Raw genomic sequence first — 49,044 nt, forward strand, 5'->3', positions numbered from 1 at the left:
TGGGGTCTCGATCCTAACGCGCTTCTAAAATATGGGCTGGGTTATTAAATAAAGCGGCAACATCCCGAGCACCAAGCAGAAACATAGCAGTTCTGAATTCTGTTTTAATTTTTTCTATTTCTGCGACAACCGCTTCGCTTGATTCCATCGCCGGTTTCAGCAATGGAGCGGCCATGCCACATATTGAGGCGCCGAGTATAACAGATTTAACCATATCAATCCCATCCCTTAAGCCACCACTTGAAACTAATGTGGCACGATCGGTATAAGGATTTGCCATTTTCAGCGCCATTGGCGTAGAAATACCCCAGTCTTGAAACTTCAACCCTAAGTCACTACTGTCTTGACGACGATGATGTTCAATGCGACTCCATGAGGTACCACCGCTCCCTGCCACATCAAAGATAGATATACCGGCCTGCAGACCAATCTCAATATCCGCTGGAGACAAACCACTACCCACCTCTTTCAAAAGTACCGGGATATCCAACTTGTTAACTAATTCGGCAATGGCACTACCTAAGTTAGAAAAGTCCGTATCGCCTTCAGGCTGAACCGCTTCTTGTAAAGGGTTCAAATGCAGATAAAGCCCATCAGCCTGCAAGCAATCGATCGCATCTTGGACCTGTTCACCAGACATACCACAATTCAGTTGTACTGCACCAATATTACTAATCAACGGCACATCAGGGGCAAAATCTCGTAATTGGAAACTCGCTCTTGCGGAAGGCGCGGTAAACATCACCCGCTGAGAACCCACAGCCATTGCAACACCGCAGACTTGGGCCGCCTTAGCTAAATTCTGATTCACCTGTTTAACAAGCTGATGATCTCCACCGGTCATTGATGAGATCAACATAGGAAAGCTCAGCTTTTTTCCAAGGAAATCACAGGAGCTATCTACCTTCCCCAACGCTATCTCAGGAAGAGCTCGATGCATCAGTTTGATCTGATCAAAATAATGACCTGAACGATCGGTTAAAGGATCATTCTCAATAGCTCGAATATGCTCAAGTTTACGGTCATTGGTTAGATCCGTCATTATCGCTCCAACTTAAGATGCGCTTCCATAAGCTCACCTGGATTTGTCTGTGCCGCCAATAAAGAAAGCTCACCACACAACACCGTCGCGGCACAAATAGCCGCTAAACGACGCGCATTTTCACCTGGCGCCCTGTCTTCTTTACAGCCCAGCATCGCAAGATTATCTTCTACAAAATCAATCCCTTTACCATTCCCCACAGAACCCATTATTAGATTAGGTAAAGTACAGGAAAAATAAAGATCATCCCCCCTCACCTCTGCATGCACTATCCCTTGAGAGCCTTCAATAATATTCGCGGCATCCTGACCTGTTGCCAAATAGAATGCTAATAGCATATTAGCAAAATGGGCATTAGCACTCCGCAAACCACCGGCCACCATAGTACCTATTAGGTTTTTCTTAATATTAAGATCAACCACTTTCTCAGGTGTCGTCTTTAAGCGCCGTTCACAGAGCTCACGTGAGATTAGAATTTCACATACAACATACTTGCCTCGGCCAAGAATACCATTCACCGCAGTTGCTTTTTTATCTGAGCAATAGTTACCCGATATGGATGAATACCGTAGCTGGGGATATTCATTGAGTATCCAAGGAATAATCTTATCCGCTGCATTAGTTACCATATTATGGCCCGACGCATCCCCAGTGGTAAACTCTAACCGCAGGTAGATCATATTCGCCACAATCTGGCTATTCATATCTATCAGCTTTGCAAAACGACTGCTGGTTGCCACCACAGCGTTAATATCATCCATTCTAGCCTTAATTGAGCTCAACGCTTTTAATGCTTCACAGGCATCATCCGCTTCCAAGAGAATTGAGCGACTCATACGCTCATCAATTACCGTTGTTTTAATTCCCTCAGTTAATACAGAGATCCGCGCTCCTCGACCCACAGAAGGCCAAAGCGGTGTTTCATAGGTCGCCAACGGCACCGATATTTTTTCATCCAATACAGGGCCACTAATCTTAATAGGGCCAACAGTTCGCATTGGGATTGGGGCTTGGCTAATTTTATGAGCTTTCATTTTGGCACTTCACATAAAGAAAAAAGGGCTGCCAATGGCAACCCTTTTTCAAACAATAAGGTTAGGGAGTGATTGTAATGAACTTCACACACCTTTTTCAATAATAGAACAATTCTATTAGCCTTTATTTATTCATTTATTTAGCGTCAGCTAACTGATCTTTTGGTTCTACATCACCCAAATTAGGTTCGGGTAACGAAAGATTAAAGCTATCCAATAGCGTACCCATACCATTAACGACACGATACTTAGCTACTAATTGATCATGCAACGCATTAGTAAGATCGTTTTTCGATGAAAACACCTCATTTTCAGTATCCAATAGATCCAATAATGAACGCTGACCAATATTGAACTGCTTTAGATATGAATTACGCGTCTCTTGGCTTGAGGTAACATGCTGTTCTAAATAAGGAACTTGGCGACTTAAAATAGAAAAAGCATTCCACGACAACTCAACACTCTGCATAACCTCACGGTGAGCATTACTCTGAACTGCTTTTGCTTCCTCAATCTGGTGCTGGGTTTGACGCACTTTCGCCTGATCAGCGCCACCATTGTATAAATTATAACTCATACGAATCATAGCGGTTAGGTCTTCATTCATACCATCAACGCCATCTAAATCATTATTCCATGTACGGTCTACTTCAAAATCAACGCGAGGATAATAATTACGTTTGGCTGCATTATACTGAGCGACGGCGGCCATCGTGTCAGCTTCAGCCACTTGAAGTGTCGGATGATTACTCATCGCCATCTCGGTAGCTTCTACAACAGTTTCAGGAATAGTTATATTCGCCGCTTCAGGGTAAATAATCTCTTCAGGAGCCGCAACGCCTACCACCCGCTGAAAGTTAGCCTTGGCATCCAATAAGTTGTTTTCAGCTGCCAATACGTTAACTTCAGCTAAAGCTAGACGACCTTCAGCCTGCTGAATAGAAGCTAACGCACCTAAACCAGACTCGGAACGGCGCTTAATTCGATCGTAAATTTTAACGTGATTAAATAAGGTTTCTTTAGCTTGTTGAAAAAGAACATTGCGACGATTCAATTCAATATAAGCGCGAGTGGCATCTAACGCATAAGATTCAGCTGTTTCAATCAGGCGTTTATCAGCCGACAACGCGCGAGCTTTTTGACGATTAACTTCGCTTTCCGTAGCAAAACCATCAAAAAGCATTTGACGGATGCTTAGAGCGCCCTCGCCCCTTTTTAATTCAACATCGTCCAAACCGTTAGCACCGGTAGTCGTGTTATTTGTCCATTCGTAACCATAACCAGCTGACACATCGACAGTAGGCAGATAGCCTCCTTTGGCTTGCCTAACTTCTTGGTACACCGAATTACGATAATTAATTGCTTGTTTTACACTGGGGTTGAGTGATAACCCCTGTGTAACGACCTCCTCCAAAGAGGCTGAATAGGAAACCGCACTCACTGTTCCTATAAGCACACCAGCAACTATTGACCTAAACATAAATCTTCCGCCTTCATTTAATAAATAGTTTGTAGCCACCACCGCATTACTGCTAAACCGCCATAGAAGGCGATTTACTGGCCAATAAGACCAGCGAAACTCTGTCTGAAACCCCTGTTTTCTGAAAAATAGAACTCAGGTGGGCTTTAACTGTTCGTTCAGTAATGTCAAGCTCGCGGGCAATTTCCTTATTACTAGCACCCGTCACTAAGACTGACAGTACCTCTTGCTCACGACTACTTAATCCTTCAAAACAATCTACAGACTCTGCGGTGTCCACTTTACTATTTGATGCAGGCAAATTACGTAATAGCCGCCGAAGCAACTTTTGTAATAATTCGGGGCCAGCCCAAATATCACCACGGAGTACAGTCTTCACCACTTCTAAAAGCAGTGAACCTGTTACATACGTGTTGGTATAACCATTTGCACCCAACTGCAACACTTCAACACCCTCTTCTTCATTAGGCGTATCCGTACATACAATTAAAATACTTTTAGGATTATTTTTTTTATAACTAAATACAAGCTGACTTTCAATGTCATTAACTGAGCTTAAATGCATCAGTAAAAGACCACCATTTGCCAACTTAGCTGCTACTTCATTTGCGCCAACCGTCTCAGGACTCCAATCACCTAATAGGTGATACCAACGTTCCAGAACCTTCGGTCGGTTACTAATGAAGAATAACTGCATAATTACTAGAATCCATCGCTCCAATTATAAACTTAAGAAATGATAACAAGTACATTACAACGAAATAAAGACAAATAACCATAACTTTATTATTGTTATTACGACTATCCTTTTTATAACTGAACATAAGCTGACTGAATCCATAATCAGGCGCTTAACCAGTTGTTTTTACTACTCTATCCACATTAGCCACCCCAGTATTTTATAATAATATCGATACAGAGTGGCATCAGCCTATTTAACCGGTTTTGTTAAATCACACCCAATAAACATGCTTTATAATTTTTTAGACTGACGCTCGGATTTACCTTCAGGTATTTAGGCTCGCTCTATAGCTAAAGAACTAATTACCACAACGCCCACCCTCCTCATAACAAAAAAACATGCATGATGTAATCCTTAGACTATAATTTAAATACACGTTTTCTTTTAAACTCAACCCTTTGTTTCCATTAGAGAAATCTTAATCAACGTTCAGTTAATGCTTTTTCTTTAGCTTTTAATACCGGCTTTAATAAATAATCCATTACCGTTTTCTTTCCTGTCAGGATATCAACTCCTACTGTCATGCCTGCAATCAGTGGTAATTCAGTTGAAGCCGTGCCTATATAAGGCTGATCTGTTTGTAAACGAACGAGATAATAACTCTCCCCCTCCTCATCTAGAATAGTACTAGGGCTGACAAAAACCACCTCCGCACCTACGCCACCATAAATCGAGAAATCATAAGCGGTTACTTTAATAACGGCTTTTTGCCCTTGTGCTATATTGGCAATATCCGAGGGCCTGATTCTCGCCTCAACAAGCAATGTGTCTTCCCATGGAATAATATTTAATAACTCATCACCCGGCTGAACAACACCGTCAATAGTGTTAACCAATAACTGCTTAATTGTCCCTTTCACGGGAGCTTTTACTTCAGCCTTTGCGATACGATCATTCATACCGGCCAAGGCTTGAGTGATTCGAGATATTTCCGCACTAACTTCATTCAGCTCTTTTTGAGCCTCATTACGATACTGAAGCTCAAACTCTCCTAATTTTTGCTTGGTTTCTTTTAAGGTTGATTCAATACGAGGAATATTTAACCGAACACCTGATAACTCCCCTCGTAGATCATTTAATTGACGCTTCAAACGCAAAAATTCTACTTCGGAAATAACCCCCTCTTTCAATAAAGGACGAGTTATATCAAGTTCACGCTTTAATAAACTATAACTCCGAGCAAGTTGCCCCTCCTGAGATTTAGCAGCCTTTAACTCTTGGCCTCGCTGAGCAATTTGCTGCTTTAGCCCTTCCACACCAGCTTGCATTTCAGCCTTACGGGTGGAATAAAGGTATTTTTCTTGCTCAACCATCGATTGATACTTGCCCGGAAAGTCACTAGGACTTACAAACTCCACATTATCTGCTTCCGCTTTCAAGCGTGCTGCTTTTGCAATAAGCTCATACTGACGAACTAAATTTTCCTCTAACGAACTAGAGAAACGGACATCATCAATACGCAAAAGCACTTGCCCTTTTTCAACAATCCCCCCTTCTTTAACCAAAATTTCTGATACGGCTCCCCCTTCCAACGTTTTTATAATTTGGAGTTGGCTTGAAGGTATAATCTCTCCATCACCTCGAGTAATTTCATCGAGCTCAGCCCACATTGCCCAACCTATAGCGATAATAACGAAAAGAACCATTGCCCATAGTAGAATACTAGCGCCTCTTGGTGCTTGCTCCACAATCGCTTCGCTCACACTAGACATATACGAAAGATCTTTTTTATTGTGATTCATAGTACTCATTTCTGCACCTGAAGACGCCCTTGCTTCAAGGCATCTAAAACAACATCTTTAGGGCCGTCAGCAACAACTCTGCCCGAGTCCATAACTATGATTCGATCAACTAAAGAAAGTAATGACATTTTATGCGTAACCACTAACATCGTTTTATCTGCAGTGTATTTTTTCAACATAGATTTAATATGCTCTTCTGAAGCATTATCCATCGATGCCGTAGGCTCATCTAAAATCAAAACATTAGGGTCATGCACTAAAGACCTCGCTACGGCGACGGCCTGACGCTGCCCTCCCGAAAGAGATGCGCCACGCTCACCAACCGACATATCAAAGCCTTGCGGATGTCTATTCACCATATCCGATACGCCTGATAGATTAGCTACCTCTACCAGCCTAGAGTCTTCAGTCTGAGGGGAACCAATCACAATATTGTCACGTACACTCCCTGCAAATAACATAATATCTTGTGGCATATAACCAAAATTCCGACGCAGATCAACAGGATCGATTTGATTAATATCTAAGCCATCAATACGGACGGAACCCTCTGTCACATCATATAAGCCAAGGACTAATTTCTCGATACTAGACTTACCCGACCCTATACGCCCAATCAGTGCAACCTTTTCACCCGCTTTAACATTAAAAGACACATTATCCAGAGCCTTTTGCTGCTCACCCGGATAGGCAAAACTTACATTTTTAAACTCAATTGCACCTTTTAATTCATCACGATAAACAAACTGCTGGTTTTCTGAACGCTCAGATGGCATTTCCATAATTTCATTCAAGCCTTTTAACGCCGTTGAAGCTTGATGGTAAGAGATCACTAAATTGGCCACTTGGCTCATAGGCGCAATAGCCCGACCTGATAACATAACGCAGGCAACTAAAGCCCCCATCGTAATCTCTCGTTCACTAATCAGATAGACACCGGTAATGATAATACCTACCGATGTCAGCTGCTGAGCAAAGGATGCAAAATTGACGACCAATGCCGACAACATCCGCGACTTCAAACTCCATTTAGCGATATAACCTACAGCTTGCTCCCAGCTCAATTGCATCGACGAGCTGGCGCGCTGGGTCTTTACCGTTTCCATCGCGGTTAAGCTTTCAATCAGCGTAGAATTCTTTTGTGAATTAGATGCAAATGTTTTTTCTACAGTCTCTCTAAGGTAAGGACGCACAATAAACGAAAACAAAATAATCAAAGGAATTATTGCCAATGGAACAATGACTAATGGGCCACCAATAAAGCCAATAACAACTAAAAACAAAATAGCGAACGGCAGATCAATAAAAGCCACATTAGTCGTAGAACTTAAAAAGGTCTTAATACTATCAAACTCTCTTAAGTTACTCGCAAAAGAGCCTACCGAAGCAGGTAATGCACTATATTTTAACGACAGAACCTTCTCAAACAGGATGGCTGATAATATGACATCACCTTTTTTACCTGCTATTTCAATAAAGTAGGAACGTAGCATCTTCAAACCAAAATCAAACAAATAGACAATGAAGACACCTATAGCCAACACCCATAATGTTTCAATCGCATTGTTAGGTACAACACGATCATAAACATTCATAACAAACAGGGGATTGGCAATAACAAATAGATTAATAAGAAAAGAGGCAATAAGAACATCACGATATATAGCAGATGAGCGCTTGATTGTTCCCCAAAACCAATGGCCTTTATGCCCCTCTAGCAGCTTTGACACTTGCTCCTGAAAGCGATATTCCAAACGAACAAAAACAGCATAACCAAGGTAACTATTTCTTAGCTGCTCAATATCTACCTTATGTTCACCGCCACTCTCAGGCTGCACAATAAGCGCTTGTCCAGTTTCTTGATCAATCTCCTGTAAAACACAGGCGTTATCACCTTCTAATAACAAAACGGCAGGAAGAACCATTGGGGAGATATCATCGAGTGAACGTTTCAACACTTGAGCAGCAAAACCGGCTCGTTTGGCCGCCCGCACAAAGAGTTTGGGCGTTAACTTATTATTAACTAGAGGGAGGCCCTCACAGAGCACTTCAGGCGTGGAAGGCTTATGATTTTGCTTACTTAGATGAACTAGACAACCGAGCAAAGGATCCTGAACAGCTTTCATTTACCTTGACCTTAACCTTATATGAGAGAGATACTCAAAAAAAAAGCGCATGACAACCACGCTTTAAAACCCAACCAATGTAGCAAATCAATATGTTATACGCCATACGCAATGAAGAAGGACGCATTATCAGCCTTTCTGAAACCTTTCAAACAGGAGCAGAAGCGGTCGATATAAAAAACAAAGAGGTTCTAGCATTCCTCTCGATCAATGATAACGAATTTTCTGCGGAAGAATTCTTAGAGCAATCCGATGCGGCAGTATCTCGTATCTTCGAAGATCTAATTGATGTGCTTGTCGATAAAAACATCATTATGTTTACCGACCTCCCTCCTATGGCGCAGAAAAAGCTCTTAAGCCGAAAACTCGCTCGAAACCTTAATAGACAAGAAAGCGATTCGGAGACCCAAACATCAACATCATTTTTAATTGTAGATGACGATGAAACCATTTAACGTTTAGCCTTGATCAAAGCTCCTGACTCAGAGGGTCGTTACGAGGCATCTCTTCGGGCTGAACCAGCAAATTATATTGCTCCACAAAGCGCTTAAACAGAACCTTATAACGCTGCTGTTGTTTCGTGGGCAGCGCGCCAAAATTAACCGTTGAAAGTACATCGCGCACAGAAAGCAAAATCCAAATAGCACTCTCGCCTCTTTTCGCTTTTTCAATACCCGCTTGCACAAGGTTAAGTGCTATACCTGTATGACTAGGGAGCAGCTCATGGGCACGGCCGAACATTTGGAATGCCCTATCTAAATCTCCACTTCTAAAACTCGTCATTGCGGCATAATTAGCTTTACCCCACTCCATTTCAATCATTTTTCTAGTCAATTCTTTACGACGCTTTTTCACCTCGTCATCAAAACCTGTATCACTAGCGGTATCAACCATGACATCTAGCCACTTGCACTGACTATCTAAATCCATTCTTAAATAGAAATTCCACGTTTGTTGCAACATCTGCTGTAAACGAGAAGCATCAGACTCCATTCGGAAAAAATCACAGTTAATCAATTTTGCTCGAAACATTACCTCTTGATTATCAGGGTGGTCCAGCACAACATCCTCAAGGATTCTTATAACATCATCTTCTATCTCAGCTAAGCGCTGAGTATTTGCTTGAATAAGTGCCCGAACAAGCCCAAAGTAATATTTAGGCGACTGAAAAATTGAATAACGGGCATAACGTACCGCTTGCTGGTATGCCCCTTTAGCTATCTCCCACTCCTCAGTCTGACTAGCAAGTTCAGCTAGCTCCCCTTGCAACGAAGGCACAGTCGGTTGCAGCATCACTGCTTTTCGCATCAACGCGACAGCCAATTCAAGCTCCCCCCTAATCTGATGGGTTCGAGCTAACCATGTATAAGCCTCGACGCAAATATACTGCTGATTCACCACATTATTTAACGATGATAATGCATCTGAATATTCACCTAAATTAAAATAAGCAATCCCTTTCCCAACCTCAGCCCAAGGTAATGACCGCTTCTCAGTCAACATCAAAAACAGTGCCTTTGCTTGACTAAAACGTCGCATACGAATCAGAGCAATTCCCGTAATACGCTGTAGCACAACATTTAAACCAGGGTAGTGTTTTGCCAGTATTTCAGATTTTTCTATCACCTCATCAAAATGCTCCTCATCCAACAATTGCTCTATTGGTTTAATGGCATCTTTTATTCGTAATAACTTTTCTAAACGTTGACGTATCTTAGCCTGATCAAAAGGTTTAGAAAGGTAGGTATCTGGAGAGTTTTCTAAAGAACCAAAGAGAAGCTCTGCGTCTTTAGGATCAACAATAAGGAAGTACGCACTCGATGATGGGAAAATATATTCAGCATTGGCCTCATGTAACAACTGAAGACCATTTTTTTCGCCTTTCCCCATATCGTAGGCAGCAAAACAGAGGTCATAGGAAAACTCCCTCATTAAACTAAGCGCCATATTCACCGACGAAGCTACCTGAATCTGTCCCACACCTATACGACTCAGGATTTGTCGCAGCGTCCCAAGGTCTTCAAGCTTACTGTCTACAATGAGAGCCGACTTTCCTGAGTAATTAATTTCCATAGGCGTCATAAAGATTACGTATCAGCAAAAGTAGCATATAAATCAGGATATTATCAAAGTTTAAGCGACTCTCTGGACAATAAAAAACCCCGCAGGACTAGTACGGGGTTTTTAAAAGGGTAAGTAACAACTTAATCTTCTAAAAGATTACGTCCTTTACTCGCTGCAATACGCATACGTAGTGCATTCAGTTTAATAAAGCCTGCCGCATCTTTCTGATCGTAAGAGCCTGCATCGTCTTCAAATGTTGCTATACTTTCATCAAAAAGACTGTCATCAGAACGACGACCAACGACCTCAACAGCTCCCTTGTAAAGTTTAACGCGTACATCACCGTTAACGACACGCTGAGAGTAATCAATAAGCTGCTGCATCATTTTACGCTCTTCTGACCACCAGAAGCCGTTATAAATAGTTTTAGCATACTTAGGCATCAATTCATCTTTAAGATGAGCCGCTTCACGATCCAAAGTAATAGACTCAATCGCACGATGCGCTTTCATCATGATGGTACCGCCCGGCGTTTCATAACAGCCGCGAGATTTCATGCCAACAAAACGGTTTTCAACAATATCTAAACGCCCAACACCATTCTCGCCACCTACTTTGTTCAGGTATTCAAGAACCGTAGCTGGACTCATTGCCTCACCGTTAATGGCAACAATATCACCTTTCTCATAGGTCAACTCAAGGTAAGTCGCCTGATCTGGAGCATTCTCAGGAGATACAGACCAACGCCACATCTCTTCTTCAGCTTCAGCCCAAGGGTCTTCTAAGATACCACCTTCATAAGAGATATGAAGAAGGTTAGCATCCATAGAGTAAGGGGACTTTTTCTTGCTTTTCGCGTAATCAACTTCAATATTGTGCGTTTCACAATAATTCATCAAAGATTCACGGGAATTCAAATCCCATTCACGCCAAGGGGCAATCACATGAACGCCAGGTTTAAGCGCATAAGCACCTAACTCAAAACGAACCTGATCGTTACCTTTACCTGTAGCACCATGAGAGATAGCATCTGCACCCGTTTCATTCGCAATTTCAATCAAACGTTTTGCGATTAACGGACGTGCTATAGACGTACCTAATAAGTACTCGCCCTCATAAATCGTATTAGCACGGAACATAGGGAATACAAAATCACGTACAAACTCTTCACGCAGATCTTCAATATAGATCTCTTTAACACCTAGCGCTTCGGCTTTAGCACGTGCAGGCTCAACCTCTTCACCCTGACCTAAATCAGCAGTAAAGGTAACAACTTCTGCGTTGTACTCATCTTGTAACCAACGAACAATTACGGACGTGTCTAATCCACCGGAATAGGCCAGAACGACCTTTTTGATCTCGGACATTCTCAAGCTCCAACTTGCGAACAGTTTCAGCCGAGAAGTCGACTGAAAGGGATGATTCAAATTTAGCGCGCTAGTATAGCAGAAACTATGCTGGTAACGAAACGGCTCGAAAGCAACAACTACAACTCAAACCAATAGAATCACAACAAACAGGCCGCTTTAATCTCGCTCTAAACGAATTGTCACACGACGATTTCGATCACGATTCGCCTTAGTGTTATTTTCAACAACGGGATAACGCTCACCATGATAACGGGTCGTAATCGCATTCGGATCCAAACCTAAACTAATAAGATAAGCGGTCACCTCTTCCGCTCGACGTTTAGACATATCACGATTCATTAAACGGCGCCCCATACTATCTGAGTGCCCATCAACATAAATCGCTTTTACGCTATCATCATTTTTCACATAAAGTGCAATCATATCCAAACGTTCGCGCGAAGCGTCGGACAACCGCCACTGAGAAGAAGGAAACAAAATAGCAGTACGCGCAACTTGGCGGTAATTAACAGGGAGCAGCCCTTCGGTACACCCTACATAATCAGAATAAGCAGATTGAAAATTTACAGCAGATACAGAGACACGGAGCGACTCCTCTGTGCCATACCACTGATTAGAAGTAAACGTAGGCATCATTCCCTTATAAAGCGCTGCTAACATATTTTTTGCATGCACTGGCTTGACATTCAGATAGCCGGTGCCCTCTTCAGCCTTCAGAGAGCCAATAAAACGAGGGGCAATTCCAGACTGCCAAGGTGATGCTTCTGCAACGAGCTTCGCCCCATCTTCAAAATGTACATTTTCAGTAGGCTTGAGGATAAAGCGCACCGATTCACCGGCCTCATGTTCAAATACAGCACTACCAAACGAGGGAATAAGCTGACTTAGACGACAACTGAATTTTGAAGCTTCAAGGTCCCATTTCGCATCATCAATCGAGCTGCGAAATGTGATAGCCTGCACAGAATAAGCAGACAAAAAAATGATCAATGGAATAATTAAACGAACAAACACAGAATAAACCGCCTAGGAAATTCAATAAACACAACAACACCTACTTCTTTTCGGCCAAAACATCATTATCTTGAGGAGGTAATTGGAGTGACTTCAATTACACTGTTAGAATAACCTCTGATTAAACGGAAACCTCGCCAAGTAAGGGCAGCACTTGAATAACCTTCATGATACAAAACATCCCATGGCAAACCGCTTCCGCGGATTTTTACCTGTTGTTATAGACGTCGAGACAGCAGGTTTTAATGCCCGCACTGATGCGCTACTAGAAATTGCCGCAGTAACACTCACAATGGATGAAAATGGCTTTTTAATTATAGACCAAAGCTTTGAAGCTCAAGTTGATCCCTTTGAAGGCGCTAACATTGAGCAATCTGCACTTGATTTCACAGGCATAGATCCTTTTGATCCAAATCGGGAAGCCGTTCCCGAACGCGAAGCACTTGAAGAAATATTCAAAGCCGTTCGCAAATCGATCAAAGTTCATGACTGTAAACGTGCCGTATTAGTCGGCCATAATGCTTCTTTTGATCAAGGCTTTGTCAATGCCGCGTCTAATCGTGCCGATATCAAACGCAATCCATTCCATCCATTCTCTACATTCGACACAGCCACACTAGGCGGACTAGCCTTTGGCCAGACAGTATTAGCTAGAGCTTGCCAAGTTGCGGGGATAGATTTCGATGGAAAACAAGCCCATTCTGCACTCTATGACACAACCAAAACTGCCGAGCTTTTTTGCATTATTGTCAACCGCTGGAAAGAGCTAGGCGGATGGGACATGGTCGATAACTATGATGATTACGAATAACCACCATCACGTATAAATCCCCCCCCTTTACTATCAAACACAAAAAAACCCGCAATAGCGGGTTTTTTTTATAAAAGCGCTAAAATTACAGCTTATCGCCTTCTTCGGAAAGATAAGAAGCAACACCTTCAGGAGATGCAACCATACCTTTATCACCTTGATTCCAGCCCGCTGGACAAACTTCACCATGCTCCTGGTGGAACGCAAGCGCATCAACCATACGTAGCATTTCATCAACGTTACGGCCAAGTGGCAGGTCGTTCACTACTTGATGACGAACTAAACCATCTTCATCAATCAAGAAAGAACCACGGAAAGCCATACCACCAGCAGATTCAACATCATAGTCCTTGCAGATACTATGCGTCATATCAGCAACCAATGTGTAGTTAACAGGCCCAATACCGCCTTCGTTAACCGGCGTATTACGCCAAGCATTATGTGAGAAATGAGAATCAATAGAAACACCGATCACTTCTACATTACGCTTTTTAAACTCTTCGATACGGTGATCGAAAGCCAATAGCTCAGAAGGACAAACAAAAGTAAAATCAAGCGGATAGAAGAAAACAACCGCTTTTTTGCCTTTGATAGCTTCAGACAGTGTATAAGAATCAACAATCTCACCGTTACCTAGTACAGCTGCTGTGGTGAAATCAGGTGCCTGCTTACCTACAAGTACGCCCATTGTAATAAATCTCCATTAAATGATATCTAGCGTTAGGGATAATATGATAGAAAAGATGCCCTTAAAATCAAGCGCATCCTTCTTCAAAATTTATTCTGCATCCGTTGCTTCTGAATTTGCTGCCGATTCTTTGATTAAGGTTTCAAGCTCACCGCTTTCTGCCATCTCACAAATAATATCGCAACCACCAATTAACTCACCTTTAATCCACAACTGTGGGAAGGTTGGCCAATTAGCATACTTTGGCAACTCTGCACGAATCTCTTGGTTTTCCAAAATATTGACAAAGGCAAAACGTTCGCCACAAGCCATTACTGCTTCAGAAGCACGAGATGAAAAGCCACACTGAGGGAAACGAGGCGTCCCTTTCATGTAAAGCAGAATATCATTACTCTCAAGCTGTTCTTTAATGGTATCTATTACACTCATTCGTACACCTATATTCTTTACTAATTCTGAAAACATTTCTCACGGATATTGTGGCGAACAATATACCATATATCCGACCATCTTACTCTGATAATGTACATTTGCATTTCTTAATTAGGTCGATAAATAATTTCTATCATTATCAACTACCTTATCAACTACCGAAGTCCCCTCTCTAAAAAATTACTGACTTTATTGATACAAAATCTTGCCAAAGCGATCAAAGCTGCCTATTATTCGTCCTTTAGATTGGCAGCCTTGGCTGCCTTTTTGCGTTGTAGGGAAATATAAACATGGCTGTAGAATCTATCATGACTACCTACAACCGGTTGTCCGTAGCGTTCGAGCGCGGAGAAGGCAGCTGGTTGTTTGATATAAACGGTAATAAATACCTGGATGCATTAAGCGGTATCGCTGTATGTGGCTTAGGCCATGCACACCCAGCTGTTACACATGCCATATCAGAACAAGCAGGCAAACTTCTTCATACATCAAATTTATATACCATTCCCAATCAGCAGCAATTGGCAGAACGCCTAACCCAAATTTCGGGTATGGAAAATGTTTTTTTCGGCAACTCTGGTGCCGAAGCCAACGAAGCTGCGATAAAAATTGCTCGCCGCTACGGCCACACAGTTCGAAACATTGACAACCCTGCCATTATCGTTATGGAAAACGCATTCCACGGCCGCACCATGGCTACATTAAGTGCTACAGGTAATCGCTCAGCCCAAGCGGGTTTCGAGCCTCTCGTTAGTGGTTTTGTACGCGCCCCTTACGATGATATTGACGCCATCAAAACCATTGCAACAAACAATCCAAATATCGTTGCGGTTTTAGTAGAGCCGATCCAGGGCGAATCAGGTATTCATATACCTGCAGATGATTACCTCAACCAAATTCGTACCATCTGCGACGAAAATAACTGGCTAATGATGCTCGACGAAGTGCAAAGCGGTAATGGCCGTTCGGGTAAATATTTCGCCTATCAACACAATAATATTCTGCCGGATGTTGTCACAACAGCCAAAGGCTTAGGCAATGGCGTACCTATTGGCGCTTGTTTAGCGCGCGGTGTAGCCGCTACTATTCTCTCTCCTGGTACTCATGGCTCAACCTATGGTGGTAACCCGCTTGCATGTGCCGCTGCACTTGCTGTCGTGAACACTATTATGAATGAGAATTTATGTGACCGCGCAGAAAAATTAGGCAATAAAATTGCTGAGGGTTTCCGCAGCGAAATCGGTACAGCCGAGTACGTTAAAGAGATCCGCAACAAAGGCATGCTTATCGCGATAGAACTCACCGACGGTGGTAGCGAACTGGCAGTCTTAGCAAAAGTGAAAGGAATTCTATTGAATATTACTGGCGGCGGGAAAGTCGTAAGGATGCTCCCTCCTCTAACAATGACCGACAGCGAAGCTGAACTTTTGGTCAACACGCTTTCACAAATTATTAGGATTTATGCGGCTGATGAACGCAGCTCAAATGATCTCCCAGAAGCACCCAATGGCGACCGCAGAGTATAATGACTATTAGACACTTTTTAACACTAAATGACCTAAGCTCAACTGAACTAGGCCGCCTGATCCGACGCGCAAGCGAACTCAAGGCAATTAGGAATCGCGGCGAAGTCTATGAGCCACTAAAAAGCAAAGTAATGTCGATGATCTTCGAAAAGTCATCGACTCGTACCCGTGTTTCTTTTGAAGCAGGTATGGCGCAATTTGGTGGCCACGCAATGTTTTTATCCCCGCGGGATACACAGTTAGGCCGCGGCGAACCAATTAGCGATAGTGCCAAAGTTATATCTAGCATGGTTGATGTGGTCATGATTAGAACATTTAGCCACCAGCTGGTTGAAGACTTTGCCGCCAACTCATCTGTACCGGTTATTAACGCACTGACCGATGAATACCACCCCTGCCAACTGCTTGCAGATATGCAAACTTACTTTGAACATCGCGGTGAGATTCAAGGAAAAACCGTGACTTGGATCGGTGATGGCAACAACATGTGCCACTCCTATATTAATGCGGCAAAACAATTCGATTTCAAACTTAATATTGCCTGCCCAGAAGGGTTTGATCCAAATATGGAGCTGGTTGAGGAAAATAAAGAACGTGTATTTATTACACGCTCTCCTCAAGAAGCAGTTACAGGCAGCGACCTGATCGTCACCGACGTATGGGCCTCCATGGGTCAAGAAGAGGAACAAAAGGAACGAGAAAAGAAATTTTCTGGTTTTCAAGTTTCTCCAGCACTGATGGACCATGCGAATAAAGATGCTTTATTTATGCACTGCCTTCCAGCTCACCGCGGCGAAGAAATTAGTATCGATATGATGGATGATCCTCGTTCGGTCGTATTCGATGAAGCTGAGAATAGACTGCATGCGCAAAAAGCATTATTAGAGTTTCTACTTGTCAAATAAAGCAAGGTAACCACAGTAATTTTCTGGGTTACCTGCTCTTCTTGCTCCAACGTACTATACTGCGTATATTCCGATTATAGGATCACCCACTAGAGAGACGAGCAAATGGTTGAACTTCGACATCTAAAAACACTGTCCGCTTTACGCGACGCCGGTAGTCTTGTCGAAGCAGCAGATCGAGTTCACCTCACTCAATCAGCCCTATCTCATCAGATTAAAGACTTAGAAGATCGTCTTAACTGCTCTCTTTTTATTCGTAAAACAAAACCTATTTGTTTTACCAGCGCAGGCCAACGCCTACTGACACTAGCCGATGAAATACTGCCCATGATTCGCAATACAGAACGCGATATTGCACGTCTTGCTGGCGGTGAAGCGGGCAGACTCAATTTATGTATAGAATGTCATAGTTGTTTTGACTGGCTAATGCCAACCATTGACCATTTCCGTCAGCACTGGCCTGAAATTGAGCTTGACCTCTCAAGTGGATTTAGCTTTCAACCCTTACCCGCACTCGCACGTGGCGATTTAGATCTAGTTATTACATCCGATCCAGAACCCCGTAATGGTATTACTTACACCCCTCTGTTTACCTACGAATCTCGATTAGCGATAAGTAAACAACACCGTTTAATGGCAAGACGCTTTATCCATCCAGAAGACTTAGCGCAAGAAACCCTTATTACCTACCCAGTAGAACACCAGCGACTGGATATTTTTAATCACTTTCTAGATGAAGCAGATGTAGAGCCACAAACCATAAGAACTGCTGAGCTGACTATTATGATGCTTCAGCTAGTGGCAAGCGGTCGCGGTGTAGCTGCTCTACCAAACTGGGCACTGCATGAGTATATTCAACGGGAATATATTGCCTCCAAACCTCTAGGCGAAAAAGGCATATGGTGCACCCTTTATGCAGCGATTCGCGACGACCAAAAAGATGCAGAATTTATGGTCGACTTCCTTAATACAGCAAAAGATATCTCTTTCCGTAATTTAACGGGTATTAAGACCGCTTAATAAATGATATAAATAATTAATCAACATTTAACAAGATAAGTATTTAAACGTGAATCGTAGCAATATGGATGCAGTAACCCTGCAGTCAAACTACATTACCTGCCCCGCTTTTTTTCTATACTCCTATTTTATTTAGGTCTGTAGACTTCGTGCTATCTGCACAAAATTTACAGGCCGCCTCCGTTCCTCTTTTCAAATAATCTTTATTTTTTAGCTTTAAACTAGAACACTCTAGGATGCAGAAAATGACCACACAAATATGGACACCGACTAGTTGGAGAGATAAACCTATTCTTCAACAGCCTGAATACACTGACCAAAAAGCTTTAATGGATGCCGAAGCAACATTAAGCAAAATGCCACCCTTGGTATTTGCCGGCGAAATAAACCAACTAAAAAAAGAGCTAGCTAACGTTGCTCAAGGCAAAGCTTTTCTTCTCCAAGGAGGGGACTGTGCTGAAAGCTTTAACGAATTTAGCGCCGATAAGATTCGCGATACCTTCAAGGTCCTTATGCAGATGGCCATTGTCATGACCTTTTCGGCAAGCAGCCCTATAGTAAAAATAGGTCGAATTGCTGGCCAGTACGCTAAACCTCGCTCCAGCGATATGGAAAGCAACAAAGGCATTGAATTACCTAGTTATCGCGGCGATATCATTAACGGTATTGAGTTTACGGAAAGCGCCCGACAGGCGGACCCTGAACGTTTAATAACTGCTTACCACCAAGCCGCATCGACGCTTAATCTGCTAAGAGCTTTCTCTAGTGGTGGCTTTGCCGACCTCCATCAAGTGCATGCATGGAATCAGAGTTTTATTAGTAACAGTCCACTGACAGATAAATACCAAAACCTAGCAGACCAAATTGATCAATCTATTCGTTTTATGGAGGCTTGTGGTATCAATTCATCCAACACGCCCCAGCTCCATGAAACGGCACTTTATACCTCTCACGAAGCGCTGCTACTGAGTTATGAGCAAGCTTTAACTCGAACAGATAGCCTAACAGGTGATTGGTATGACTGCTCAGCACATATGCTTTGGATTGGCGACAGAACACGTCAACCCGATCACGCCCATGTGGAGTTTTTACGAGGCGTCAAAAATCCCATTGGGATTAAAGTAGGGCCAAGTACAAAAGTTGACGACTTAGAGCAGCTGTTAAATATTTTGAATCCGGAAAACGAAGCTGGACGTATTACACTAATTGCTCGAATGGGAGCCGATAAAATCACTGAGTATCTGCCTAGACTTGTTCGCGCTGTCAAACAGAGCGGCCATCAAGTGATATGGAGTTCAGATCCTATGCATGGTAATACGATCAAAGCCTCCAGTGGCTATAAAACACGTAGTGTTGACGCCATTCTTAAAGAGGTCAAAGGATTCTTCGAAGTACACCGAGCGGAAGGCACCCATGCGGGCGGCGTTCATTTCGAAATGACAGGGCAAAATGTAACAGAATGCATAGGTGGCGCTTACATGATTAGCGAGCAAGGCCTAGCTGATCGCTACCACACTCATTGCGACCCCCGTCTTAATGGAGAACAAGCTTTAGAACTTGCTTATCTAATTGCCGACACACTAAAAGCCGCTCGACGGTAAGCAACCCATCACTCTAAATTAAAAAGCCTGCTCATGCAGGCTTTTCTATGTAAAGAAATCGACTGTATTTAAACGCCCAACACACCCTTTAAAACGATACCACTATAACTCACAACACCTAAGACCTTACCATCCTTAATAACAGGTGCATGCGCCAAACCAAAGTTCTCAAACAAACGTGAGCAATAACGAATATCCATTTCGGGATCCACGGAAACGACCGGCTTCGCCATTACTTCATAAACGTTGACTCGCTCTGGTGAACGATCTTTAGCTACAACATTCTTGGCCACATCAGATAAAAGTAACAGCCCATATTCGTCATCTGGGTTTCGCTTATTAATGATAAGCACTTCAGAATTTTGTTGCTGAAATACACTTAAAGCATCCTGCACAGTAATTAAACCATCAATGATAGCAAACTCATCCGTCATTACATCGCGGACACGGACTACTTTCTTTTCTACTTTCATAGCTCATCCTCAACGATATTCGACAGCTCTTTCACTTGATGAGCAATCCCTACTGCATCCTCTATATCAACTTGTATTGCTATTCCACGACCAGGATGCTCTTCAAACTCCGCAACGTTAGAAATTGTTTCTAGAATCTTCCGACTTAAATGCTCTTCAACAATAAAGAGTACAACATCACGCTGAGATACAAGCGTTAATCCTAAAAACGTTTTAGGCTGATTTACACCTTCTCCGCGAGCATTATTAATGACAGTAGCGCCTGTAGCACCCGCTTCGCGCGCAGCTTCCATAATCGCCTCAGTTTTTGAATCTTCTACAAAAACCACTAATAACTTGAAATGCATAACCGCCCCTTCGACTACTATTAGTCCGTTATCTTGCTACGTTTAGTACGTAGTTCTGCAATTTGCGCATATGCCATAACCGTTATTATCGGAAACAAACTAGCAAATGCAATCAAGCCAAAACCATCTATTAAAGCACTACGTCCCGGCACCGTTTCAGCCAATCCTAAGCCTAACGCAGCGACTAACGGAACAGTGACCGTTGATGTTGTAACCCCACCAGAATCATATGCCAACGGCACGATCATTTTAGGGGCAAAAAATGTTTGAATAACAACAATGATATAGCCAGCAATAATAAACCAGTAGATCGGGTACCCTGTAACTATACGCCAAGCACCTAAAGAGATTCCTATAGCAACCCCTATAGCAACCGCAATTCGAAGCCCCCAAACACCTATAGAGCCCCCCGAAACCTCATTCGCCTTCATAGCTACAGCAATAAGAGAGGGTTCGGCGATTGTTGTACTAGCACCTATAGCAAAGGCAAATATATACACCCAAAAATAATCATACCAACGAAGGCCCATATCGGAAGGGCCACTCCAAGCACGAATAAAATCAGGATCTGTTAACTGCTCAGCCATTAAACGACCAATAGGGAACAACGCTTTTTCTAGTCCTAACAAAAATAGTGCAAGGCCAAGCACTACATAAACAAAACCAACTAACACCTTTCGAAGGTTGGCTATACGCCGTCTGATCACACCAAACTGAAAACCAAAAAGAATAACCACAATGGGCATTACATCTTTTATGGTAGCAAGTGTAATATCAGAAAATTGCTCCCAAAATCCCATTACATCAACATTCCATAGGCCATTACAAAAATCATAGGAGAAAGCGAAGCAAAGGCAATCAACCCAAAGCCATCGATCATCGGATTACGTCCCTTTATAGAAGAAGCCAATCCAACCCCCAGTGCCGTCACTAAAGGCACCGTAATAGTTGAGGTAGTGACGCCACCCGAATCATACGCTATTCCAATTATTTCTTTAGGCGCAAAACAAGTCATAATCACCACTACAAGATAACCACCAATAATCATATATTGAATTGACCACCCTTTAAGAATACGAAGCACCCCCAAAACAATGGCAAACCCAACAGAAAAAGCAACGGTGTATCTAAGACCGGACGCATATTCAAGTTGAGCTTGAGGCTCCATAGCGATCATACCACCAGCTGCAGCCACCTGAGCCGCTTCAGCCGCGACCGCAATTAATGCAGGTTCAGCTACAGTCGTTCCCACACCTAGAGCAAACGCAAAAAGTAATAACCAAAAAAGGCTCCCTTTTCTTGTAAACTCATACGCCATACTCCCTCCAATAGGAAAGAGCCCCATTTCTAAGCCATAAATAAAAAAAGTAAGGCCAGCAACGACACACAAAAAGCCAACAAGAAGGTTAAAAAAATCAGGAATCGGCTGCTGTAAAACAACAAGCTGAAAAAACGCAATGACAAGTACAATCGGCGCCAAATCACGCAAACTCCCCAGCATTGATCGACCTAATGCAAACACACCCGCTTTCAATACAGTCCGCTCTCTATCAGTAAAGAAATAAGTTATAACAGAAAGGTGAGCGTTTTAGTCCACCCCGACAAAAAATACAGAAAAAAAAACCAAGGCAATTGCCTTGGTTTTTTATACCAAAAAGATACAGAGCCTAACGAGACACAGGAGAAGTAATCGCGTCATTAACACCCGCAAACAGCGTCTCATGCTGTAAGTCAGTGTATTCATTTGTAGACTTAACAATATCAACCATACCGACTACAGATTGAGCATTACCACCAAACACTGCGCCATTAACCGTACCTGTTACGACTCCATCCACGGCACTCAAGTTACCTGAATTTGCCATAAAGTTAATGCCATCAACCGTACCATTAGTAACAGCAAAAGCAACCTGACCTACAACATTAGTAGCTGTTGTACGAACAAGGCCATCACCTTGAACATCGCCATTATTCCAAGCACCATTCCATGTATTATTGCCAAAATCGATGGATGCCGCGAACGTACCTCCATGCATGGTAATACCGCTATAAGAAGCGATGACACCATTAGAACCAGTATAATCATTTAACTGATCCAAAGAGGTTGTAATACCCGCCCAAACAGCGCCATTAGCATTATCAAAACCAGATGGGGATAGAGTACTGCTAGACCAAGTACCCTCTGCAACACCTAATAAAGGAAAGAAGTTTGAGAAAAACACATCAGAATAACTGTTACCTTCCAGTTTAGCTAAGCCACCCCAGCCATAACCAAAAGTACCTGTAGCCTCATCAACCACTAGCTCATAGCCTTCATTGCCTTGTACATCAAAGGAACCGGCAATACGAGGAAACAATACTCTTTTCCAAAGAGGGCGATCCGCATCCGCTTCATAAATATCGGCTGTAAAAGTACCTACATCACCAACAGCAAATCTTGGCGGTACAGGAAGTCTACTTCGTTCGCCTTGAGACGTAGGGGCCGAATTTTGTGAATAGCTAGATTCTCGAATGGTAACAAACCCACAGATTGCACCGGCTTCGCATAGCGCAATATCTACTGGATCTACTGGATCTATTGGATCTACTGGTACATCAAATCCAGGTTCATTTTGTCCATTACGACCAGTCTCACCTTGACCTACACCAGCAAATGCTAATCCTAAGGCTGCTGTGTTAACTTCACCACCTGCCGCAGTTGCAAAATTTTGCGCCCACTTGCCCCAAGACCTTACAGAATCCTCTTCTTTATCAGAAGAACCTGTATTAGCCGAAACCGACAACGCTGAAGTTAAAAGAATTGAAGCTATTGATACAGAAACTAGATTTCGCTTAAACATCATTATATCCCTTATTTTAATGAGCGACCCAGCTCCTAATGTTGAAACATAGGCGGGTAAAAGTATCTTATATGTTCATATTTTATACATATAAACTCTGGTTGTAATTGTACCAAGGTACAGGTGGCACTCTATTTGACGATAAAAACCCTCATCGCCAACAATAGGGCATTCAAACAAACTCGGCTTTAATTAGGTTTTAGATTCACAACTACTTGTTACTAAAAAAACTACCAGAAATAGCAGTATTTAAGGTACATGGCTCTGAAAAACTACCGAGCATGAAACTACAAAATTAAAACAGAATACTATAATAAAGAATCGACTCTTTTGACTTAATCAGCCCAAATCTCTATTTTTCTGCATCGAAAACGAATTTAAAAGAATCCACCCTGATAATTCAACACCCAACTAAACCTACATAAATTGTAGTTGAACAATCTATTTTATCCAATAAAAAAGGCCTCTAAAAAGAGGCCTTTATTACTAGATACTGTATTTAGAAATTAGAACTTTTTAGCCAAATTAATTGATAACTGATTACGATCATATTCATACAACTCAACATTAGAATCAGCTTCTACTCTCATCCATACAGCAGACAACTCTAATTCGTTAGCAAAAGTATGTTTACCACCGATAATAAGCTGAATCTGCTCATCATCCCTAACTTTACCAACACCTGTTACAATACCTTTAAAATCAGACTCATTGTAAGATACTCGGCTAAATAAGCTCGTCATAGGCTGAACTTGCCAATTCACACCAGCAAACACTTCCCAACCATTGTTAGAAAATTCAGCTTCGTTAGCATCATTTTCAAAACTTTCAAGCCCAGCCTGAACACCAATAGTATTATTTCTATACCCTTTACCTAGTGCTATGCCAACAGAGTAATAATCAGAGTCACGGCCTTGATCGCTAGCTTCCTGAAAATTACGATCTGTAAACTCAGCATCAACCGTCAATTCTGTACTGCTATCAAATGACCATGTCATAGATGGCTGAAGACCAATATAATTAGCAAGATCATTTCCTCCCAAACGGATATGATCCACCTGCAGTGCAACATTACCTCGCCATTTTTTATTGGTAATAACCGCAGGTCCTGTACGTAGTGACAACACATCTAAATCAAAATCATCTTCAGTATCATATCCACGATGATAAACAGATGCCCCACTCTGCCAAAACAGCATACCCGTGCTCTGTCCTAAACGGAGCGTTTTACCCGTACGATAACTATGATCATAACTACCGCTAACCACTAAAGCATTATCACTAACTGGCGAACCACCTGTAATAGTAAATGGCGTCCCATTAACATTAACAACTGAGCCCGAAGGGCCTACATTTACGTTGCTATCAAACAACACACCCGCTGACAAATTAAACTTATGGTCATGCTGTGGATTTAACTGCTCTTCATCTCTTTTCAACTGAGCTAAGAATGCCAATATAGATACGCGCACGCTCGCTGGTGTTTGAGGATCATCTAAAACTTCTTGCGCTTGCTCTTCAGCTTCTCGGTACTGCAATGTCTGCATATAAGCCACAGCCAATTCCAAACGAGCACGATGTAATGATGGCTGATTACTAAGGATAGTTTGAAATGATTCTATAGCACTATAAGGAGCTCCTTTTTCACGCTCCTCCATTCCTTGTTTGAAAAACTGCTCTGGATCAAACTGCTCTGCTGCGCTTTCTTCTGCCATGACAGAATTCGCCATCATTGACAATAAAACACCAGACAGCACAGAAACCCCGCTGTAATTCCTCATTTTTAAACTCCCCGTCCTTTATATGCACGCTATTTATTAGAGACTAGCGTTATTAACTGCGAGTATAACTACTGAGTATATTTCACACAACAAAAAAGGCACTTTAATAAAGTGCCTTTTAGTCGAACAGCTCTACATAACCCCTTTAACTAAATACCCTTTTATTGAGGTACTTGAAGGTCTGCACTAAAAGTTGTTACATGAACAGCATCAACGTACCCTGCAATATTTTCAGAAACGATGCTAGGCTGAGCGACAGTTTGTGTTTTCACTATATCAGCAACACCACCAATTTCACCTGCATTGTCGCCAAAAAAGCTAGCATTCACAGTTCCTGAGACTGTACCCTCCAAGGCACTTAATGCATTAGAGTCCGCATTTAAATTAATACCATTTATTGTACCCCCATCTATGCTGAAACCAACCTGCCCCACGACAGTAGTGCCATTTTCACTGGCATACGCCATAACATGACCTTCTAGCCCTCCATTAAAAGAGCCACCCAAAGTTTGATTGGAGAAATTAACACTCAGCTGTACACCTGCTCCCCAAGCACTATGCCCTCGATACTCAGCGACTAGGTCACCACTAAGTTCAGAAAAGCTATTCATGGTATCCAACTTAACCTGTAGAGCAATTAAGTCATCCAGTGTAGATGTAATACCAAGCACAAAACTACCTAAAAAAGTCTGAGCACCTCCACCTTCTTGACCGCCAGTGCTAGAAAACCAAAGCCCATGGGACAAATTACTACCTTCCAAGCCTCCTAAATGTCCATAATCCAACCGCATATATGGAGCAAAGCGTCCCTGACAATTACCTAAGCACCTGATAGATGTATCAGTTAATCCATCTAATCTTAAATTATCATCATCGTAACCATAATGAGCGACCATAGAACCTAGCCACATACGTTCATCAAGTGGCAAAGATGATAGATCAACGTACCGGCTATCACCGCCATTCGGTGCAACAGTAAATCCTAGCGCATCGTAACGCCTTATTCTTTGCTCACTCTCGGTATAACCTTCCATTGAAAAACCCGCCACAACAGGTGTCAAACTGGATACCCCTCTCCGAACAAAAAATCCACTGGAACGATGGCCTTGTCTGTCTGGGACCCTTGCATTACCTTCAGAACCAGACATAAGAGGATAGTAAGTCGCATAACCACAAGGCATTCCAGGCTGACAGCCATTCACTAATGGATCACCTCCCCCTAGACCTTCTATTTCTGGATCAAAAAACACATATTCAGGCCCTGCACCACCTGCTAAAAGCAAAGGATTTATAGCTACTTCAGGCCCTGCGGCTGTTGTTACCGGCATAGTCCATGTTACCGGCATATCCCAAGGCCCCCACTCATGAACAGAGCCTTGTTCCTCTCCTTACTGCTGATCTGCAAAAACAGAAGGTAGACTAACGCTGCTCAAGCAATTCTTTTGAAGTCCATGGCACACCTCCTTAAAGAGCTGCAATATCCAACTCCTTAATCTATCTTTTTCTTTCAATTAAAGAGTAGCTCTTAACAGCAAAGAAGGTATAAAAAAATACCCGAAAATAAATTGTATTTGTTGCATCTTATTAGTACATTTCAGGACTATCTGTGCAGCCCGTAAAAACAACCAAAACGATATAAACCTCCGCACTTATTGGTTACGCCATATAGTTTTAAATATGAACAGTGGAATTTCTGGCCTAGTTAGATATGCTCATAAAATCTATATATTGAGATCGCTGCCAATGAGAGCATCCTATCCACTCCTAATAATAGGAGTCATTTTATTAATCCCCTTAACATGGTCATCCCCGACCTATGCAGGCCTTTTTGGTTCACAAGAACTACCGCAGCGCTCATTAAGTGAGTTGCCCGATTGGCTCAGCTACATGGAACGACACTTAAGAGAAGATACGCCAGAACAGATATGCAGAGAATCAGGCTTATGTAATTTAAAGCCTTGGTATAATTTTCTTAATAGCATTAAAGGGCTTCCGAAAAGGCAGCAACTCGAACGGGTAAATCAATATGCAAACCGCCAACCTTATATTCAAGATATTGATAATTACGGAAAAGAAGATTACTGGGCGGTGGTAAGGGAGTTTCTATCTCGTAGTGGCGATTGCGAAGACTACTCATTAACTAAATTTTTCTCCTTACGACTATTAGGCTTCAGCAACGAAGAGCTACGCATAGTGGTATTGCAAGATACCAACTTACGTATTGGTCACGCGGTGTTAGCCGTAAAGTACGGTGGTGATGAACTAATTCTAGACAATCAAAGCCGACAAGTTATTTCCCACCGCAGCATTAAGCATTACACCCCTCTATATACAGTTAATGAAAAGCGCTGGTGGCTACATATGCCTGTTTACTAAGATTACTGCTAGTATCTAGCTAGAATGAAATAATTTACTCACACACTTTGGATTATCAGCATGAAACGTATTTTAACCACTGGCTTTATCAGCCTCACACTTATCTTTATGATATGTATGTTGTTAATCAACCGTTTCACTGAGAATCAACAAACGCAGAGTATCCAACATTGGCAAACAACCTTATCAGCACTCGCTGATAACCAAAGTTTAAGCGCAACAAGGTGGATGTTTTCTACAGAAGCCCCTCTCAAAGAGATTGCAGATAACAATTCTGTTCGGTTATACCTTCAACGATTAACAGGCAAAACATCAGCCGAACAAGAGAAAACCGCACAAATTGATTACCTTAGAAACCTCATTATCGCAGCCGCTAACCGTGAAGGTTATACTGATAAAACAAGAAGCAGTGTAAACGCTAATCTTCGAGTGATAGCCAATAGCTCTCTTGCTCTATATGACGCTAATTTAAAACCCATTGCTGGCACCCCAGGCTTAGCACCTATCAATAAAGAGATTCATGACACCATTAAATCCAGCTTATCAGTGGGTACAGTCGCTGCCACCCACATATGGATGAATGAAAATCAAACAAGTCAGATCGCTTTTGTCAGCGCTATCACAGGGCTTCCGCAATTTGGCGCTGAAGGTAAGATCATAGGCTATTTGGTAGGGATAAAAAATGCTGAAAAAGAACTCTACAGTTTGCTCCGTAATTATAGTGTTGAACTACAATCTCTGGAATCTGCACTACTACAGAGAAAAGACGAAGGCTTAGTTTACGCTAGCCCCCTACGCCAAGATAAAAGCTCCGCATTGGCAAAAGTCATTCCGATGAATGGGCAAAGTGCAGCAGCACTTGCCTTCAATGCGCCTGGACAATTCATTCAGGCGAAAGATTATCGTGGCATAGATGTATTAGCGGTTAGCCGGAATATTGCCAGCACAAACCTTAAACTCATTATTAAGGTAGACCGTAACGATGCCCTAGGGCAAAGCGCAGAGGAACAAGCAAACCTACAAATGATGCTAGTGCTTGGCACACTCGCGCTTTTAGCAATGCTAGTCGCTGCGGGTTGGTACGGACACCTTTTGAAAGAACAGAAGTCAAACGAAGAGTTGCGAACCACCGCTCTAGCCTTAAAAGAAAAAACAAGCCTGCTTGATGCGATTAATAACAATGTAACCGATATGGTCATGATCGTTGATACTGATATTAACCTTGTATTTATCAACCATGCACTCGCCAGCAAAGTTTCAATCAACCCCGAGGATAGTGAAGGCAAAAATCTAAACTCCGTACTGGGGAGCCATTACGCTGAACAACTGTCCCCTCTGATAAAAGAATGTTTTGAAAGCCAAAAGGATGGATCTTATAAAAGATCATTGGAGCTCCAAGGAACGCTCAGTACTTTTGTAATTAGCTTAGTGCCTATGCTCTACGGTGACACAGCATCGGTAATGCTCCACTTCCACGATATTACTTTAATTGAACAGCATCAAAAGCGACAAACTCAGCTACTTCGTCAGATCATGCAATCGTTGATGAACGCGATTGACCTACATGACCCTTATTCAGCCAACCATTCGCAAAAAACCGCCAAAATAGCACTTGCGGTTGCTGACGCTATGGCGCTTGAGGAAAATGACCGAGCCTCTCTTGAAATTGCAGCAAACCTTTGTAATTTAGGGAAACTATCTATCCCTCAGAGCCTGTTAACAAAAACAGAGCCTTTAACAGATCAAGAGAGAGAAGTTGTCCAAAATGAGGTCCAACATACTCGTGAAATACTACAAAATATTGAATTTGACGGGCCGGTATTAGAAACAATACTCCAGAAACATGAATACTTAGACGGCTCTGGCTCTAACGGAATATCTGGTGATGAACTCTTACTCAACTCTCGAATACTTACAACAGTAAACGATTTTGTCGCTATGATTAGTCCTAGAGCCTATAGAGAGAGCTTACCAGTAGAAACGGCATTAGCGATTATTCTCAAAGATGCAGGGAAGCGCTATGATCGCCAAGTGGTTGCATCTCTATTCCATGTAGCGGAAAACAAAATCGATTTCGATATACTATAAGACTGTCTACTAAGTTCTTAATGGATAGTCGGTGGGGCTTTAGGTGCATCAGGCACAATAATATGACCACTACTATCCAGCACTAACACACCCTGCTCGACGCCTAACTCAAGCATCTGCTGGAGCAACATCTGGGTTAAGTGGGCACTAATAATCAAACCTGCCGGCGGATCACCATCAAATAGATCTTCATCCATCATATCTTCAGGCCTTAAACCAAGCAGCATTGGATTCTCAGCAACAAGCGGGGAGATATCTTCTGGTGCAAACACTGAATAACTAGATGATATATCAAGCGCCCGCTGATAAGGATCGAGGTCTCGCGTACTTTGCTGCAATGAGTCTAGATATTCTGACTCTGCGGCAGAAAATATCTGAGACAGCTTACTCGCCCCTCCTATACTAATATTACGCTTTGCCGTTTCTGACTGGCTGTAATCAATATTAATCGGATACTGACTATCCTTTAGCAACTCTTCATCATCAACTAAAATATGCCCTTCATCATCAGTTTCCAGCCATTCACGATCGACAGCAACGGCCAGCAAGCCTTCTAAAGCTGCTGCTAAAATATTACTACAAACAATAATTCCAACGGAGGGGTTCTCACTCGCCTGTTTATTCATAATAAAATCACCAGCGCGGGCTGCGAGAAGTGTGGGATCCTGTTCTATTATCTCAGCTAACAGATCTGCTTCAAGAAAAAGCCTCTCATGGCATAAACGTTCGGCCGTTAAATAGGGCTCATTACAAGCCGTAGCCTGCATACGCGATATATATTCAACACGAACTTCTTCGAGTAAAGCTGTTAGCAATCCACTCATATAACGCCTAATTCCAAGAAAATGATAAAAATTTAAATTAAAAAGCTAAGGTTAATAAAACAATGGTCGATTGTTACTTAGGAAGCAACTAAAAAAAACAAGGAAGGGGAAACAAATGCGCACTTTATTTAAAGCAGGCGAAAAACAAACTGAAGATGAAGAAGGCAGCGTTTATATTCTCTCAGACAACTGAGAAACTAAGACGCAGAAGCTCATAACTAATGATCAAACTGCGTCCATACTTCACATTTACGGATAATCTCGAAACAGATTAATGTAACGTAATCCCTATGGGAGATGCATCCTGTTTAACTTCGTCAAAATAATCACGTAAGTCCACTAACTTAGTTAAACCATGATCTTCAGGTGATTTAGGTATTTCGAACCAATCTAATGCCCATACACGCGTCATCAGTTCATATTCACCTATCAATGCATCTAGATAGATCATAACCGCTTCTACCCTAGGATCCATATCCAAAACTTTTGGTGCATTTTCTAAATAGATCTCTAGATGCATACGATTATTTACAACATTTACGCGACACCAAAAATCATGAATTTCACAAAATTCATCACCAATATTCACCGATAAGGGAATAGGATCGTAGCGGTTATTAAACGCCTTAAATTCTATTCCGGTCAATTCTGGCGCTGCGCCTATTACACTTAACACAGAATGGATTGATTCGGGAAAACCATCACAACCAAAAACCATCTCTAAAGCCCCCTCTTCACCCTCATCGCTCTGAAAATGAAACGTCAGGTTGCTGTCAATCTTTTGTAATTGCTCACGGTATTGCTTTAGTAACGGCTCCGCCTCAAAACGATCATCACTCCTACTCGATAGAAGTTGCTCAATGGTTTCTTGGAGCTGGTCCCAAAATAAACTAATTTTTTCGTGCTTTAAAATCATTTATAGATACAGTCAAAGTTAAGTACGAGGAACCACAACACCAGTCTGACCCTGATACTTACCATCGCGATCTTTATAGGAGGTTTCACAAACCTCACTTCCCTGAAGAAACAGCATTTGAGCAACCCCTTCATTGGCATAAATTTTAGCAGGTAGCGGGGTGGTATTAGAAAACTCCAACGTTACATGACCTTCCCACTCAGGCTCTAATGGCGTGACATTAACAATAATACCGCAACGGGCATAAGTGCTTTTGCCTAAACAGATGGTTAATACATCACGAGGAATTTTGAAATATTCAACAGTACGCGCTAGCGCGAATGAATTTGGCGGGATAATACAGACATCCGACTGAACATCTACAAAACTGCCGTCATCAAAATCTTTAGGATCGACAATGGATGAGTTGATGTTGGTAAAAATTTTAAACTCATTCGCGCAACGTACATCATAGCCGTAACTAGATGTTCCATAAGAGACGATACGTGATCCATTAACCTCACGAACCTGACCCGGCTCAAAAGGTGAAATCATATCCTTCTCTTCCGCCATACGACGAATCCAACGATCAGCTTTAATGCCCATATTGGCCTATCCAGTAGTTAATAATTTTCTAGCCGCGCATTGTACCTTTTTTAATAGAGATGAACAAAGTTCAATCACACTAGCCACATATAAAAAACGACCCTTTAAGGGTCGTTTATTTTATTGATTAACAATATCTAATTAAATGAAATTAATTTAGCAGGTTAGCCGTCTTTTCATATTGATCAGCAAGCCAGAACTCTGCCGCAGTATTGCCTTCATCTCTCAAGCTATCAGCTTGTTTCCGAAGTTCCCTTGCCATATCACTACGGGAAGGTGCTGAAGGCTTTACCTGTATCTCTCTAATATCTGCTGTCTCTCTATAATCCATAACAACATCCCTCATTTATTTTTATATGATCCGTCTAATCGTCGAACTATCAGTGTAGACAATATTTTAGAGACCAACCAGATAACCTGGTTAATTTTTGATCTCAATCAAACTATAAACATTCGCAAAAAGCACCAACCTTAGCCTGTACGTAAAATATTAATCGTCAGAAACAACAATGGTAGGCACGGCAACATAGTTAGCATTTTTTGTAGCTAACCTAACTGCTAACTTACGTGCGACCTCCCGATATATTAACGCATAGTCGCACTCAGAATCAGCAGCTACGGTAGGTGTCCCTGAATCAACTTGCTGACGAATAGATAAGGCTAATGGTAATTGACCTAAGAGTTCCGTATCGTAGAGCTCTGCAATCTCTTTCCCCCCCCCATCGCCAAAGATCGCTTCAGTATGGCCACAGTTGCTGCATATATGAGTACTCATATTTTCAATGACCCCGAGTACATCAATATCGACTTTACGGAACATCTCTATCCCTTTTTTCGCATCCAGCAAAGCAATATCCTGCGGCGTTGTTACGATAACCGCCCCCGCAACCGGTACCTTTTGCGATAACGTCAACTGAATATCACCGGTGCCAGGTGGCATATCAATAAACAGGTAATCAAGATCATGCCAGCGTGTTTGCGTTAACAACTGCTGTAACGCACCTGCCGCCATTGGGCCTCGCCATACCATCGCCGTATTATCTTCGATTAGATAACTCATCGACATCGACTGTAAGCCATGCGCTTCAATAGGGTTAAAATGCTTCTCATCATGTTGAGAAGGGCGAACTCCCTCGTCTACACCGAGCATCATGCCTTGGCTTGGGCCATAAATATCAGCATCAAGAATACCTACTTTTGCACCCTCAGCAGCCATCGCCAGCGCTAAGTTAACCGCCGTGGTCGATTTACCAACACCCCCTTTACCTGAAGCGATGGCAATAACATTCTTAACACCTGACATCGAAGGAAGCTGGTTTTGCCCTTGATTGGAGGCAATCTGATGACTCAAGATCACCTCACATTCAGACACCTCATCCAAGGCCAACATTTTTTCACTGATGCGTTGTTTAAAAGTTGCTGCAACACCTTCACTTGGATAAACAAACTCAATGGCAATAACTAATTTACCAGAGGTTAGAGACACTTCTTTAACATGGTGCGCAGTAATAAGATCAGTCCCCATCAACGGATCATCAATTTCCGCTAACAAGTCAGTGACTTTAGATTCAATATTTGACACGGTTCTCTCCGCTTTCTGAGCTTTAGAATGTCGGTTAAAAAACTGTTTAAAAAAACTCATTATGACCTTCTAATTTTATAGACTCACAGTATAACCCATAATAACCAAGCAGATTAGTAGGAATTACATAAAACTATGCAATACCTACTAAAACAAAGTATGTTCGCCGCTTTGTTTATGCGGGGCGAGCCATAGCCTCCGCCATCTCTCGGGCCGCACTAAAGTTCGTTTTACCACTGCCTAAAACAGGGACGGCCTCAACGCTATAGATATCCGCCGGTACCATCATCGGCGCCATTCCACCTTTGACCAAACGATCCCGCACATTTTCAACATCGATCCCTTCGATGAGAAGAATCACCTTTTCACCCTTTTTCAAGTCAGGCAGATTCACCGCGACCAAAGGCTGCTCTGTCAGCTCTAATATACGACGCACCTCACCCTCTATCGCAGTAAGACTCACCATCTCCCCACCCAGCTTAGCGAAACGACTATAGCGATCGACAATCGTTAAAAACCCATCTTCATCTAAATGGCCTTTATCGCCACTTTTATACCAACGAATACCATCCATCTCGACAACCACTTCGGCTGTTTTTTCTGGATTATTTAAATAACCCTGCATGATTTGAGTACCCCCAATCAAAATCAACCCATCTTCACCTATAGGGAGTTCATCTAAGGTTTCTGGGTCCACTATGCGGAAAGTCGAGCCGGGTAAGGCCATACCAACCGTACCGGGTTTGTTTCCCACCTGTACTGTCCACCAGTCTGTATCTAAAGCATCAGGTAAATTAGTACTTGCGACAGGAGTGGTTTCTGTAGAGCCATAACCTTCGACAACAGGTACATGGTATTTTTTCTCGAATCCCTCTCGTACAGCAGAATCAAGTTTCTCTGCACCGGCCACTACAGCTCGAAGCGACTGGAACATAAGTGGGTGAACCCGCTTATTCCGTGTATATAAACGCAAAAAGGTGGAGGTGGCACACATCAATGTTGCTTTATAACGTGCTACACCTTTACCTATTTTAGGCGCATCAGTTGGATCAGGATGGCAAACAACCGGCATTCCCTCAATCAACGGCATAAAACAAGTTACCGTTAGGCCAAACGCATGAAATAGGGGCAAGGTAGCCATAATACAATCATCTTCACGTACATTGAGCACATCTGCTGTTTGGCGAAGGTTCCCCATAATATTCCTGTGACTTAACATCACTCCTTTTGGAGCTCCCTCGCTACCGGAAGAGAATAATATAGCTGCGGTTTGATCAACATGTGCTTTATGACACAACCAAAATTGTAACCATGAAGTCGGCATCAGCGATACTAACCCTAAAGTTAATAGCCCTTCAGCTTTACTGATCTGTTCTTTAATATCTTCCATATACAGCAGTTCTCGTCCCTCAAATAACTCCGAAAGATCTGCGCCACGTGCTTTCAGCTTAATCACAAAACGACGCGAGGTAACAATAGTCTTCACATCCGCTTGCTCTAGCGCAGATTTCAGAGAGCCTACAGGTGCAGTAAAGTTGATATTAACTACAGTTTTTCCCGCCATTAATGCTGCCATATTAGCAATAGCACCAGCACTCGACGTTGGCACAAGCAAACCAATATTATTCCCTTCTGTTCGTACCATTCTTTTTCTAAATAAAGCCGTAGCAGTTAACAACTTTCTATGGCTTAACGGCCCTCCATCCACATCCGCTATAGCATATCCACCATCGGCACTTTTCATACTACGCACAAAGGCGCTTGGGAGTGTTTCAAGAGTTTCTGTATATTGTTCCCAAGTTCGAATCGATAACTCAAACACCTTCTGCTTAACTTCAGCAGCACAACTATCAATCGACATTGGCTGACCATAAGCGACGATGACATCTCGTTTAGAACCGTTACGACGAATGGTTTTCATTTTATCGGTCGAACGGGAGAAACGACTTCCCCACAACCCACGCATATAGAAAGGTACGATGACACCGTCCGCCCCTTCACAGGCTTTTTCAAAACCGCGCCTAAACTCTCCTAACTGTCCTATATGGCTGATTGCGCCTTCAGGAAACAAGCACACTACTTCGCCGATATTAATCAATTCACGTACCTGTTCAAGCGCTTGGCGACTCTTACCTTGAGAGATAGGAATAACTTTAAATAGATCTAAGAACCAGCGAAGATACCAGCGCTCATATATACTTCGCTCCATGACAAAGTGAATATGGCGAGGACAGGCCATCTGAATCATTGCCCAATCTAACCAGCTTATATGGTTACCTAATAGCAACGTCCCTTTACCCGCTTCAGGTAAGTTTTCAAAACCAAGTACCTGAAGATTATATTTCCGGCGAAACAGGAGCATCACCAAGACTTTGATAAATGCCTGTGGCAAGGTAATAATCGCATAGATAGCGCCCCCAACCCCCAGCGCGGCCAGCAACCAAAGCAACCAAAGTCCATCAATACTGTTCCACGCAAATAGCACAGTTAAAGACAAGAAACTCAGCATCATAAGGTTCTGAATAAAATTACTACCCGCCAATACCCGTCCGTTTTCAGCTTCACCTGCATGAAACTGTACCAATGCATTTAATGGCACACACATTAAGGCACCAAAAAGACCAATCGAAAAGAAGACAACCGCCTGCATAAGCATAGAATCAAGCTGAGGTAAAAGAACAAGCCCGCCCGCAACACCCACAGCCCCAACAGGAATCAAACCGACATTGATATAGTGCTTAGAAAACCGTCCAGCCAAGATAGAGCCCAGCATTATCCCTATACCTGCAAACGCCATGATGCCTTGAATTACGAAGGTATTATGTTGATCCATATGTTCTTCGGCAAACGCAGGAAAGACGGCCAGCATCACCTGACTAATTGACCAAAAAATAGATAGTCCAATAATCGACAACCAGATAGGACGTTTGCTTTTAAGTAAGCCAAGGTTGCGTTTTAAAGCTCGACCCGTTAGATAGGCCTTAGTATCAAAAACCGCTTTCTTATCGGTTTCCTGTAGTTCAGGCAGCTGGTACGCTAAATAGAGTTCAACAACCGCACCAGCAACTAAAAGCCAACCTAGGGGTGCGCATGACATTAAACTCTCTTCCGGTGAAAGCTGTACCGCGCCATCCAAACTCAATTCAAATAGTAGTGAGAAAACAACAATGCCACTTAAAATGGCGACCATAGTCACCGCCTGAACCCAGCTATTACCTTCGCTCAGGTTATTCGCGCCGACTAATTCTTTTATATATCCGTATTTAGCGGGCGAGTAAAAAGCACTTTGCAGCGCAAGTACAAAAGTCAGTCCAAAAGCAGGGATAAAAAGCCCTAAGTAGTAACAGGTTGTGATTAACAAAGTAATAACAACGCCGCCCCACGCAGATAGCTGCATCACCTTATTTTTAGGGTACTTATCAGCTAAGAATCCCGACGGGGTAAAAAGCAAAATAAAGGGAAGTAAGATCAAACCATTAACCACGGCGGTCAACAGTATCTGTAAATCACCGTCATAGGCCTTAAAGAGCGTATTTTGAATAATTATTTTATGACCAAGGTCGACAAAGGCATTAATAAATGCGACGCATATAAATGCAAAAAATCCGTTTAACTTTAATAGCTCTTTCATGGGGTGCTCCAGCCTATTCCAAACTCATGCTACGGTGCTTACCATACTTAGATCAAGGAATTACGACAGTTTTATGGGAATAAAGAACCACTTATGACTTGAGAATCATATGAACGGCTCCCGCTGTAGAGAACTATATAAAAAGCCGGCTAAAAACCGGCTTTTAATTGGAAAAGTATCGTATATTGCAACCTAATGGGTTGTGCTCTAAGCCTGCCTACTATTTGCGTGTAAGATAGACACCACACTCTAAATGCTCGGTATAGGGAAATTGATCGAAAATAGCAAAACGCTTTAACTCATGGGTCTGAGTCAAGGTTTCCAGATTTAACTTCAATGTTTCAGGGTTGCAGGATATATAGAGAATATTTTCATAGGACTGTACTTGCTTAACCGTTTCATCATCCAAACCTGAGCGAGGCGGATCAACCAATACCGTTGTAAAATCACAGCTATCCAAGCCAAGATCTTTAGTTCGACGCTTTTCCACCGCACCACTTAGAACTTGGGAAAATTCCTCCGAACTAATACGAACAACATCTACATTTTCAATACCATTAGCCTCAATATTATATTGAGCAGCACGAACAGAGGTTTTTGAAATTTCAGTCGCTACGACACGGCGAAAGTTTTGAGCCATCGGCAAAGTAAAATTACCATTACCGCAATATAACTCGACCATATCACCTCCAGCCCCTTGGCTCGCATCAAGGGCCCATTTGATCATATGACGACAAACTTCGCCGTTCGGCTGGCTAAAACTGTTTTCTACCTGTTTATAGATATAATCCCGACCATTAATATCCAACGTTTCTATGACAAAATCCTGATCCAGCAATATTTTTGCTTTTCGAGAGCGTCCTACCAACTGAATATTAAATTTCTCTTTAAGCTTTTTAGCTTCTTCAATCCAGTCTTCTGCTAAAGGACGGTGATAGAGTAGTGTGACCAATAGCTCGCCACTTAAAGTGCTTAAAAAATCGATTTGGAATAGCTTACGTCGCAGCACTTCACTCGGGCGTATCTCTTCAAGCAGTTTGAACATCATATCGTGAATACGTTCAGCCACCATTGGGCAGTGATCAATACGTATACGGACGTTTTTGTTACCCTTTTCAAACATCACATAGAAAAGGTCATCACCCTCATGCCAAACACGAAACTCGCAGCGCATACGATAATGACTACGTGGAGATTCATAGACTTCGAGTTCGGGTAGATCAAAACAAGAAAAAAGCGATTCAACACCGGATTTTTTAACCGCAAGTTGAGCTTCATACTGTTCAGGTTCGACAACTGAGATTGACATTTACGCCTCTAAAATAAGTGCTATAGGCACAAAAAATGCGCCCACAAAAAATTGGGCGCATTTTAACAGTATGCAAGTCTCAGGCAAAACATTAAAAACAGGAAGCGGCAGGATTAAACAAATCCAACTTGTGTTTGATAATCTGCTGTAATTAGCTGCCAATGATCCAGTTCCGTCTCCATCCCAATTCGCTTGATGTAATCCATACTCAAACGACTGGACATATCACACCCAACAACGCTTGTAGCAGGTGGTAATAACGCATCCGCCACATGGACAGCCGTTAAGGGTGTAAAAACATTTTCAGGGTTAGCCTTGGGGAAATGGTGAAATAATACAGCCTCAATAACTCTAGGAGGTAAGTTCCATAAAGCCAGCATATACGCGCCCGCTTCAGCATGAGTAACACCTAACTCAAGCTTTTCAATTGCATAAACCGGTTGGTCCATTAAACTCGCTTTACTAATGATTCGATGATATTCAGCAGGGTTCTGACTGGCGAGAACTAAAATACCAAAATCATGTAGCAAACCTGCTAAAAACGCTTGGGCTTGCACATGACGGTCAGCTTTCACTGAACGCGCTATATGTTGAGCAGCGCGAGCGACGGCCATTGAACGCTGGTGAATTTGTTTAAACGAAAAACTTTTCCAAACATCGGTTTGCGGATAAGCATCAAATAGATGGGATGTTAGTACTAAATCACGAATCATTCTGATACCAAGAATAGCTACCGCTTCCTGCATTCTATTAATATCACGACTTAAACCAAAAAAGGCTGAATTAACCCACTGCATGACTTTAGCAGTCATCACTGGGTCTTGCTCGAGTATCTGCGCAATTTGCCGAGCATTTGAGCGCTCAGAACTTAACGCTTTATTTAACTTATCGTATACATCCGGCAAGACTGGCAGAGTTTGTAACGAGGTAATGTAATTCTTCACTGCAGGTTTATTAATCAATCCTGCGACATGAATACTGTTGGATATATCCTCGATCAGCTCATCAGGACTACAGTCTAAAGATAACGAGTGATGCGCCAACTCAGATGCTCTTGCGGTTTGCAACGGGGTTAAATAACCAGATAAAACTACTCGAATAACATTAGGATGTTTTTCAACCACTTTGGCAAGTAATTCAAGTACTTGTGTCGGATTATCACCTAAAGGTAATACCAGCACATCGGCAGGATTACTATCAAGAACCGCCAATAACTCATCTAAGCGTTTGACTGAAACAGTATTCCAATCGGTGGTATCAGATATAGCCTTACCTAAACGTACACTTTGAGGGCATACCTGACAAAAAACAGCTGAATGTTTCAATATTTGGGATGTCATCTGCGCGTCCATAAAAAAACCATCCAATTAACCCATCCTTAGATAATACCTTTACTCTCTCAATATAGGTTTAGCTGGGTATTAGCTGAGTGTCCAGAAAATAAACAGCTACATGAAAACTATTCAAAATAAAACCACACTAAAATTGTACAATAAACAGCCTCCAGTTTAGCACAATCGGTATTTATTAAAAAACGTCAAACATAAGCTATCACCCTACCAGCACACTAAAATGATTAAGCGCGATATCATGAATAACTTACACACTTCCCTTATCAAGTATTTATTCTCCAACTCTCTATACAATCTGCATTCATAATGGTTCATATAATCAACTAAAAAGCGTAGAATCTGGCCTCCTTATTTCAATGATTTCAGGTTTTCAGGCAGCCCATGACTGACAGCAAACGTAAGATTCTTGTTACTAGTGCCCTTCCATACGCTAATGGTCCCATTCATTTAGGCCATTTAGTTGAATATATACAAACTGACATTTGGGTTCGCTTCCAAAAACTCCGGGGCAATCAATGTACTTACGTCTGTGCGGATGATGCTCACGGCACACCTATCATGCTGAAAGCCGGTCAAATGGGTATTTCACCGCAAGAGCTGATTGACAAAGTTAGTGCTGAACACCAACGGGATTTTTCCGGTTTTATGGTTGGGTTTGATAACTACTACTCTACCCACTCAGAAGAAAACAAATACTTCGCATCTCATATATATACCGCATTACGTGACGGTGGGCATATTGATAAAAAAACGATCACTCAAGCCTATGACCCTGAAAAAGAGATGTTTCTGCCTGATCGCTTTGTTAAAGGCGACTGCCCAAAATGTGGCGAGAAAGACCAGTACGGCGATTCTTGTGAGAAATGTGGCGCAACCTACAGCCCTGTTGATCTTAAAAATGCTTATTCTGCAGTGTCTGGTGCAAAACCCATTGAAAAAGAATCTGAACACTATTTCTTTAAGCTAGGTAATTTCGAAACTTTCCTTCGTTCATGGGTAGATAACCACGTTCAAGAGCAGATGATTCATAAACTAAATGAATGGTTTGAATCAGGCCTACAGAATTGGGATATCTCTCGCGATGCACCTTATTGGGGTTTTGAAATACCAGATGCCCCAGGCAAATACTTCTATGTATGGCTAGACGCCCCAATCGGTTACATGGCGAGCTTTAAAAATTGGTGTGATAAAAACAACGTAGATTTTGATGAGTACTGGTCAGAAGCCTCAGAAACAGAGCTTTATCACTTTATCGGCAAAGATATAGCCTATTTTCACACTCTTTTCTGGCCCGCTATGCTTGAAGGCGCTGGCTTCCGTAAGCCTAATGGTGTTTTTTGTCACGGTTTCTTAACCGTAGATGGACAAAAAATGTCTAAGTCGCGCGGCACCTTCATTATGGCTGAGACCTACCTGAATCACCTTCGTCCAGAGTACCTGCGCTATTACTTTGCAGCTAAGTTAAGCTCTGGTATAGATGATATCGATTTAAACCTTGAAGATTTTCGTATGCGCGTCAATGCGGATCTGGTCAACAAAGTCGTCAATATCGCCTCTCGCTGTGCAGGCTTTATCAAAAAGAAATTTGACGGTGAAATGTCTGCACAATTAACCGAGCCTCAGCTTTATAACGAAGCAATTGCCGCTGGCGATCTAATTGCAGATGCCTACGAAAAACGCGAGTTTGGCAAGGCTATGCGTGAAATCATGGCCATTGCAGACAAAGCAAACCAATATATTGATACCGCTGAACCTTGGGTTTTAGCAAAACAAGAAGGCAAAGAACAGGAAGTACAAGATTGCTGCTCCATGGGCATCAACCTATTCCGCGTTATTGTTTCTTATTTGGCGCCTGTATTACCTCAAGTGGCTAAAGATGCAGAAGCGTTCTTGAATATTGACCGTATCACTTGGGATAGTATTAAAGAGCCACTGCTAAGTCATAAAATTAATAAATTTAAACCGCTAATGCAGCGCGTTGATGAAGATAAAATTACGGCAATAATTGATGACACAAAAGCGGCCATTGAAGCCGCCGCTCAGGCTTTACCACCAGCGGTTTCAACACCTTTAACCGATGAACCCATCGAAGAGACAATCGAATTCCCAGATTTTGCCAAGGTTGACTTACGGGTCGTGCGTATAGCTAAAGCTGAGCATGTTAAAGGGGCTAATAAACTTCTGCAACTCACCCTAGATTTAGGCGGAGAGACCCGTAATGTCTTTGCCGGTATAAAGTCAGCTTACGAACCAGAAGATCTTGAAGGAAAACTAACCGTTATGGTTGCTAACTTAGCTCCACGTAAGATGAAGTTTGGCGTATCTGAAGGAATGGTATTAGCGGCAGGGCCTGGCGGCGAAGATATTTGGATACTAAGCCCAGATGACGGTGCACAACCAGGTATGCGCATCAAATAATCCAAGCTTAGATCTTCCACTTAAAAAGCCTATAAATCCACCTTTGTGATTTGTAGGCTTTTTTATTTCTACAGAGCAAACCAGCCTACTTCTGCTTACCCCTTACTGTTCAGCGTCACTCTCAAATGCAATACGACTTAAGCATCCTATTAAGAGATAGATAAATATAACTCTTGATTATTGAAGGCTTATATTTAGATAAAATTAAGTCTATGCTGTTCACAAGTACGTCGTTGTAAGCAACTTTATATAGTTGCAGCCACAAATATCTTGCCGTGAATAACTCAGGAGCGCATATGCCATACAACGAAGAAATCATGCAGGAATTGAATGTGTTAAACCTTTTCAACCTCAACACCACTCAAGAAGGAATCAAAGTCCACTCCTCTGCTCAATCAGAGGTTATTGCCGCTACACAAAGACTCTTTGACAAAGGATTGATTACTCAACACGACGGTGGCTACCTTACGCCACTAGGCCACGATGCAGCAGAAAGCACGCAAACCTTACTTACCATTCTAATAACAGAAAGCAGACTCTAATAGACAAAACAAAGGGCCTTATTAGGCCCTCTGTTAATCAATATTATGCTGGCGAGTGTATCGCCAAGAAATGCTCCATTACACGTCGGAGCAAGCTTGCATGAGCATAATCTCCACTGCGCTCTGCATGAGCAATATCATCAAGAATAATCTTTTTGATCTTGTCCTCACCGTCATGCTCGACTAAGTAATTACCTAGAGCCATAGCAATCATGGGATCAACATGTTCATGCTCAGCGATGGCATTAACTTCACCAACAGAGAGTCCACTCATTTCAACACATTCGTTGTAAGTTAACATGACACTACCCTCGCTTAAAAGTAATCAATCCTTCAAACCGGAAAGCAGACTGCTTAACTCCCTCCCTCATACTCAGTCTAGTTGAAAACTATAGATTCGAAGTGAATAGCGACTAAACACGAGTAATAACCCTGTCATAACTGACCTCTATCAATCTATTGCATATTTGACCAATATCACTAAGATCATTTGCCGCCAGAAGATTAAGACAGAGGATTACACCCTAATGACGCTGAATGACTTTATAAGCAAGCTTGCAACCAGCTCAGAGCTGGATTTTGAAGATACTATGCTAGTGATCGAAAGTAACTATAGCTATACACCTACCGCATTTGACAACGGCTCGATCAGTAATGATGCTGGGCAAAATGAGGGGAGCTGCAAAATCTTTGCTTTTGCTAAGCTAAATAACCTAGATGAAACAAGCACTCTAAAATGCTTTGGCCGCTTTTACCAAGATGTATTAAATACACCTGATGGTGATGATCATGGAAATATTCGCAACTTTATGCAGACCGGCTGGGCAGGTATTCACTTCTCAGGCGAAGCCCTTAGCTAATATAAAAACTTAGCTAATATAAAAATCTTAGCTGCTCTCAATAGCTGACCATCCATATAAAAAGACCCTCATCATTGGTGATCCAACGATGAGGGTCTTTTTACAACTTAGACCAGCAAGCGTTTTATAGCCAAAGGCGTTTAGGCTAAACGATCATCCGCCACTTTATAGCTTGGGTCTTCAATCATATTCACTTCCACAAGGCTTCCAGCCTTATTCAGAAGCTTACAACATTCAGGGCTTAAATGACGCAGACTGAGCTCTTTACCTGCTTTATCATAACGTTCCGCTAAAGACTCTATTGCCTCAATACCTGAGTGATCCATGACCCGACAGTTTGCAAAATCTACAATCACTTCCGGGGGATCAAACTTCGGATTAAATTGATCGCGAAAAGTTTGAATAGAAGCAAAGAAAAGCGGACCGTTTGGAAAATAAACTTTAGTATCGTATTCGTCACGTACTTCAAAAGACATATGGCTTGCATGTTTCCAAGCAAAAACCAACGCAGAGATAATTACGCCAACAATAACGGCAATCGCTAAATCCTGCCAAACCGTAACCCCAGTCACAGCAATAACGACAATTAAATCAGAACGCGGAATTTTTCCCCACAGGCGTAAACTAGCCCACTCAAATGTACCAATAACAACAATAAACATTACACCGACCAGCGCTGCAACAGGAATAACTTCGATAAGGCCCGAACCTACCAGAATAAAAGCAAGTAAGAAAAGAGCAGCAGATATACCTGATGCACGGCCAAAACCGCCCGAATTAATATTGATCATACTTTGACCAATCATTGCGCAGCCACCCATGCCACCAAAAAATCCGGTTGTGACATTCGCCACACCTTGGCCTATACACTCTTTATTACCACGACCACGCGTCTCTGTGATCTCATCAATCAAGGTCAATGTTAACAATGACTCTATCAAACCAACAGCAGCTAAGATCAAAGCATAAGGCACAATGATCTGAAATGTTTCCAAGGTTAACGGCACCATCGGAATATGGAACTGGGGCAGACCGCCGGCAATAGTGGCGTCAGCGTTACCTGTCATATCAGCTAGAACATCTTGCACTGTGCGCGTATCAAGATCTAAGCCGATAACAAGCAAAGTCACCGCAAGAATAGCGGCAAGTGTAGATGGAATAACACGCGTAAACTTAGGTAAGAAGTGAATGATCGCCATCGTTAAGGCAATTAAGCCAAGCATCACAAACATCTGCTCACCCTGCAGCCACTTAATAGCGCCATCATCATCCATAAACTGAAACTGCTTCATTTGCGCAAGAAAGATAACAATAGCCAGTCCGTTTACAAACCCCAACATAACCGGATGTGGTACTAAACGGATAAACTTACCTAATCGAAAAACACCCGCCAGTACTTGAAATATCCCCATTAATACAACAGTTGCAAAGAGATATTCCACACCATGATCAGCGACTAAGCTCACCATCACTACAGCAAGAGCACCCGTCGCACCCGAAATCATTCCTGGACGACCACCAATAGCAGCGGTAATAAGTCCAACCATAAAAGCGGCATAAAGGCCTACTAAAGGATCGACACCGGCTACAAAAGCAAACGCAACAGCTTCAGGCACAAGCGCCAATGCAACGGTTAATCCAGATAAAACATCGCTTTTAAGTGATTGTGTCCGCGACACAAGCAATTGAATCATTTACCACCTCAGCCATATACTGGTTCTTTTTTTAACCAGACTTGAAAAGCGCGCGAGTATAACAAATCTACGGGCTAATTTCAGGTATCAAGAACGAATAGTTAACATAAGTTTCTGCCGCAGACCTTGCATCTGTGCAGATGCAATATCTGAGGCTAAGATAGAAAGTTCCTTCTCTTTATTAAAGCATTTAATAACAATTAGTTGAGCAAGATTATCCCACGCAGCTGGCAACTTATTGCAATGCGACATCATTCCACCCGCTTTATCTTCAGCTAAATAAATAATCTGACCTATCCCTGAGGCTAAAATCCGACCGCAGCACATAGGGCAAGGTTCTAACGAAGAGATCAGCTGCAAGCCTTCTCGATCCTTATAATCAGGAAACATATTTTCAAACTGATCAAGAACTCTCATCTCCGCATGCGCGGATGAATTAAACCCTTCACTAAACACCTGATTAGCAGCCTCAGCTAAAAGATTATTATCCCGATCGACCAAAACAGCACCAACGCCATAGTTTCCCTCTTCCAAAGCTTCCAGCGCTAATTCACAACAACGAAACGCCCATTTATGTTCCCCTAATCGGTATTCAGGCGCATAAGTAGCTAAGCGAATTTTCAAACTCTCGATATTATTGTTGTCAGTGCTCATCGCGCCACCACCTTATAAAGCTTTCACTTAAAAATTAAGACTTATCTAGTAAGCTTAGCTGCAAAGGTTGTTCTTTGGTGCTTTCCGTTAATCTATATCCTACCCCTATCAGCCTGACCGGGCGTTGACCTCGATTGAAAGCATCCATTAATAGCTGGCGAAAATGGGAAATGTTCGGACAAGCGACCTGATGTTCTGCTGTCGTTTGGACAAAATCACAAAACTTAACTTTCACCACAATCCCAGCAATCGACCGAGTCTCCTGTAAGCGCTTATAACGTAAAACTAGCTTTTCTATTAACATAGGCAATTGAGCTATACAGCTATCAAGATCTAAAAGATCCTGAGAATAAGTATGCTCCACGCTAATCGACTTTCTTATTCGACTGAATTTAACTGGACGCTCATCGATACCACGAGATAGGTCAAATAAACGTTGGCCGAACTTTCCAAACCTATCAACTAATTCAACCAAGGATTTCGCACGTAGATCTCGACAAGTTTCTATATCCATTTTTTTGAGCTTCTCGGCGGTTTTCATACCAACTCCGGATATTTTTTTAACCGGTAGATTCAATACGAATTCATCTACTTTACGAGGGTGAACAACATAAATACCATCAGGTTTATTCCAATCACTCGCCACTTTGGCTAAAAATTTATTAGGCGCAACCCCGGCTGAAATAGTAATCCCTACCTCATCTCTTACTCGGTTTCTTATCTGATCCGCGATTAACGTTGCGCTACCTTGGCAATGATTTAATCCTGTAACATCAATAAATGCTTCATCTAGTGAGAGCGGCTCAATAATATCGCTATATTCAAGAAAGATGCTCATCACCTGCTGGGAAACTTGACGATATTTAGTCATATCACCTGGGACGACCCGTAAAGCTGGACACAACTTTAATGCCTGAGCGGTAGACATCGCTGATCGAACTCCAAACTCCCTAGCAATATAGTTACAGGTAGCAATCACCCCTCGTCGATCAGCACTACCACCAATTGCCATGGGAATGGATCTTAATTCTGGGTTATCTCTCATCTCAACTGCCGCAAAGAAACAATCACAATCGCAGTGAATGATCTTACGTTGCATAAATACCACCAAGATACTGTTTATATATACAGCATTGTAATAAAAATAGCCTAAGCTGAAAATCTATTTTCAGTCGTCACAAAACCGTCACGTTTCTGTAAAGAGTTAGTCACCTAACTCACCTATATTTGTCACCTTATGAATACACCTGAAAATACCCTCATCATTAAAGAGCCAACTATTAACGTAGAGAAAGCTCTTGTAAGCAAATACCCTGCTTTTATTGATAAGCCGGCGCCGTTTAAACGCTCTGCTCTATTTATGTTGAAAAAACTGGTTCATGAAAATGAGATAAATAGTTTTCTCGACATTAATAAAGATGCAACAGGGTTTGAATTTATTGAACGGGTTCTGGAATATTTCAATTTTGGTTACAGTATCAGCAACCATGATAGAGCCAACATTCCATCCTCCGGCCGAGTGGTGATTATTGCTAACCACCCATTGGGGGCCTTAGATGGGCTCGCTTTACTTAAAATGGTCGGCGAAGTTAGACGCGATGTAAGGATCGTAGCTAATGATGTTCTTATGAACTTCGACCCTATAAAAAACTTGTTTCTCCCTGTAGACAACTTAGGCAAAAGCACGCGTAAAAGAGATATAGAACGTATTGTTGAGGCCCTTCATCAAGAACAAGCAATTATCGTCTTTCCGGCTGGCGAAGTATCAAGAGCAGGCATAACAGGCGTTAAAGATGATAAGTGGAACAGCGGATTTATTCGTTTTGCCCGCAAAGCTAACGCACCTGTACTTCCTATTTTTATCGGTGGAAAAAACTCATCCTTGTTTTATAGCGTTTCTTACATTAACAAAACCCTCTCAACATTAATGCTAGCTAGAGAGATGTTTAATAAGCGCTCGGTCACTATCCCAATGCGTGTAGGTGAGCCCATTCCATTCAGTCAAATAGATGCGGTACCTGTATCCACAGCTGAAAAAACTAAACTGCTGAAAAAACACCTTTATCGTATAGCAAAAAATAAAAAGCCCCTTTTTCTAACGGAAAAAACGATCGCCCACCCTCAAAATCGCCAGAACCTAAAACAGGAACTAAGAGAGTCCGAACTCTTAGGTGAAACCATTGATGGAAAAAAGATCTATCTCTTTGATTACAAAGCAGAGTCAGCAGTTATTCAGGAGATAGGGCGTCTGCGGGAGATCGCTTTCCGCTGTGTCGGCGAAGGAACTGGAGATAAAAAAGATTTAGACCTGTATGACCAATACTATCGTCACCTTATTTTATGGGATGAAGAGGAGCTAGAGATTGCAGGGGCCTACCGCCTTGCTGAAGCGGGAAAAATGGATCCAACGGCAACCGATACCGGCCTATACAGTGCAACCCTGTTCAAATATGGAGAACAGATGAAGCCCTATTTCGAGCAAGGAATAGAGTTAGGCCGAAGCTTTATTCAACCCAAGTACTGGGGAAAACGTAGTTTAGATTACCTCTGGTACGGAATTGGTGCCTATCTACGTAAACACCCTGAAGTACGCTATATGTTCGGTCCTGTAAGCTTGAGCAACAGCTACCCAAGAGTAGCTAAAGACATGCTTGTATGGTTTTATAGCCACTATTTTAATGATAACGAAGACCTTGGCCATTCATTCTCCCCTTATGTTTTAGATCAAGAAGCTCTAAATAATATGGATCGAATGTTTAGTGGTGACAATTACAAAGCTGACTTTAGAGTCCTAAAGGAACAACTGGAATTTTTAGGCGTTAGTGTACCAACGCTCTACAAACAATATAGTGAACTCTGTGAAGAGGGAGGCGTGCGTTTCCTTGATTTTGGTGTTGATGCCGACTTTAACTACTGTATTGATGGGCTTGTGTTAGTCGATATTGAGTTCGTGAAGGCAAAGAAACGAAAACGATATATAGGCGAAGATCCCATAGCAGAAACACTCTAAGTGTGATCAAAGCTCGCAACCAATAAAAAAGCCCCAAGAGCAAACACTTGGGGCTTTTTAGATTCAGAATGTAAGGCTACACCTTAGCTGTAGTAGCTCAGACTTGATCTGACAGTTACCCGTTTTTTATCTGGTGTCTGTCAGTTTAGATCTGGGCTAAATTCT

42 protein-coding genes are annotated in these 49,044 nt (G+C 42.2%); 12 read left to right on the forward strand and 30 right to left on the reverse strand.

Translation table 11 applies throughout. The features are described 5' to 3' along the window. Positions 1-13: 13 nt before the first annotated feature. The 6 genes from fni to A3774_RS08960 form a co-directional block, all read right to left on the reverse strand. Positions 14-1,042, reverse strand: coding sequence for a type 2 isopentenyl-diphosphate Delta-isomerase (gene fni / locus A3774_RS08935; RefSeq protein WP_067866355.1), 1,029 nt, complete (start codon positions 1,040-1,042; stop codon positions 14-16). Next, positions 1,042-2,076 (reverse strand): hydroxymethylglutaryl-CoA reductase, encoded by a 1,035-nt coding sequence (locus A3774_RS08940; protein WP_067866357.1) that lies wholly within the window; start codon positions 2,074-2,076, stop codon positions 1,042-1,044. The genes fni and A3774_RS08940 overlap by 1 nt, the downstream gene beginning before the upstream one ends. A 136-nt stretch (positions 2,077-2,212) precedes the next feature. Beyond that, positions 2,213-3,556, reverse strand: coding sequence for a TolC family outer membrane protein (locus A3774_RS08945; protein WP_067866441.1), 1,344 nt, complete (start codon positions 3,554-3,556; stop codon positions 2,213-2,215). Between the two features lie 52 nt (positions 3,557-3,608). Beyond that, positions 3,609-4,253, reverse strand: coding sequence for a response regulator transcription factor (locus A3774_RS08950; protein ID WP_067866360.1), 645 nt, complete (start codon positions 4,251-4,253; stop codon positions 3,609-3,611). 467 nt (positions 4,254-4,720) lie between these two features. Beyond that, on the reverse strand, positions 4,721-6,049 hold the full coding sequence (locus tag A3774_RS08955; RefSeq protein ID WP_231867965.1) for an HlyD family type I secretion periplasmic adaptor subunit: 1,329 nt from the start codon (positions 6,047-6,049) through the stop codon (positions 4,721-4,723). Next, positions 6,046-8,166: a type I secretion system permease/ATPase gene (locus A3774_RS08960; RefSeq protein WP_067866362.1), complete on the reverse strand. Its 2,121-nt coding sequence runs from the start codon at positions 8,164-8,166 to the stop codon at positions 6,046-6,048. The genes A3774_RS08955 and A3774_RS08960 overlap by 4 nt, the downstream gene beginning before the upstream one ends. 92 nt (positions 8,167-8,258) lie before the next feature. On the opposite strand from A3774_RS08960, the gene A3774_RS08965 reads away from it, so the two are divergent. Next, positions 8,259-8,621 carry a hypothetical protein gene (locus tag A3774_RS08965; RefSeq protein ID WP_067866364.1) on the forward strand — a complete coding sequence of 121 codons (363 nt, stop codon included), beginning with the start codon at positions 8,259-8,261 and terminating at the stop codon, positions 8,619-8,621. Positions 8,622-8,634: 13 nt separating this feature from the next. Here A3774_RS08965 and A3774_RS08970 read toward each other — a convergent pair whose 3' ends face one another. From A3774_RS08970 to A3774_RS08980, 3 genes are all read right to left on the reverse strand, one after another. After that, a complete protein-coding gene (locus tag A3774_RS08970; protein WP_082792399.1) occupies positions 8,635-10,248 on the reverse strand; it encodes a tetratricopeptide repeat protein in 1,614 nt (537 codons plus the stop codon). 122 nt (positions 10,249-10,370) lie between these two features. Then, a complete protein-coding gene (locus A3774_RS08975; protein ID WP_067866368.1) occupies positions 10,371-11,597 on the reverse strand; it encodes an argininosuccinate synthase in 1,227 nt (408 codons plus the stop codon). Between the two features lie 159 nt (positions 11,598-11,756). Continuing rightward, positions 11,757-12,614 carry a flagellar protein MotY gene (locus A3774_RS08980; protein WP_067866370.1) on the reverse strand — a complete coding sequence of 286 codons (858 nt, stop codon included), beginning with the start codon at positions 12,612-12,614 and terminating at the stop codon, positions 11,757-11,759. A gap of 184 nt (positions 12,615-12,798) precedes the next feature. Between A3774_RS08980 and rnt the strand changes: the two genes are divergently transcribed. Beyond that, positions 12,799-13,425: a ribonuclease T gene (rnt, locus tag A3774_RS08985; protein ID WP_067866445.1), complete on the forward strand. Its 627-nt coding sequence runs from the start codon at positions 12,799-12,801 to the stop codon at positions 13,423-13,425. Positions 13,426-13,510: 85 nt separating this feature from the next. On the opposite strand, the gene A3774_RS08990 is transcribed toward rnt, so the two are convergent. After that, positions 13,511-14,113, reverse strand: a complete 603-nt coding sequence (locus A3774_RS08990) for a peroxiredoxin (protein ID WP_067866372.1) — start codon at positions 14,111-14,113, stop codon at positions 13,511-13,513. Positions 14,114-14,203: 90 nt separating this feature from the next. Further along, positions 14,204-14,542 (reverse strand): Grx4 family monothiol glutaredoxin, encoded by a 339-nt coding sequence (gene grxD / locus A3774_RS08995; protein WP_067866374.1) that lies wholly within the window; start codon positions 14,540-14,542, stop codon positions 14,204-14,206. 293 nt (positions 14,543-14,835) lie between these two features. Here grxD and A3774_RS09000 point away from each other — a divergent pair, with 293 nt between their 5' ends. From A3774_RS09000 to A3774_RS09015, 4 genes are all read left to right on the forward strand, one after another. Further along, positions 14,836-16,071 (forward strand): aspartate aminotransferase family protein, encoded by a 1,236-nt coding sequence (locus A3774_RS09000; protein ID WP_067866376.1) that lies wholly within the window; start codon positions 14,836-14,838, stop codon positions 16,069-16,071. Continuing rightward, on the forward strand, positions 16,071-16,976 hold the full coding sequence (argF, locus tag A3774_RS09005) for an ornithine carbamoyltransferase (protein ID WP_067866379.1): 906 nt from the start codon (positions 16,071-16,073) through the stop codon (positions 16,974-16,976). The genes A3774_RS09000 and argF overlap by 1 nt, the downstream gene beginning before the upstream one ends. A 105-nt stretch (positions 16,977-17,081) precedes the next feature. Further along, on the forward strand, positions 17,082-17,996 hold the full coding sequence (locus tag A3774_RS09010; RefSeq protein ID WP_067866380.1) for a LysR family transcriptional regulator: 915 nt from the start codon (positions 17,082-17,084) through the stop codon (positions 17,994-17,996). Positions 17,997-18,241: 245 nt separating this feature from the next. Beyond that, complete coding sequence (locus A3774_RS09015; RefSeq protein WP_067866382.1) at positions 18,242-19,597, forward strand: class II 3-deoxy-7-phosphoheptulonate synthase; 1,356 nt, start codon at positions 18,242-18,244, stop codon at positions 19,595-19,597. Between the two features lie 68 nt (positions 19,598-19,665). Here A3774_RS09015 and A3774_RS09020 read toward each other — a convergent pair whose 3' ends face one another. From A3774_RS09020 to A3774_RS09050, 7 genes are all read right to left on the reverse strand, one after another. Further along, the gene (locus tag A3774_RS09020) at positions 19,666-20,070 is read right to left on the reverse strand and encodes a CBS domain-containing protein (RefSeq protein ID WP_067866384.1); all 405 of its coding nucleotides are present in this window, start codon (positions 20,068-20,070) and stop codon (positions 19,666-19,668) included. Next, on the reverse strand, positions 20,067-20,417 hold the full coding sequence (locus A3774_RS09025) for a P-II family nitrogen regulator (protein WP_067866386.1): 351 nt from the start codon (positions 20,415-20,417) through the stop codon (positions 20,067-20,069). The genes A3774_RS09020 and A3774_RS09025 overlap by 4 nt, the downstream gene beginning before the upstream one ends. A 20-nt stretch (positions 20,418-20,437) precedes the next feature. Next, positions 20,438-21,217 (reverse strand): DUF1538 domain-containing protein, encoded by a 780-nt coding sequence (locus A3774_RS09030; protein ID WP_067866388.1) that lies wholly within the window; start codon positions 21,215-21,217, stop codon positions 20,438-20,440. After that, entirely contained in the window at positions 21,217-21,918 is a 702-nt protein-coding gene (locus A3774_RS09035) for a DUF1538 domain-containing protein (RefSeq protein ID WP_067866446.1), read from the reverse strand. The genes A3774_RS09030 and A3774_RS09035 overlap by 1 nt, the downstream gene beginning before the upstream one ends. A 166-nt stretch (positions 21,919-22,084) precedes the next feature. After that, entirely contained in the window at positions 22,085-23,260 is a 1,176-nt protein-coding gene (locus A3774_RS09040; protein ID WP_197468042.1) for a hypothetical protein, read from the reverse strand. A gap of 503 nt (positions 23,261-23,763) precedes the next feature. After that, positions 23,764-25,038, reverse strand: coding sequence for an outer membrane protein assembly factor BamD (locus A3774_RS09045; protein WP_067866392.1), 1,275 nt, complete (start codon positions 25,036-25,038; stop codon positions 23,764-23,766). 161 nt (positions 25,039-25,199) lie between these two features. After that, the gene (locus A3774_RS09050) at positions 25,200-26,384 is read right to left on the reverse strand and encodes a transferrin-binding protein-like solute binding protein (RefSeq protein WP_067866394.1); all 1,185 of its coding nucleotides are present in this window, start codon (positions 26,382-26,384) and stop codon (positions 25,200-25,202) included. Positions 26,385-26,781: 397 nt separating this feature from the next. Between A3774_RS09050 and A3774_RS09055 the strand changes: the two genes are divergently transcribed. Beyond that, on the forward strand, positions 26,782-27,414 hold the full coding sequence (locus tag A3774_RS09055) for a transglutaminase-like cysteine peptidase (RefSeq protein WP_067866397.1): 633 nt from the start codon (positions 26,782-26,784) through the stop codon (positions 27,412-27,414). 60 nt (positions 27,415-27,474) lie between these two features. After that, positions 27,475-29,502 (forward strand): HD domain-containing phosphohydrolase, encoded by a 2,028-nt coding sequence (locus A3774_RS09060; RefSeq protein ID WP_067866399.1) that lies wholly within the window; start codon positions 27,475-27,477, stop codon positions 29,500-29,502. A gap of 17 nt (positions 29,503-29,519) precedes the next feature. Here the strand turns inward: A3774_RS09060 and A3774_RS09065 are convergent, their stop codons facing one another. The 8 genes from A3774_RS09065 to A3774_RS09100 form a co-directional block, all read right to left on the reverse strand. Continuing rightward, positions 29,520-30,326, reverse strand: a complete 807-nt coding sequence (locus tag A3774_RS09065) for a hypothetical protein (protein ID WP_067866401.1) — start codon at positions 30,324-30,326, stop codon at positions 29,520-29,522. 271 nt (positions 30,327-30,597) lie between these two features. Further along, complete coding sequence (locus A3774_RS09070) at positions 30,598-31,242, reverse strand: hypothetical protein (RefSeq protein ID WP_067866403.1); 645 nt, start codon at positions 31,240-31,242, stop codon at positions 30,598-30,600. An 18-nt stretch (positions 31,243-31,260) separates the two neighbouring features. Beyond that, positions 31,261-31,827 carry a dCTP deaminase gene (gene dcd, locus A3774_RS09075; RefSeq protein ID WP_067866405.1) on the reverse strand — a complete coding sequence of 189 codons (567 nt, stop codon included), beginning with the start codon at positions 31,825-31,827 and terminating at the stop codon, positions 31,261-31,263. Between the two features lie 151 nt (positions 31,828-31,978). Next, on the reverse strand, positions 31,979-32,158 hold the full coding sequence (locus A3774_RS09080; RefSeq protein ID WP_067866407.1) for a hypothetical protein: 180 nt from the start codon (positions 32,156-32,158) through the stop codon (positions 31,979-31,981). Between the two features lie 159 nt (positions 32,159-32,317). Further along, positions 32,318-33,409 carry an iron-sulfur cluster carrier protein ApbC gene (gene apbC, locus A3774_RS09085; protein WP_067866448.1) on the reverse strand — a complete coding sequence of 364 codons (1,092 nt, stop codon included), beginning with the start codon at positions 33,407-33,409 and terminating at the stop codon, positions 32,318-32,320. A gap of 175 nt (positions 33,410-33,584) precedes the next feature. Then, a complete protein-coding gene (locus A3774_RS09090) occupies positions 33,585-37,040 on the reverse strand; it encodes an acyl-[ACP]--phospholipid O-acyltransferase (protein ID WP_067866408.1) in 3,456 nt (1,151 codons plus the stop codon). Between the two features lie 220 nt (positions 37,041-37,260). Continuing rightward, positions 37,261-38,349 (reverse strand): tRNA (uridine(54)-C5)-methyltransferase TrmA, encoded by a 1,089-nt coding sequence (gene trmA / locus A3774_RS09095; protein WP_067866410.1) that lies wholly within the window; start codon positions 38,347-38,349, stop codon positions 37,261-37,263. Positions 38,350-38,462: 113 nt separating this feature from the next. Next, the gene (locus A3774_RS09100; protein WP_197468043.1) at positions 38,463-39,689 is read right to left on the reverse strand and encodes a response regulator; all 1,227 of its coding nucleotides are present in this window, start codon (positions 39,687-39,689) and stop codon (positions 38,463-38,465) included. A gap of 393 nt (positions 39,690-40,082) precedes the next feature. Here A3774_RS09100 and metG point away from each other — a divergent pair, with 393 nt between their 5' ends. Both metG and A3774_RS09110 read left to right on the forward strand, forming a co-directional pair. Continuing rightward, positions 40,083-42,119, forward strand: coding sequence for a methionine--tRNA ligase (gene metG, locus A3774_RS09105; RefSeq protein WP_067866415.1), 2,037 nt, complete (start codon positions 40,083-40,085; stop codon positions 42,117-42,119). A gap of 296 nt (positions 42,120-42,415) precedes the next feature. After that, entirely contained in the window at positions 42,416-42,661 is a 246-nt protein-coding gene (locus A3774_RS09110; protein WP_067866418.1) for a TIGR02647 family protein, read from the forward strand. Positions 42,662-42,704: 43 nt separating this feature from the next. Here the strand turns inward: A3774_RS09110 and A3774_RS09115 are convergent, their stop codons facing one another. Continuing rightward, positions 42,705-42,962 carry a hypothetical protein gene (locus A3774_RS09115; protein ID WP_067866421.1) on the reverse strand — a complete coding sequence of 86 codons (258 nt, stop codon included), beginning with the start codon at positions 42,960-42,962 and terminating at the stop codon, positions 42,705-42,707. 226 nt (positions 42,963-43,188) lie between these two features. Here A3774_RS09115 and A3774_RS09120 point away from each other — a divergent pair, with 226 nt between their 5' ends. After that, a complete protein-coding gene (locus A3774_RS09120; protein WP_067866423.1) occupies positions 43,189-43,521 on the forward strand; it encodes a HopJ type III effector protein in 333 nt (110 codons plus the stop codon). Between the two features lie 140 nt (positions 43,522-43,661). Here A3774_RS09120 and A3774_RS09125 read toward each other — a convergent pair whose 3' ends face one another. The 3 genes from A3774_RS09125 to dinB all read right to left on the reverse strand — a co-directional run bounded on the left by A3774_RS09125 (position 43,662) and on the right by dinB (position 46,968). Continuing rightward, positions 43,662-45,215, reverse strand: a complete 1,554-nt coding sequence (locus A3774_RS09125) for a SulP family inorganic anion transporter (RefSeq protein WP_067866425.1) — start codon at positions 45,213-45,215, stop codon at positions 43,662-43,664. Between the two features lie 87 nt (positions 45,216-45,302). Beyond that, a complete protein-coding gene (locus A3774_RS09130) occupies positions 45,303-45,869 on the reverse strand; it encodes a nucleoside deaminase (RefSeq protein ID WP_067866427.1) in 567 nt (188 codons plus the stop codon). 34 nt (positions 45,870-45,903) lie between these two features. After that, positions 45,904-46,968, reverse strand: a complete 1,065-nt coding sequence (gene dinB, locus A3774_RS09135) for a DNA polymerase IV (RefSeq protein ID WP_067866429.1) — start codon at positions 46,966-46,968, stop codon at positions 45,904-45,906. Between the two features lie 138 nt (positions 46,969-47,106). Between dinB and A3774_RS09140 the strand changes: the two genes are divergently transcribed. Then, positions 47,107-48,879: a GNAT family N-acyltransferase gene (locus A3774_RS09140; RefSeq protein WP_067866431.1), complete on the forward strand. Its 1,773-nt coding sequence runs from the start codon at positions 47,107-47,109 to the stop codon at positions 48,877-48,879. The last annotated feature ends 165 nt before the right edge of the window (positions 48,880-49,044 follow it).

Source organism: Neptuniibacter marinus (genome assembly GCF_001597725.1).
GTDB lineage: Bacteria > Pseudomonadota > Gammaproteobacteria > Pseudomonadales > Balneatricaceae > Neptuniibacter > Neptuniibacter marinus.

What these genes read in the sequence shown, in the direction of transcription:
- A3774_RS08945 (WP_067866441.1), bottom strand. Translation starts at nt 3,556, where the DNA reads ATGTTTAGGTCAATAGTTGCTGGTGTGCTTATAGGAACAGTGAGTGCG.
- A3774_RS08960 (WP_067866362.1), bottom strand. Translation starts at nt 8,166, where the DNA reads ATGAAAGCTGTTCAGGATCCTTTGCTCGGTTGTCTAGTTCATCTAAGT.
- A3774_RS08990 (WP_067866372.1), bottom strand. Translation starts at nt 14,113, where the DNA reads ATGGGCGTACTTGTAGGTAAGCAGGCACCTGATTTCACCACAGCAGCT.
- A3774_RS09100 (WP_197468043.1), bottom strand. Translation starts at nt 39,689, where the DNA reads ATGACATCCCAAATATTGAAACATTCAGCTGTTTTTTGTCAGGTATGC.
- A3774_RS09025 (WP_067866386.1), bottom strand. Translation starts at nt 20,417, where the DNA reads ATGCATTTCAAGTTATTAGTGGTTTTTGTAGAAGATTCAAAAACTGAG.
- A3774_RS09040 (WP_197468042.1), bottom strand. Translation starts at nt 23,260, where the DNA reads ATGATGTTTAAGCGAAATCTAGTTTCTGTATCAATAGCTTCAATTCTT.
- A3774_RS08950 (WP_067866360.1), bottom strand. Translation starts at nt 4,253, where the DNA reads ATGCAGTTATTCTTCATTAGTAACCGACCGAAGGTTCTGGAACGTTGG.
- A3774_RS09125 (WP_067866425.1), bottom strand. Translation starts at nt 45,215, where the DNA reads ATGATTCAATTGCTTGTGTCGCGGACACAATCACTTAAAAGCGATGTT.
- A3774_RS08975 (WP_067866368.1), bottom strand. Translation starts at nt 11,597, where the DNA reads ATGTCCGAGATCAAAAAGGTCGTTCTGGCCTATTCCGGTGGATTAGAC.
- A3774_RS09065 (WP_067866401.1), bottom strand. Translation starts at nt 30,326, where the DNA reads ATGAGTGGATTGCTAACAGCTTTACTCGAAGAAGTTCGTGTTGAATAT.
- A3774_RS09055 (WP_067866397.1), top strand. Translation starts at nt 26,782, where the DNA reads ATGAGAGCATCCTATCCACTCCTAATAATAGGAGTCATTTTATTAATC.
- A3774_RS09130 (WP_067866427.1), bottom strand. Translation starts at nt 45,869, where the DNA reads ATGAGCACTGACAACAATAATATCGAGAGTTTGAAAATTCGCTTAGCT.
- trmA (WP_067866410.1), bottom strand. Translation starts at nt 38,349, where the DNA reads ATGTCAATCTCAGTTGTCGAACCTGAACAGTATGAAGCTCAACTTGCG.
- A3774_RS09070 (WP_067866403.1), bottom strand. Translation starts at nt 31,242, where the DNA reads ATGATTTTAAAGCACGAAAAAATTAGTTTATTTTGGGACCAGCTCCAA.
- argF (WP_067866379.1), top strand. Translation starts at nt 16,071, where the DNA reads ATGACTATTAGACACTTTTTAACACTAAATGACCTAAGCTCAACTGAA.
- fni (WP_067866355.1), bottom strand. Translation starts at nt 1,042, where the DNA reads ATGACGGATCTAACCAATGACCGTAAACTTGAGCATATTCGAGCTATT.
- rnt (WP_067866445.1), top strand. Translation starts at nt 12,799, where the DNA reads ATGGCAAACCGCTTCCGCGGATTTTTACCTGTTGTTATAGACGTCGAG.
- A3774_RS09110 (WP_067866418.1), top strand. Translation starts at nt 42,416, where the DNA reads ATGCCATACAACGAAGAAATCATGCAGGAATTGAATGTGTTAAACCTT.
- A3774_RS09060 (WP_067866399.1), top strand. Translation starts at nt 27,475, where the DNA reads ATGAAACGTATTTTAACCACTGGCTTTATCAGCCTCACACTTATCTTT.
- grxD (WP_067866374.1), bottom strand. Translation starts at nt 14,542, where the DNA reads ATGAGTGTAATAGATACCATTAAAGAACAGCTTGAGAGTAATGATATT.
- metG (WP_067866415.1), top strand. Translation starts at nt 40,083, where the DNA reads ATGACTGACAGCAAACGTAAGATTCTTGTTACTAGTGCCCTTCCATAC.
- A3774_RS09080 (WP_067866407.1), bottom strand. Translation starts at nt 32,158, where the DNA reads ATGGATTATAGAGAGACAGCAGATATTAGAGAGATACAGGTAAAGCCT.
- dcd (WP_067866405.1), bottom strand. Translation starts at nt 31,827, where the DNA reads ATGGGCATTAAAGCTGATCGTTGGATTCGTCGTATGGCGGAAGAGAAG.
- A3774_RS08955 (WP_231867965.1), bottom strand. Translation starts at nt 6,049, where the DNA reads ATGAGTACTATGAATCACAATAAAAAAGATCTTTCGTATATGTCTAGT.
- A3774_RS09120 (WP_067866423.1), top strand. Translation starts at nt 43,189, where the DNA reads ATGACGCTGAATGACTTTATAAGCAAGCTTGCAACCAGCTCAGAGCTG.
- A3774_RS08965 (WP_067866364.1), top strand. Translation starts at nt 8,259, where the DNA reads ATGTTATACGCCATACGCAATGAAGAAGGACGCATTATCAGCCTTTCT.
- A3774_RS09045 (WP_067866392.1), bottom strand. Translation starts at nt 25,038, where the DNA reads ATGAGGAATTACAGCGGGGTTTCTGTGCTGTCTGGTGTTTTATTGTCA.
- A3774_RS09035 (WP_067866446.1), bottom strand. Translation starts at nt 21,918, where the DNA reads ATGCTGGGGAGTTTGCGTGATTTGGCGCCGATTGTACTTGTCATTGCG.
- A3774_RS09115 (WP_067866421.1), bottom strand. Translation starts at nt 42,962, where the DNA reads ATGTTAACTTACAACGAATGTGTTGAAATGAGTGGACTCTCTGTTGGT.
- A3774_RS09020 (WP_067866384.1), bottom strand. Translation starts at nt 20,070, where the DNA reads ATGAAAGTAGAAAAGAAAGTAGTCCGTGTCCGCGATGTAATGACGGAT.
- A3774_RS09050 (WP_067866394.1), bottom strand. Translation starts at nt 26,384, where the DNA reads ATGCCGGTAACATGGACTATGCCGGTAACAACAGCCGCAGGGCCTGAA.
- A3774_RS09000 (WP_067866376.1), top strand. Translation starts at nt 14,836, where the DNA reads ATGGCTGTAGAATCTATCATGACTACCTACAACCGGTTGTCCGTAGCG.
- A3774_RS09090 (WP_067866408.1), bottom strand. Translation starts at nt 37,040, where the DNA reads ATGAAAGAGCTATTAAAGTTAAACGGATTTTTTGCATTTATATGCGTC.
- A3774_RS09010 (WP_067866380.1), top strand. Translation starts at nt 17,082, where the DNA reads ATGGTTGAACTTCGACATCTAAAAACACTGTCCGCTTTACGCGACGCC.
- dinB (WP_067866429.1), bottom strand. Translation starts at nt 46,968, where the DNA reads ATGCAACGTAAGATCATTCACTGCGATTGTGATTGTTTCTTTGCGGCA.
- A3774_RS08970 (WP_082792399.1), bottom strand. Translation starts at nt 10,248, where the DNA reads ATGACGCCTATGGAAATTAATTACTCAGGAAAGTCGGCTCTCATTGTA.
- A3774_RS08940 (WP_067866357.1), bottom strand. Translation starts at nt 2,076, where the DNA reads ATGAAAGCTCATAAAATTAGCCAAGCCCCAATCCCAATGCGAACTGTT.
- A3774_RS09140 (WP_067866431.1), top strand. Translation starts at nt 47,107, where the DNA reads ATGAATACACCTGAAAATACCCTCATCATTAAAGAGCCAACTATTAAC.
- A3774_RS09030 (WP_067866388.1), bottom strand. Translation starts at nt 21,217, where the DNA reads ATGGGATTTTGGGAGCAATTTTCTGATATTACACTTGCTACCATAAAA.
- A3774_RS09015 (WP_067866382.1), top strand. Translation starts at nt 18,242, where the DNA reads ATGACCACACAAATATGGACACCGACTAGTTGGAGAGATAAACCTATT.